General features: G+C 69.9%; 51 protein-coding genes and 1 tRNA gene (2 of these 52 only partly in view). 28 read left to right on the plus strand and 24 right to left on the minus strand.

All coding sequences use genetic code 11. From position 1 onward, the window contains the following. On the plus strand, positions 1-377 hold the end of the coding sequence (locus ACIA73_RS11150) for a rhomboid family intramembrane serine protease (RefSeq protein WP_399438121.1). 535 nt of this gene lie to the left of the window's left edge; only the last 377 of its 912 coding nucleotides appear in the window; its start codon lies beyond the left edge, outside the window; its stop codon occupies positions 375-377. Between the two features lie 409 nt (positions 378-786). On the opposite strand, the gene crgA is transcribed toward ACIA73_RS11150, so the two are convergent. Next, positions 787-1,044, minus strand: a complete 258-nt coding sequence (gene crgA, locus ACIA73_RS11155; protein WP_399438122.1) for a cell division protein CrgA — start codon at positions 1,042-1,044, stop codon at positions 787-789. A gap of 450 nt (positions 1,045-1,494) precedes the next feature. Between crgA and ACIA73_RS11160 the strand changes: the two genes are divergently transcribed. From ACIA73_RS11160 to ACIA73_RS11185, 6 genes are all read left to right on the plus strand, one after another. Beyond that, positions 1,495-2,214: a DUF881 domain-containing protein gene (locus ACIA73_RS11160; protein ID WP_399438576.1), complete on the plus strand. Its 720-nt coding sequence runs from the start codon at positions 1,495-1,497 to the stop codon at positions 2,212-2,214. A gap of 28 nt (positions 2,215-2,242) precedes the next feature. Next, a complete protein-coding gene (locus ACIA73_RS11165) occupies positions 2,243-2,947 on the plus strand; it encodes a class E sortase (RefSeq protein WP_399438123.1) in 705 nt (234 codons plus the stop codon). 81 nt (positions 2,948-3,028) lie between these two features. Beyond that, positions 3,029-3,208 (plus strand): hypothetical protein, encoded by a 180-nt coding sequence (locus ACIA73_RS11170; protein ID WP_399438124.1) that lies wholly within the window; start codon positions 3,029-3,031, stop codon positions 3,206-3,208. Next, positions 3,205-3,849: an aminodeoxychorismate/anthranilate synthase component II gene (locus ACIA73_RS11175; protein ID WP_399438125.1), complete on the plus strand. Its 645-nt coding sequence runs from the start codon at positions 3,205-3,207 to the stop codon at positions 3,847-3,849. Before ACIA73_RS11170 ends, ACIA73_RS11175 begins: the two co-directional genes overlap by 4 nt. Further along, on the plus strand, positions 3,846-5,219 hold the full coding sequence (locus ACIA73_RS11180; RefSeq protein ID WP_399438126.1) for a class E sortase: 1,374 nt from the start codon (positions 3,846-3,848) through the stop codon (positions 5,217-5,219). Before ACIA73_RS11175 ends, ACIA73_RS11180 begins: the two co-directional genes overlap by 4 nt. Positions 5,220-5,279: 60 nt before the next feature. Next, complete coding sequence (locus ACIA73_RS11185; protein WP_399438127.1) at positions 5,280-6,014, plus strand: class E sortase; 735 nt, start codon at positions 5,280-5,282, stop codon at positions 6,012-6,014. A 97-nt stretch (positions 6,015-6,111) separates the two neighbouring features. Here ACIA73_RS11185 and pknB read toward each other — a convergent pair whose 3' ends face one another. The 6 genes from pknB to ACIA73_RS11215 form a co-directional block, all read right to left on the minus strand. Then, complete coding sequence (gene pknB, locus ACIA73_RS11190) at positions 6,112-8,109, minus strand: Stk1 family PASTA domain-containing Ser/Thr kinase (RefSeq protein ID WP_399438128.1); 1,998 nt, start codon at positions 8,107-8,109, stop codon at positions 6,112-6,114. Between the two features lie 343 nt (positions 8,110-8,452). Next, positions 8,453-9,913, minus strand: coding sequence for a peptidoglycan D,D-transpeptidase FtsI family protein (locus ACIA73_RS11195; RefSeq protein WP_399438129.1), 1,461 nt, complete (start codon positions 9,911-9,913; stop codon positions 8,453-8,455). Then, a complete protein-coding gene (locus ACIA73_RS11200; RefSeq protein WP_399438131.1) occupies positions 9,910-11,325 on the minus strand; it encodes an FtsW/RodA/SpoVE family cell cycle protein in 1,416 nt (471 codons plus the stop codon). The genes ACIA73_RS11195 and ACIA73_RS11200 overlap by 4 nt, the downstream gene beginning before the upstream one ends. A 14-nt stretch (positions 11,326-11,339) precedes the next feature. Continuing rightward, positions 11,340-12,830, minus strand: a complete 1,491-nt coding sequence (locus ACIA73_RS11205) for a Stp1/IreP family PP2C-type Ser/Thr phosphatase (protein ID WP_399438132.1) — start codon at positions 12,828-12,830, stop codon at positions 11,340-11,342. 150 nt (positions 12,831-12,980) lie between these two features. After that, entirely contained in the window at positions 12,981-13,505 is a 525-nt protein-coding gene (locus ACIA73_RS11210; RefSeq protein WP_399438133.1) for an FHA domain-containing protein, read from the minus strand. Positions 13,506-13,515: 10 nt separating this feature from the next. After that, positions 13,516-14,364, minus strand: a complete 849-nt coding sequence (locus ACIA73_RS11215) for an FhaA domain-containing protein (RefSeq protein ID WP_399438134.1) — start codon at positions 14,362-14,364, stop codon at positions 13,516-13,518. Between the two features lie 310 nt (positions 14,365-14,674). Between ACIA73_RS11215 and ACIA73_RS11220 the strand changes: the two genes are divergently transcribed. Then, positions 14,675-14,757 (plus strand) — tRNA-Leu (locus tag ACIA73_RS11220). Positions 14,758-14,865: 108 nt separating this feature from the next. Then, positions 14,866-16,635 (plus strand): glycosyltransferase, encoded by a 1,770-nt coding sequence (locus ACIA73_RS11225; RefSeq protein WP_399438135.1) that lies wholly within the window; start codon positions 14,866-14,868, stop codon positions 16,633-16,635. 47 nt (positions 16,636-16,682) lie between these two features. On the opposite strand, the gene ACIA73_RS11230 is transcribed toward ACIA73_RS11225, so the two are convergent. Next, complete coding sequence (locus tag ACIA73_RS11230; protein ID WP_399438577.1) at positions 16,683-17,081, minus strand: MarR family winged helix-turn-helix transcriptional regulator; 399 nt, start codon at positions 17,079-17,081, stop codon at positions 16,683-16,685. 287 nt (positions 17,082-17,368) lie between these two features. On the opposite strand from ACIA73_RS11230, the gene ACIA73_RS11235 reads away from it, so the two are divergent. The 4 genes from ACIA73_RS11235 to ACIA73_RS11250 all read left to right on the plus strand — a co-directional run bounded on the left by ACIA73_RS11235 (position 17,369) and on the right by ACIA73_RS11250 (position 21,459). Next, positions 17,369-18,451, plus strand: a complete 1,083-nt coding sequence (locus tag ACIA73_RS11235; RefSeq protein ID WP_399438136.1) for a hypothetical protein — start codon at positions 17,369-17,371, stop codon at positions 18,449-18,451. Positions 18,452-18,637: 186 nt separating this feature from the next. Further along, on the plus strand, positions 18,638-20,077 hold the full coding sequence (locus ACIA73_RS11240) for a DUF2252 domain-containing protein (RefSeq protein ID WP_399438137.1): 1,440 nt from the start codon (positions 18,638-18,640) through the stop codon (positions 20,075-20,077). A 44-nt stretch (positions 20,078-20,121) separates the two neighbouring features. Continuing rightward, a complete protein-coding gene (locus ACIA73_RS11245) occupies positions 20,122-20,964 on the plus strand; it encodes a hypothetical protein (protein WP_399438138.1) in 843 nt (280 codons plus the stop codon). A 150-nt stretch (positions 20,965-21,114) separates the two neighbouring features. Further along, the gene (locus ACIA73_RS11250) at positions 21,115-21,459 is read left to right on the plus strand and encodes a rhodanese-like domain-containing protein (RefSeq protein WP_399438139.1); all 345 of its coding nucleotides are present in this window, start codon (positions 21,115-21,117) and stop codon (positions 21,457-21,459) included. A gap of 21 nt (positions 21,460-21,480) precedes the next feature. Here ACIA73_RS11250 and ACIA73_RS11255 read toward each other — a convergent pair whose 3' ends face one another. The 6 genes from ACIA73_RS11255 to paaA form a co-directional block, all read right to left on the minus strand. Further along, positions 21,481-22,614 carry an acyl-CoA dehydrogenase family protein gene (locus ACIA73_RS11255; RefSeq protein WP_399438140.1) on the minus strand — a complete coding sequence of 378 codons (1,134 nt, stop codon included), beginning with the start codon at positions 22,612-22,614 and terminating at the stop codon, positions 21,481-21,483. 124 nt (positions 22,615-22,738) lie between these two features. Further along, positions 22,739-23,803: a 2Fe-2S iron-sulfur cluster-binding protein gene (locus ACIA73_RS11260; protein ID WP_399438141.1), complete on the minus strand. Its 1,065-nt coding sequence runs from the start codon at positions 23,801-23,803 to the stop codon at positions 22,739-22,741. Further along, positions 23,804-24,307, minus strand: coding sequence for a 1,2-phenylacetyl-CoA epoxidase subunit PaaD (paaD, locus tag ACIA73_RS11265; RefSeq protein WP_399438142.1), 504 nt, complete (start codon positions 24,305-24,307; stop codon positions 23,804-23,806). It abuts the gene before it with no gap. Continuing rightward, complete coding sequence (paaC, locus tag ACIA73_RS11270) at positions 24,301-25,026, minus strand: 1,2-phenylacetyl-CoA epoxidase subunit PaaC (protein WP_399438143.1); 726 nt, start codon at positions 25,024-25,026, stop codon at positions 24,301-24,303. The genes paaD and paaC overlap by 7 nt, the downstream gene beginning before the upstream one ends. Continuing rightward, a complete protein-coding gene (paaB, locus tag ACIA73_RS11275; protein ID WP_399438144.1) occupies positions 25,023-25,322 on the minus strand; it encodes a 1,2-phenylacetyl-CoA epoxidase subunit PaaB in 300 nt (99 codons plus the stop codon). Before paaB ends, paaC begins: the two co-directional genes overlap by 4 nt. Beyond that, positions 25,319-26,404, minus strand: coding sequence for a 1,2-phenylacetyl-CoA epoxidase subunit PaaA (gene paaA, locus ACIA73_RS11280; RefSeq protein WP_399438145.1), 1,086 nt, complete (start codon positions 26,402-26,404; stop codon positions 25,319-25,321). The genes paaB and paaA overlap by 4 nt, the downstream gene beginning before the upstream one ends. A 122-nt stretch (positions 26,405-26,526) precedes the next feature. Here paaA and ACIA73_RS11285 point away from each other — a divergent pair, with 122 nt between their 5' ends. Genes ACIA73_RS11285 through ACIA73_RS11295 form a run of 3 tightly spaced genes read left to right on the plus strand, consistent with a single transcriptional unit; the run spans position 26,527 to position 29,203 of the window. Next, the gene (locus tag ACIA73_RS11285; RefSeq protein WP_399438146.1) at positions 26,527-27,261 is read left to right on the plus strand and encodes a DUF5819 family protein; all 735 of its coding nucleotides are present in this window, start codon (positions 26,527-26,529) and stop codon (positions 27,259-27,261) included. Further along, a complete protein-coding gene (locus ACIA73_RS11290; protein WP_399438147.1) occupies positions 27,258-28,517 on the plus strand; it encodes an HTTM domain-containing protein in 1,260 nt (419 codons plus the stop codon). Before ACIA73_RS11285 ends, ACIA73_RS11290 begins: the two co-directional genes overlap by 4 nt. Beyond that, positions 28,514-29,203, plus strand: a complete 690-nt coding sequence (locus ACIA73_RS11295) for a TrmH family RNA methyltransferase (RefSeq protein WP_399438148.1) — start codon at positions 28,514-28,516, stop codon at positions 29,201-29,203. Before ACIA73_RS11290 ends, ACIA73_RS11295 begins: the two co-directional genes overlap by 4 nt. Before the next feature lie 180 nt (positions 29,204-29,383). Here ACIA73_RS11295 and paaN read toward each other — a convergent pair whose 3' ends face one another. Beyond that, a complete protein-coding gene (gene paaN, locus ACIA73_RS11300; protein WP_399438149.1) occupies positions 29,384-31,087 on the minus strand; it encodes a phenylacetic acid degradation protein PaaN in 1,704 nt (567 codons plus the stop codon). Positions 31,088-31,252: 165 nt separating this feature from the next. Here paaN and ACIA73_RS11305 point away from each other — a divergent pair, with 165 nt between their 5' ends. Together ACIA73_RS11305 and ACIA73_RS11310 are read left to right on the plus strand one after the other, a co-directional pair. Beyond that, entirely contained in the window at positions 31,253-32,761 is a 1,509-nt protein-coding gene (locus ACIA73_RS11305) for a 3-hydroxyacyl-CoA dehydrogenase (protein WP_399438151.1), read from the plus strand. Continuing rightward, positions 32,758-33,393 (plus strand): TetR/AcrR family transcriptional regulator, encoded by a 636-nt coding sequence (locus tag ACIA73_RS11310; protein WP_399438152.1) that lies wholly within the window; start codon positions 32,758-32,760, stop codon positions 33,391-33,393. Before ACIA73_RS11305 ends, ACIA73_RS11310 begins: the two co-directional genes overlap by 4 nt. Positions 33,394-33,490: 97 nt before the next feature. Here the strand turns inward: ACIA73_RS11310 and ACIA73_RS11315 are convergent, their stop codons facing one another. Beyond that, positions 33,491-34,024 carry an Lrp/AsnC family transcriptional regulator gene (locus ACIA73_RS11315; protein ID WP_399438153.1) on the minus strand — a complete coding sequence of 178 codons (534 nt, stop codon included), beginning with the start codon at positions 34,022-34,024 and terminating at the stop codon, positions 33,491-33,493. Positions 34,025-34,256: 232 nt separating this feature from the next. On the opposite strand from ACIA73_RS11315, the gene pdhA (ACIA73_RS11320) reads away from it, so the two are divergent. From pdhA (ACIA73_RS11320) to ACIA73_RS11350, 7 genes are all read left to right on the plus strand, one after another. Continuing rightward, positions 34,257-35,411, plus strand: a complete 1,155-nt coding sequence (pdhA, locus tag ACIA73_RS11320) for a pyruvate dehydrogenase (acetyl-transferring) E1 component subunit alpha (RefSeq protein WP_399438154.1) — start codon at positions 34,257-34,259, stop codon at positions 35,409-35,411. After that, on the plus strand, positions 35,408-36,421 hold the full coding sequence (locus tag ACIA73_RS11325; protein WP_399438155.1) for an alpha-ketoacid dehydrogenase subunit beta: 1,014 nt from the start codon (positions 35,408-35,410) through the stop codon (positions 36,419-36,421). Before pdhA (ACIA73_RS11320) ends, ACIA73_RS11325 begins: the two co-directional genes overlap by 4 nt. 17 nt (positions 36,422-36,438) lie before the next feature. Next, a complete protein-coding gene (locus tag ACIA73_RS11330) occupies positions 36,439-37,818 on the plus strand; it encodes a dihydrolipoamide acetyltransferase family protein (protein WP_399438156.1) in 1,380 nt (459 codons plus the stop codon). A 176-nt stretch (positions 37,819-37,994) separates the two neighbouring features. Then, the gene (locus ACIA73_RS11335) at positions 37,995-38,978 is read left to right on the plus strand and encodes a DUF6457 domain-containing protein (RefSeq protein WP_399438578.1); all 984 of its coding nucleotides are present in this window, start codon (positions 37,995-37,997) and stop codon (positions 38,976-38,978) included. Further along, positions 38,975-40,393, plus strand: a complete 1,419-nt coding sequence (locus ACIA73_RS11340) for a molybdopterin molybdotransferase MoeA (protein WP_399438157.1) — start codon at positions 38,975-38,977, stop codon at positions 40,391-40,393. The genes ACIA73_RS11335 and ACIA73_RS11340 overlap by 4 nt, the downstream gene beginning before the upstream one ends. Positions 40,394-40,471: 78 nt before the next feature. Next, positions 40,472-41,569 (plus strand): potassium channel family protein, encoded by a 1,098-nt coding sequence (locus tag ACIA73_RS11345; RefSeq protein WP_399438158.1) that lies wholly within the window; start codon positions 40,472-40,474, stop codon positions 41,567-41,569. A gap of 76 nt (positions 41,570-41,645) precedes the next feature. Next, on the plus strand, positions 41,646-42,626 hold the full coding sequence (locus ACIA73_RS11350) for an NAD(P)H-quinone oxidoreductase (RefSeq protein ID WP_399438159.1): 981 nt from the start codon (positions 41,646-41,648) through the stop codon (positions 42,624-42,626). Between the two features lie 128 nt (positions 42,627-42,754). Here ACIA73_RS11350 and ACIA73_RS11355 read toward each other — a convergent pair whose 3' ends face one another. From ACIA73_RS11355 to ACIA73_RS11375, 5 genes are all read right to left on the minus strand, one after another. Beyond that, entirely contained in the window at positions 42,755-43,294 is a 540-nt protein-coding gene (locus ACIA73_RS11355; protein WP_399438161.1) for a bacterial proteasome activator family protein, read from the minus strand. A 112-nt stretch (positions 43,295-43,406) separates the two neighbouring features. Next, complete coding sequence (locus ACIA73_RS11360) at positions 43,407-46,283, minus strand: FtsX-like permease family protein (RefSeq protein WP_399438162.1); 2,877 nt, start codon at positions 46,281-46,283, stop codon at positions 43,407-43,409. Continuing rightward, entirely contained in the window at positions 46,280-47,098 is an 819-nt protein-coding gene (locus ACIA73_RS11365; RefSeq protein WP_399438163.1) for an ABC transporter ATP-binding protein, read from the minus strand. The genes ACIA73_RS11360 and ACIA73_RS11365 overlap by 4 nt, the downstream gene beginning before the upstream one ends. A 149-nt stretch (positions 47,099-47,247) precedes the next feature. After that, positions 47,248-47,895 (minus strand): PadR family transcriptional regulator, encoded by a 648-nt coding sequence (locus ACIA73_RS11370; RefSeq protein ID WP_399438164.1) that lies wholly within the window; start codon positions 47,893-47,895, stop codon positions 47,248-47,250. 792 nt (positions 47,896-48,687) lie between these two features. Then, positions 48,688-50,307 carry a protein kinase gene (locus ACIA73_RS11375; RefSeq protein WP_399438165.1) on the minus strand — a complete coding sequence of 540 codons (1,620 nt, stop codon included), beginning with the start codon at positions 50,305-50,307 and terminating at the stop codon, positions 48,688-48,690. Positions 50,308-50,711: 404 nt separating this feature from the next. On the opposite strand from ACIA73_RS11375, the gene ACIA73_RS11380 reads away from it, so the two are divergent. Next, entirely contained in the window at positions 50,712-52,385 is a 1,674-nt protein-coding gene (locus ACIA73_RS11380; protein WP_399438166.1) for a protein kinase, read from the plus strand. A 43-nt stretch (positions 52,386-52,428) separates the two neighbouring features. Here ACIA73_RS11380 and ACIA73_RS11385 read toward each other — a convergent pair whose 3' ends face one another. The 3 genes from ACIA73_RS11385 to ACIA73_RS11395 form a co-directional block, all read right to left on the minus strand. Continuing rightward, on the minus strand, positions 52,429-53,403 hold the full coding sequence (locus ACIA73_RS11385; RefSeq protein WP_399438579.1) for a phosphotransferase: 975 nt from the start codon (positions 53,401-53,403) through the stop codon (positions 52,429-52,431). Between the two features lie 139 nt (positions 53,404-53,542). Then, entirely contained in the window at positions 53,543-53,965 is a 423-nt protein-coding gene (locus ACIA73_RS11390; protein WP_399438167.1) for a pyridoxamine 5'-phosphate oxidase family protein, read from the minus strand. An 84-nt stretch (positions 53,966-54,049) separates the two neighbouring features. Then, positions 54,050-54,715: a response regulator gene (locus tag ACIA73_RS11395; RefSeq protein WP_399438168.1), complete on the minus strand. Its 666-nt coding sequence runs from the start codon at positions 54,713-54,715 to the stop codon at positions 54,050-54,052. 328 nt (positions 54,716-55,043) lie between these two features. On the opposite strand from ACIA73_RS11395, the gene pdhA (ACIA73_RS11400) reads away from it, so the two are divergent. Continuing rightward, a complete protein-coding gene (pdhA, locus tag ACIA73_RS11400; protein WP_399438169.1) occupies positions 55,044-56,222 on the plus strand; it encodes a pyruvate dehydrogenase (acetyl-transferring) E1 component subunit alpha in 1,179 nt (392 codons plus the stop codon). 5 nt (positions 56,223-56,227) lie between these two features. Next, a protein-coding gene (locus ACIA73_RS11405; RefSeq protein WP_399438170.1) for an alpha-ketoacid dehydrogenase subunit beta crosses the window boundary here: on the plus strand, positions 56,228-57,141 show its 5' portion. It continues 67 nt past the right edge of the window; 914 of the gene's 981 nt are visible here — the first part of the coding sequence; it begins with the start codon at positions 56,228-56,230; its stop codon lies off the right edge, out of view.

Consider the following 57,141-nt stretch of genomic DNA (forward strand, 5'->3'; position numbering starts at 1 on the left):
TTGCGCTCTACCTGCTGTCGGGGCTTGCGGGCAGCGCGATGACGTACGCGATCGACGCCCCGAACCAGCCTTCACTCGGCGCCTCCGGGGCGATCTTCGGACTGCTCGGCGCCACAGCCGTACTGATGAAGCGCATGAACTACGACATGCGGCCCGTGATCGCCCTGCTCGTGATCAACCTGATCTTCACCTTCGGCGGCAGCAACATCGCCTGGGAGGCCCACATCGGCGGTCTCGTCGCCGGCGTGATCCTCGCCCTCGGCCTGGTGCACGCCCCGCGCGAGAAGCGGACCCTCGTTCAGGCGGGGACCTTCGGCCTGGTCTTCGTCGCGGTGCTGGTGACGGTGCTGGTCAGAACGGCTTCACTGACGGTGTGACGGCTGTGGGCGGGCCGCAGCCGGGCCTTGGGCCGGGCTGCGGCCGGGCTGTGAGGAAGTGACTGAGGAAGGGACTTTTGACCCGCTCCTCCGCGCGTTGTCCACAGCGTCCGGCCAAAGCTGTGCATGCGGCGGGAAAGCAGGGGAACAACTGAGCCCCTTGTCGCTGAGCTGGGTTTTCCCGGCCAGAACAAGGGGCGTCAGAGGGGCGTGGGGTGAGGATGCGATCACACTGGCGTCAACAGCGTGAGAGTTATCCACAGATCGTCGTAACTTTTCCTCAGGTGTGGATAACGCTGTGGACAGCTATGGGGAGGGCTTGTGCGGCGGGCCCGGAAATGCGGTGTCGAGCTGCCGCCAAGAGCCTCGGTTCTGCCACCGAGAGCCGCGGTTCAGCCGCGCTGAGCTGCTACTTCCACTGGGTGGAGACGCCGAAGCCGGCGGCGATGAAGCCGAAGCCGACCACGATGTTCCAGTTCGCCAGGCTCTTGATCGGCAGGTCGCCCTCCGTCACGTAGAACAGCACGATCCAGGCGAGACCGATGAGGAACAGCGCCAGCATCACCGGTGCGACCCAGCTACGGCTGGTCAGCTTGATGGCTGTCGCCTTCTTCGTGGGAGCCGGAGGCGTGGAATCGGGCTTCTTGCGGATACGTGACTTCGGCACGAGGGACTCTCCTGTCGATGCGCTGCGTGACCGCGCAGGGAACTGTGGCGTGACGCCAAGGGGCAGGGCGGGAGCCGACGGGGACACACTGCCTCCCCCGGGCGTCCGTTAGCGTAGTGCTTCCGCGGCGTCGAAGGAGATAAGGGTATGAGCAATTCTGCCGACGCCCCAGACCGGTCCCCGGATCAGCCATCGGAACAGCCGCCGAATCGGCCGTTGGACCGGTTGTCGGACCGGTCGTCCGGAAAGGCCCCCGATCAGTCCTCGCAGCGGCCGTCGGGCGCTCCCGCGAAGCTCACCCCGGAACCGCTCGCAGGCCCGCTCCCGGACGAGACCGCCGGTCCTTTCACGGACAGGCCCGCAGGCCCTGTCGCAGACGGGGCAGCAGATTCCCTCCCGGACGAGTCCCCCGAGGACGCCGCCGGCTCCTCTCCAGTACGTCGCCGGAACCTGCGCCCCGTCCGGCTGCTCACCGCCGCCGTCTTCGCCCTCGCCGGGCTGATCTTCGTCACCAGTTTCAACGCGGCCAAGGGCACCAACATCCGCACCGACGACTCCCTGCTGAAGCTCTCCGATCTCACCCGCCAGCGCAGCGAGAAGAACGAGGAGCTGGAGAAGACCACCGGCCGCGTCCGCGAACAGGTGGACGCCCTGGCCCGCCGCGACGACGGCAGCACCCAGGCCGAGGACGCCAAGCTGGGGCAGCTGGAGAAGGCTGCCGGGACCAAGAAGGTCGCTGGTCAGGGCCTCACCGTCACCCTCAACGACGCCCCGCCCGGCGCCACCGCCAACCCCGGCTACCCCAAGCCGCACCCCAATGACCTGGTCATCCACCAGCAGGACCTCCAGGCCGTCGTCAACGCCCTCTGGGAGGGCGGCGCCCAGGGCATCCGGATCATGGACCAGCGCCTCATCTCCACCAGCGCCGTCCGCTGCGTCGGCAACACCCTGATCCTCCAGGGTCGCGTCTACTCGCCGCCGTACACCGTCACCGCCGTCGGCGACCGGGGCAGCCTCAAGAAGTCGCTGACCGCCTCCCCGGCGCTTCAGAACTACCAGCTGTACGTCCAGGCGTACGGCCTCGGCTGGAAAGTCGACGAGCACGAAGCGGTGACTCTGCCCGGCTACTCGGGCACAGTGGATCTCCACTACGCGAAGCCCGTGCAGTAGCGGAAGCAGGAGCGGAAGGGGGACTGCCGTGTCATTACGACTGGCGGTGCGGACCTTCAGTGAAATCTGCATCACCGCCGGCGCCGTGATCGTCCTGTTCGTCGGGTACGTCGTCTTCTGGACCGGTGTGCAGGCCGCGGGCGCCTCCGACGGCCAGATCGAGTCGCTCCAGGACGAGTGGGCGCACCGCCCGGCCGCAGCCGCTCCGCCCCCTCCCGTGACGGGCACCGGCACTCCGGAGCCGCCGCCTCCGCCGGCGTACCGCGACGGAAGGCCCTTTGCCGTCATGTACGTCCCACGGCTCGGCAAGGAGTGGGACTGGCCCGTGCTCCAGGGAACTTCTACCCGCACCCTGAAGAAGGGGCTCGGCCACTACGCGGGGACCGCGAGCCTCGGCGAGACCGGGAACTTCGCGGTCGCCGGGCACCGCAGGACCTACGGCGACCCCTTCAAGGACTTCCCCGAGCTGCGCCCCGGCGACGCGGTGGTGCTCAACGACGGGACGACCTGGTTCACGTACCGCATCGACAACCAGCCCTACCGGACCGTTCCCAGCGACGTCGGGGTCGTCGACCCGGTGCCGCGCAAGTCCGGCTTCGACGGTCCCGGGCGGTATCTGACGCTCACCACCTGCGAGCCCGAGTGGGGCAGCAGCCACCGGCTGATCGTCTGGGCGCACCTCGACGCGACACAACCCGTGGCCAAGGGCCGGCCGCCGGCTCTGAGCGGCTGACGGGCTCCGGCTTTGAGCGGCTGACCCACCCGCTTGCCCCCGCCGTTTAGTCTGGTCACCACCGAAACGGGAAGGGGCAGCATGTACGGCTGGATCTGGCGGCATCTGCCGGGAAACGCGTGGGTGCGGGCTTTTCTCTCGCTCGTGCTGATCCTGGCGGTGGTGTACGTGCTCTTCCAGTACGTCTTCCCGTGGGCGGAGCCACTGCTTCCGTTCGGTGACGTAACGGTCGACGGCAAGAACGGATCGAACGGTTCATGAGCGCACGCATCCTGGTCGTCGACAACTACGACAGCTTCGTCTTCAACCTTGTCCAGTACCTGTACCAGCTGGGCGCCGAGTGCGAGGTGCTGCGCAACGACGAGGTCGAGCTCGCGCACGCCCAGGACGGCTTCGACGGCGTACTGCTGTCTCCCGGTCCCGGCACTCCGGAGCAGGCCGGTGTCTGCGTCGACATGGTGAAGCACTGCGCGGACAACGGGATTCCGGTGTTCGGGGTGTGCCTGGGCATGCAGTCGATGGCGGTGGCGTACGGCGGTGTGGTCGGCCGGGCGCCCGAGCTGCTGCACGGCAAGACCTCGCCGGTGCTGCACGAGGGCGCGGGCGTCTTCGCCGGGCTGCCCTCCCCGTTCACCGCGACCCGCTACCACTCGCTGGCGGCCGAGCCGGAGTCCGTGCCGGCCGAGCTGGAGGTGACCGCGCGTACCGAGGACGGGATCGTGATGGGCCTCAGGCACCGTGATCTGCCGGTCGAGGGCGTGCAGTTCCACCCGGAGTCGGTGCTGACCGAGTGGGGCCATCTGATGCTGGCCAACTGGCTGGTGCAGTGCGGTGACACCCAGGCCGTGGGGCGGTCGGTGGGGTTGGCTCCGGTGGTGGGCGCGGGCAGGGCCTCGGCGTGACGCCACTGCGCCCCGGGAACGACGGCGCCGGGTACGGGCCTCCCCAGGGAGAGGGGTACGAGGGGTACGTCGGCGAGGGGCTCGGGGCGGCGGTGGACCGGCTCGCCGATCCGCTGAACGACCCGCTGCCGGGCCATCAGGCGCCGAGCTGGGCGCGGGAGCCGCAGGGGGCGTACGACCCGTATGCGGCGCAGCAGGCGCCCGTACAACAGCCCGTGCAACAGCCCTTGTCGCAGCAGCAGTACCAGGAGCAGCAGCAGTACCGCGAGCCGCACGAGTGGTACGACCCGGAGGGGTACCGGCGGGACTGGTACGGGCAGCAGCAGGCGTACGTACCGCAGCAGCAGCCGGATCCGGAGGCGCAGGCGCAGCCGCATCAGGCGTATGCGCAGCCGCAGCAGCAGATGTACGCACAGCCGCAGCAGTTGCAGCCGCAGCCGCACCTGTCGCCGCCTCACCAGCCTCAGCCCCGTCAGCCTCAGCCTCATCAGCCCTCAGGCCGGGAGTCCTACGGCTATGAACAGCCGTTGGACGACCCGACGTTCGCCCTGCCCGCGGTCGAGCCTGACGCGCCGTCCCCGCCGCGCCCGCGAATAGCCGAGCCGGAGGCACCCGAGGGCGGTGGCCGTGCCGAGCGGCGCAGGGCTGCCCAGGGCAAGCCTGCCCGAGGCCGGGCGCAGACGACCAAGGAGGGCACCGGGGTCGTCGTCAGCCGGTTCGTCGGGGAACTGTTCATCACCTTCGGCGTGCTGATGCTGCTGTTCGTGACGTACCAGCTCTGGTGGACCAACGTCCGCGCCGGGATACAGGCGAACGGAGCCACCCACAGCCTTCAGGACGACTGGTCGAAGGGTGGCGGTACGAAGCCCAGGGCGGCCGGGGTGTTCGAGCCGGGCCAGGGCTTCGCGATCATGCACATCCCGAAGCTGGACGTGAAGGTGCCGGTCGCCGAGGGCATCGACAAGCACAAGGTGCTGGACCGGGGCATGGTCGGGCACTACGCGGACGGCAAGCTGAAGACGGCGATGCCTGCCGACAAACAGGGCAACTTCGCGGTCGCGGGCCACCGCAATACGCACGGGGAGCCGTTCCGCTATGTGAACCAGCTGGTCAAGGGCGACAAGATCGTGGTGGAGACGCAGGACGCGTTCTACACGTACGAGATGACCTCGATGCTGCCGCAGACTTCGCCGTCGAACGTCTCGGTGATCCGGCCGGTTCCGCAGGGGTCCGGATTCACCAAGCCCGGGCGCTACCTCACCCTCACCACCTGTACACCGGAATTCACCAGCACCTATCGGTTGATTGTCTGGGGCAAGATGGTCGACGAACGGCCGCGGAGCAAGGGCATGCCGCCCGCGCTCAGCTGACGCAGACCGGCTGTTGCGCACCGGCTGGAGCCGGTGACCAGGACACGAGGGACGGGTGCGGTGGCAGCGAGTACCGAGCAGGACGAGCGGACGGAACCGAAGTCGACGCCACCGCGGGCCTCGGTCGCACGGGGGCGGATCGCGGGTGCCATCAGCGTCTTCGGTGAACTGCTGATCACCGCGGGGCTGATCCTGGGCCTGTTCGTGGCGTACTCGCTGTGGTGGACCAACGTCCTAGCCGACCACGAGGCGGGCAAACAGGGCGAGGACGTACGCCACGGCTGGGACAGCGGCGGTCCTGGCGCCCGCGACATAAAGGACGGTATCGGCTTCCTCCACGTACCCGCGATGAAGAACGGCGAGGTGCTGGTCAGGAAGGGCACCGACACCAAGGGCCTCAACGCCGGTGTCGCGGGCTACTACACGGATCCGGTCAAGGCCGCTCTGCCGTGGGACAAGCAGGGCAACTTCTCGCTTGCCGCGCACCGCGACGGCCACGGCGCCAAGTTCCACAACATCGACAAGCTCAGGAACGGCGACTCGGTCGTCTTCGAGACCAAGGACACCTGGTACGTCTACAAGGTGTACGCCGCGCTGCCGGAGACCTCGAAGTACAACGTCAAGGTGCTCGACCCGGTCCCCAAGGAGTCGGGGAAGGCGAAGCCGGGCCGCTACATCACGCTGACGACCTGCACTCCGGTCTTCACGTCGAAGTACCGCTATGTGGTGTGGGGCGAGCTGGAGCGCACCGAGAAGGTGGACTCGAAGCGGACGCCGCCGCCGGAGCTGCGGTAGCGGGTCGTCGTACGGCACATTCGTACGGCGAAGGGGAGGGCCCCGGCACAGTCACTGTGCCGGGGCCCTCCCCTTCGCCGTACTCGTCGGCAGGTGTCTAGTCGTTGCCGCCGATGAAGCCGCCGTCGTCGTCGCCACCTGCGGTGGTCAAGGTGACCGCGGTGCCCTTGGCGACCGCGGTGCCGCCGGGCGGGTTGACGACCACGATCCTGGACTTCTCCTTGTCCGGCGAGCCGGGGGCGAGCTGGACGGTCAGCCCCATGCCTTCGAGCTGCCCCTTGGCGTCCCCGTACGTCTTGCCGAGGAGATCGCCCGGGATGGTGACCTGCTCGGCGGGCGGCGGGGTGGGGGTCGCGGGGGCCTTGGCGATGGTCAGCACGATCTTGGTGCTGGCCGGGGCCTTGCCCTTCGCGGACTGGGAGATGACCGTGTTCGGCGGCTTGTCCGCCGACTCCTGATCGGCCTTCTCCACGTTGTCGAAGCCCATGTCGTTGAGCGTCTTCAGCGCCGCGTCGTAAGGCTGGCCGGTCAGGTCCGGGATCTCCAGTTCCTTCTCCGTGGCGATGGTGATGGTGATCTGGGCGCCCTTCTCGGCCTTCTCACCGCCCTTGGGGCTCTGGTCGATGACCGTGCCGGTGGGCTTCTCGGACTGTTCCTTCTTGATGACGGGCACGAAGTCGTTGTTCTTGAGGCGCTTGGTGGCCCGGTCCTGGGTCTGGTCCATGACGTCGGGGACCTCGACCTTCGGGTCCCCGGCCGAGACGACGACCTTGACCTCCGTGTTCTTGGCGACCTGGCCGCTCTGCGGGGTCTGCTTGCAGACAACGCCCTTCGGCTTCTCCGCGCAGGCCTCGTCCGGTTGGCGCACCAGCTTGAGCTCGGCGGTGGTCGCCTTCTGCTGTGCCTCCGCGAACTTCAACCCGACCAGGCTGGGTACGTCGACCAGCTTGTCCTTGTCACCGTCGCCGTTGAACACCGCGTTGCCGATGAGGACTGCGCCGACGAGCACCAGGATGCCTGCGAGGACGAGCAGGATCGTCGAGGTGTTGCTCTTCTTCGGCTGCTGGCGGCGGCGGCCCTGCGGCTCGTCGTAGCCGCCGTTGCCGTTGCCGTAGTCACCGTTCCCGTTGCCGCCGACGGGCGGCATCATCGCCGTCTGGCCGCCCTGGGCCTGGCGCAGCGCGGTGGTCGGCTGGTCATTGCCGCCGTACCCGCCATAGCCGACCGCGCCCATCGCCGCGGTGGCGGCGACCGGCTGGCCGTCGAGGCACGCCTCGATGTCGGCACGCATCTCGTCGGCCGACTGGTAGCGGTAGTCGGGGTCCTTGGTCAGCGCCTTGAGGACGATGGCGTCCATCTCGGGCGTGATCTCGGGGTCGAAGTTCGACGGGGGCTGCGGCTCTTCCCGTACGTGCTGGTAGGCGACCGCGACCGGCGAGTCCCCGATGAAGGGAGGCCGCACGGTGAGCAGTTCGTACAGCAGACAGCCGGTGGAGTAGAGGTCGGAGCGCGCGTCGACCTGCTCGCCCTTGGCCTGCTCAGGGGAGAGGTACTGGGCGGTGCCGATGACGGCGGCGGTCTGGGTCATCGTCATGCCGGAGTCGCCCATCGCGCGGGCGATGCCGAAGTCCATGACCTTGACCTGGCCGGTGCGCGTCAGCATCACGTTGGCCGGCTTGATGTCGCGGTGGACGATCTGGGCGCGGTGCGAGTACTCCAGTGCCTGGAGGATCCCCACCGTCATCTCCAGGGTGCGCTCGGGGAGCAGCTTGCGCCCGGAGTGCAGGAGTTCACGAAGGGTCGATCCGTCGACGTACTCCATCACGATGTACGGGATGGATACGTTGTCGACGTAGTCCTCGCCGGTGTCGTAGACGGCAACGATCGCCGGGTGGTTGAGCGACGCGGCGGACTGGGCCTCACGGCGGAACCGGGCCTGGAAGGACGGATCGCGGGCGAGGTCCACCCGGAGCGTCTTCACAGCGACGGTGCGGCCGAGCCGGGTGTCCTGGGCGATGTAGACCTCGGCCATGCCACCACGGCCGAGCACCGAGCCCAGCTCGTACCGGCCGCCGAGGCGACGCGGCTCTTCCATAGCTAATCCAGCCCTCTCCGTCTGTCCCGACCGCACCCGTGCGTGGTCCGGCGGTGTGCTGTTCGCGCATACGGTACCGGGCGGTCCGCACCGCGTTGGCCCGCGACCGTCACCTGATACCTGACCGGTACGTCCACGAGGAAGAATGGAACCGGGTGGTGACGGGGGTCACTTCGGGCCGGTTGGTGGTGACCGTTTCACGTGAAACATCACCGTGTTCACCGCGAACTGGCTGTTTCACGTGAAACATCACCTTGTCCGGCGTCGTGGGGATGTTTCACGTGAAACATCCCCACGGGCCCCTTCCCTGCCTCCGGCCGGTCATGACCCGCCGGGCTGTGACCTACTTCGCTCGGTCGAGGACCGCCTTCATGACGTTCTTGGCGATGGGCGCGGCGAGACCGCCACCAGAGATGTCGCCACGGGCCGCTTCGCTGTCCTCGACGACGACGGCGACGGCGACCGGGGAGCCCTTGTCGGTCTTGGCGTAGGAGATGAACCAGGCGTACGGGTTCTTGTCGTTGTTGAGACCGTGCTGGGCGGTACCGGTCTTGCCGCCGACGGTGACGCCGTCGATCTGGGCGTTGCCGCCGGTGCCGTCCTTGACGACCGTCTCCATCATCTGCTGGACCTTCTGGGCGTTCTCGGGCGACAGCGGCTGGCTCATCTCGACCGGGTCGGTCTGCTTGATGTCGTCCAGGTTGGGGTCCTGCAGCTTGTCGACCATGTACGGGGTCATCAGCTTGCCGTCGTTGGCGATGGCGGCGGTGACCATGGCCATCTGGAGAGGAGTGGCGGCGGTGTCGAACTGTCCGATGGAGGACAGGGCCGTCGACGGCTCATCCATCTTCTTGGGCCAGACGCTGGCGTTGGAGCGGACGGGCGTGAACTGCTCGCTGTTGAAGCCGAACTTCTCCGCGGTCTCCTGCATCTTGTCCTTGCCGAGGTCGTAGCCGACCTTGCCGAAGACGGTGTTGCAGGACCACTGGAGCGCTACCCGCAGGCTGGCGTTCTCGCAGGGGTGGTTGCCGTCGTTGGGCAGGTCCCTCGTGGACTGCGGGAGCTTCCACGGGAACGGTGAGTCGGTCGCCGCGTCGATGTCCGTGTACTTGCCGTGCTCCAGCGCAGCGGCCGCGGTGACGACCTTGAAGGTCGAGCCCGGCGGATAGGTCTGGCGCAGCGCCCGGTTGAGCGAGATGTCGTCCGGGTTGACCTTCTTGTCGAGCTGCTTCCAGGCCTCGGCGTCGCCCATCCCCGCGATCTTGGACGGGTCGTACGACGGGGCGCTGGCGAGCGCGAGGATCTTGCCGGTCTTGGGGTCGAGGGCCGCGACGGCGCCCTTCTTGCCCTTCAGTCCCTCGTAGGCGGCGCGCTGGGCGTCGCCGTTGAGGGTGGTGACGACATTGCCGCCCTTCTTCTCCTTGCCACTGAACAGCGAGACCGTCCGGTCGAAGAAGAGCCGGTCGTCGGTGCCGGACAGGATGCCGTCGTTGATGCTCTCCAGCTGGGTGGCGCCGTAGACCTGCGAGGCGTAACCGGTGACGGGGGCCCACATTGGGCCGTCCTTGTAGGTGCGCTTGAACTTGAGGTCGCCGTTCTCGGCGGCCACGGACCCGGTGATGGCCTTGCCGTCGACGACGATGTCGCCGCGCGGGTGGGCATAACGCTCCACCAGGACACGGCGGTTGTCCTTGTGGGTCTTCAGCTCGTCGGCCTGGACGAACTGCACCCAGTTGACGCGGACGAGTAGTGCGAGGACCAGGATGCCGCAGAAGATCGCGACCCGGCGCAGGGGCTTGTTCACGGACGGACCACCTGGGTCATCTCGGCGTCGGGGGACGGGACGGGGGCGGGCGCGGGGCGCCGCGCGGTGTCGCTGATACGCAGCAGGATGGCCACCAGCGCCCAGTTGGCGATCACGGAGGAACCACCCTGCGCGATGAACGGCATGGTCATACCGGTGAGCGGGATCAGGCCGGTGACACCGCCGGCGACGACGAAGATCTGGAGCGCGAAGGCGCCGGAGAGGCCGATCGCGAGGAGCTTGCCGAAGGGGTCCCGGGCGGCCAGCGCCGTACGGATGCCGCGCTCGATGAGCAGCCCGTACAGCAGGATGATCGCCATCAGGCCGGTGAGGCCCAGTTCTTCGCCGATGGTGGCGAGGATGTAGTCGCTCTTGGGGGCGATGCCGCCGATGAAGCGGGAGTAGCCCTGGCCGAGGCCGGAGCCGAAGAGGCCACCGGAGCCGAAGGAGAACATCGACTGGGCGGTTTCGGTGACCAGTCCGCAGTTGCCCAGGGCGTCGCACTTCGTGGCCAGCGGGTTCAGCCAGTCGTTGACGCGCGATTGCACGTGGCTGGCGAAGGAGGCCACGCCGACCGCGCCCGCCGCGCTGAGGGTGAGGCCGAAGACGACCCAACTGGTCCGCTCGGTCGCGACGTACAGCATGATCACGAAGAGGCCGAAGAAGAGCAGCGAGGTGCCCAGGTCGGTCTCGAAGATCAGGATCATCAGGCTGAGCGCCCAGATCGCGAGGATCGGGCCGAGGTCGCGTCCGCGCGGGAGGTACATCCCCATGAAGCGGCGGCTGGCTAGGGCGAGCGCGTCGCGCTTCACCATCAGATAGCCCGCGAAGAAGATCGCAATGATGATTTTGGCGAACTCGCCCGGCTGGAGGGAGCCGAGGCCGGGGATGGTGATCCAGATCTTCGCGCCGTTCACGCCGGGGAAGAACATCGGCAGGATCAGCAGGACGAGCGCCACGACCATCGAGATGTACGTGTAGCGCTGGAGTACGCGGTGGTCCTTGAGGACGAACAGGACCAGCAGGAAGAGCGCGACACCCACCGTCGACCACATCAGCTGCTTGGCCGCCATGGGCCCGCCGAGTTTGGCGCTGGTGATGAGCGGCTCCTGGTCGAGCCGCCAGATGATCACCAGGCCCAGCCCGTTGAGCAGGGTCGCGATCGGCAGCATCAGCGGGTCCGCGTACCTGGCGAACTTGCGCATCATCAGGTGCGCGACGCCTGCCAGCAGGCTCAGCCCGACGCCGTAACCGAGCATGCCTGCCGGCAGGCTGCCGTCCTTGGCGAGGCCCACATTGGCGTACGCGAAGACCGGGATGGCGACGGCGAACGCGAGCATGAACAGCTCCGTGTTGCGCCTGCTGGGTGCTTCGATCGCGCCGATGGTGGTCGTGTTGGTGACAACGCTCATAAGTGGAGGGCCCCCTACGGTGTGGCCGGCTTACCGCACTGCGAGGCCAGTTCCTGCTCTTCCTCGGAGAGGGTGGGGCCGGGAGCGGGGGCGCTCGGAGTGGGTGTGGCCGCGTTCGGCGGATTCTTGCCGGGCGTGGTGCCGGGCTTGGGCGTGGGCGACGGCTTCGCCGCCGGGGGTGCGGTGCGCTGCTTGGACTTCTTCTCGCAGGCGGACGCCTGGAGCGCGAGCTTCTCGATCTTCTCGCGCGCCTGGGCGAGGTCGCTGGCGGGCAGTGACTCCCTGACCTCCTTGGCCTGGAAGTCCGGGAGGTACTTGAGTTCGATATCGGGGTGGTCCTTCTCGATCTCCGAGAGGGAGACCCACGGAAGGTCCTGGTCGACGCCGCGGTAGAGCGCGACGTGCTCCTCGTTGGCCCCGACGTAGTACTGGGTCTGCGTCCAGCGGTAGCCGCCGTACAGACCGCCGCCGATGACGGCCAGCGCGAGGATCAGGTAGACGGATCTTTTGAACCACTTGCGGCCGGGGGACTTCACGAAGTCCTCGCCGTTGTACATGTCGAAGGTGTCGTCCAGCCCTCCGCCGTACCCGCCGCTGCCTGCCGGGCCGAAGCTCCCCGAGGGGGACTGCGACGGTGACGGGGACGCGGGGCGGCCGAGACCGGCGGCGCGTCCGGCCGGGGTCTGCATGGCGCGGGTGTCGCCGAGCTGCATCTGGTTCTCGGCGACGGCGCCGACGACGACCGGGGTGTCGTTGAGCTGTCCGGCCAGGGTGTCGTTGCCGTCGACATCCAGGACGTCGGCCACGATGCAGGTGATGTTGTCGGGACCGCCGCCGCGCAGCGCCAGCTCGATCAGGTGCTGGACGGTGTCCTGCGGGCCCTGATAGCTGGCGAGCGTCTCTTCCATCGTCTGGTGGGAGACGACGCCTGACAGTCCGTCGGAGCAGATCAGATAGCGGTCGCCGGCCCGCACCTCACGGATGGAGAGGTCCGGTTCGACGTGGTCGCCGCTGCCCAGCGCGCGCATGAGGAGGGACCTCTGCGGGTGGGTGGTGGCCTCTTCCTCGGTGATGCGGCCCTCGTCGACGAGGCGCTGTACCCAGGTGTGGTCCTGCGTGATCTGGGTGAGGACGCCGTCGCGCAGCAGATAGGCGCGGGAGTCCCCGACATGTACGAGGCCCAGGCGCTGGCCGGTCCAGAGCAGGGCGGTGAGCGTGGTGCCCATGCCCTCCAGCTGGGAGTCCTCCTCGACCATCATGCGCAGCTGGTCGTTGGCCCGCTGCACGGCCGTGCCCAGGGAGGTCAGAATGTCCGACCCGGGTACGTCGTCGTCGAGCTGGACCAGGGTCGAGATCACCTCGGAGGAGGCGACCTCCCCCGCGGCCTGGCCGCCCATGCCGTCGGCGATCGCGAGAAGGCGGGGGCCGGCATAGCCGGAGTCCTCGTTCCCCTCCCGGATCATGCCCTTGTGCGATCCGGCTGCGAAGCGCAGAGACAGACTCATACGCACCTCACCCGTCGGCTCCGGGTACACCGGGTTTCGAGCCACACTGCCCACCCTCCGGTCGGGAGCGCGCACGGGCCCGTACACAGGGCGCCATGGCCCCGTGCCGGGGCCGCTGCGGCTCGCTCGCTCCGCTCGCTCATTGTCGTACTACTTCCGCAGCTCGATGACGGTCTTGCCGATGCGGATCGGCGCGCCCAGCGGAATCGGTTGCGGCGTGGTGAGCCGGTTCCGGTCGAGATAGGTGCCGTTGGTCGAACCCAGGTCCTCGACGATCCAGTTGCCGTCGCGGTCCGGATAGATCCTGGCATGCCTGCTGGACGCGTAGTCGTCGTCCAGCACGATCGTCGAATCGTGCGCGCGGCCGAGCGTGATGGTCTGCCCCTGGAGCGCCACCGTGGTTCCGGTGAGGCTGCCTTCGGAGACGACCAGCTTGGTCGGTGCGCCGCGGCGCTGGCGTTGTTGCTGGGGCGGGGGGGCCTGCTGGCGTCCCCCACCGGTGTTCTGCTGCTGTTGCTGGGCACGCGTGTCGGACGCATTGCCGCGGCGTGAGCCGCGCTGCGTGACACGAGTGCCGAACAGGTCGCTGCGGATGACCTGGACGGCCACAATCACAAATAGCCACAGGACAGCTAGGAAACCTAGCCGCATGACCGTCAGGGTCAGCTCTGACATTGCCCCCGCTTCACCCTTCGGCTTGCCGGTAAACGATGGTGGTACTGCCCACGACGATCCGCGAGCCGTCGCGGAGCGTAGCGCGGGTGGTGTGCTGCCCGTCCACCACGATGCCGTTTGTGGACCCGAGATCCTGGATCGTCGAGGGCGTACCGGTACGAATCTCGCAGTGCCGGCGCGAGACGCCGGGGTCGTCGATCCGTACGTCGGCTTCGGTGCTGCGTCCCATCACGAGGGTGGGACGTGAGATCTGGTGGCGGTTGCCGTTGATCTCGATCCAGTGTCTGGTCTGGGCGCCGGGCATCGGGCCGGGAGCGCGGCGGTCGGCCGCCGGTGCGGGGCGCACGGGACCGCCGGGGCTCCCGGGCGGGGCCTGGGGCATGGGCGGCGGTGCGCCGCCGGACGCGGGCGGGTAGCCGTAACCGCCGCCACGGGGGGCGGAGGGGGCTGCGGGGCCGCTGTCCGGGGCGGCGACCTGCGAGGTGCTGGAGGCGAGTGTGCGGCTGCGTACTCGGTAGAGACCTGTGTCGAGGTCCTCCGCCTTCTCCAGATGGACCTTGATCGGTCCCATGAAGGTGTAGCGCTGCTGCTTCGCGTAGTCGCGGACCAGACCGGAGAGCTCGTCGCCCAGCTGGCCGGAGTACGGGCTCAGGCGCTCGTAGTCCGGGGTGCTGAGCTCGACGATGAAGTCATTGGGGACGACGGTCCGCTCGCGGTTCCAGATCGTCGCGTTGTTGTCGCACTCGCGCTGGAGGGCGCCGGCGATCTCGACGGGCTGGACCTCGGACTTGAAGACCTTGGCGAAGGTGCCATTCACCATGCCTTCGAGCTTTTGTTCGAAACGCTTCAGGACTCCCATGGGGCACCTCCTCCGTCGTTGTCGTCCTGGTACTGCTTACTGATCGTATCCACGCGCCGGGAAAACGGCTGGTTCCCCTTGTCCGCCCAGTCCATGAGTGTCACCCCTCACAAGGGATCGTAGAGGTGGCTTCCTGACAGTGTCCCGTACGCGTCCTGCTCCCTTGAGGAGTGGGTGCCGGAGGCGGTCGTTCCACTGGCGGGTCCCCGCAAACTATGCGTGTGAATCCACCCCGACCACCGTGCTAATCTTCTTCTTGTCGCCAACCGGTCGCACAAACCAGTGCGGAAAATCGAACGACATCACTCATGCGCGAGTGGCGGAACGGCAGACGCGCTGGCTTCAGGTGCCAGTGTCCTTAGGGACGTGGGGGTTCAAATCCCCCCTCGCGCACTTCAGAGATTCGGGTCTCACCGTGAAAACGGTGGGGCCCGTTTCTGTTTGTCCGTTTGTTGTTCGTTGTGTGCTGCTCGTTGCGCAGTGCGGGGGTCGGAGGCGGTTGTGCGGCGGTCGGTTCTGTTCATGGTCGGTGCGGTGGTGCTGACGGGGCTGGCGGCGGCGCAGCAGTTGATGCTGGCCGTCGGGCTCGGGGGCTGGCTGCCCGGGTGGCAGCCGTGGCCCTATCTCTTGATCGCGGCGGTGCTGTGGTGGGCAGCGAAGCCCCGGTGGGTGGAGAACGGGCCGATGGGTGGTGGAGTTCCCACTTCCGGTTCTTCGGGTTCTTCCGCTGATTCCGCCGCTTCCGGTTCTTCTGGTGTGTGGACGCGTGCGGAGACGTGGCTGCGGCTGGTTCCGGTGTGGGTGTACGTCCTCGTGGTGCTGGCCCTGGCTGCCGGTGCGTGGGCGTGGTTGCAGGACTTCGAGCCGTATCTCGGTCATGAGGAAGCGGTCTACGCGAACAAGGCACGTTTCTGGCTGGACGGGACGCCGGACGCGGGCTGGGGCGTCTACCGTCCGGTGGGGCTGCCCGCGCTGGGCACGGTCGCGCTGTGGCTGTCGGGGTACGAGGGGTACACGTCCGGCGGCGGCGTGGGCGCGCTGCGGGCGGTCGCCCTGTTCCTCGCGCTGGTGATGCTCTGCACGACGTACCTGGTGGCCCGCGCATGGATGACGCCGCGACGGGCCGTGGTGGTGGTCCTGGTGCTGCTGAGCGGGCTGGGGTTCCTGCGGCGGGTGCCCGAGTACCTCAATGACATCGGGTCCACGGCGTTGCTGTTGATCGTGGTTTTCCTGCTGGTCACGGCGGTCGAAAAGGCGGGGACCACGGCGGGTGCGCGGGCGCTGCTGCTGGCGCCCTTCGCCGTGCTGGCTGCCTTCTATCTGCGGTACGGAGTGGTGGGCAACCTCGTGGCCGTGGCGCTGGCGGGGGTCTTCGCTTACGGACCGCGGGCCTGGGTGGCGCTCGGGTGGCGGCTGTGGGCAGCTGTCGGGGTGATCGCCCTGGGCCTGGTACCGCACCTTCTTTACGCGGTGGAGCGCACCGGTGAGCCGCTTGGAATGATTCTGTCGGCGACCTCGCAGGCGAACCGGGAGTACGTGGGCGACGGGCTGGTCTATTACCTGAGCGTCTTCCCCTACCGGCTGGCCGGAGATCTGGGCGCGGTGGTGATGACGGCCGGGGTGTGCGCGGCGTTCGCGGCCTGGCGGCGGGTGCGGAAGGGGGCGGAGGAGCTGCCGGGTCATTTCAATGACCGGCGGCGGGTGTTCCTCGGGTCCGCGGCGCTGCTGGTGTTCGTGGTGCTGGGGGTGGCGACGGACGGGGAGCCGCGCTTCGTCTACCTGCCGGTGACGCTGCTCACCGTCCTGGGTGTCCAGGCTGTGGCGGAGTTCACCCGGGCGTGGGCGCCGCGGGTGCTCGCCGTGGTGGCGGCGCTGGCCGGGCTGACGGTGCTCGGTACGGCGCAGGTGGTGGCGCACGGGGCGATGCCGGGCCCGACGGCACTGGGTGTCTCGACGGTGCCGGTGGCGCGGGCGCTGGCGGCGCAGGACGGGGAGAAGTGCCTGATCGTCACCGGGTACGAGCCGGAGTTCGGCTGGTACTCCGGGTGCGATGCCGTGACGTACCGGCAGTACAGGGAGCGGGTGCGCGAGGGGAAGCAGGTGCCCGCGGGAACCCGGGTGAGCTTTGTGCGATTTGAGAAGGGGAGGTTGCAGCCGGACGCGACGGGGGTACGTCAGCTGGTCGGTGGACGGGACGCGACGGTGCTGCGGATGCCGGCGGCGGAGGGCGGGTCGGCGGGGGCGGCGACGGTGTGGAGTGTGCGGTTCTAGGCCCTGGTGGACGTTTCACGTGAAACATCCCTCAGTGCGTGGGGTCCTCAGGTGCGGCTGTGGTCGTTGTAGCGCAGCAGGTACGAGGCGAAGCGGGTGAGGTCGGCTTCGCTCCAGTCGGCGAGGCGTTCCTGGTAGGCGGCGTGACGGCTGGCGTGGGTGGCGATGAGGGTGGCTGCGCCCGCCTCGGTGGGGTGCAGGACCTGGACGCGGTGGTCGTCGGGGTCGGGGCGCCGTTCCACCAGACCGAGTTTCTCCAGGGCGGTGAGCTGCCGGCTGACGGTGGATTTGTCGAGCATGTAGTGGGCGGCGAGGTCGGTGGCGCGGCAGCCCTGCTGGTCGTTGATGTGCGCGAGGAGCGTGTACGAGACCAGGGGCAGCTCCGGGTGCAGGCGCGCGGCGGTGGCACGGGCCCGGCGGGCGAAGGCGGTCAGCTCGCGCTCGATGGTGTCGACGGCGGTGGCGCGTCGGGCGGTCCCGGTGTCCGGGGAGGCTTCGGTGTCGTGGGGGCCCGGAGAGCCCTGTGGGTTCGCTGAGTCTCGTGGGTCTGCCGGGTCCCCGGGCTCCGCAGAGTCCTGAGCCCGGGAATTGTGCGGGGTCATGTGGGGTTTGCCCTTCGCTCGATTGGTTGTAGAGTACATCCAATGAGGTGGTTGTAAATGCCAACCACTGTGTTCTGTTGTGCCGTTTCGCGCCCTGTCCCGGGCCTTTCCGTGTGTGCTGGAGTCGGTTGATGTCTGCGTCCCCCATAGGTCCGAGCAGTACGTCGGCGTCGCTGCGGCACGTCCTTGGCCACCTCGTCGCCCCGCTGCTGATGTGCATCGGGATGGGGCTGGCCTACCTCGGTGCCTTCCACGCCCCCGAGCCGCACAACCTGCGGGTGGACGTCGTCGGCTCCGGGCCGAGCGCGCAGGTGCTGGCCCAGACGCTGCACGACAAGGGGGCGGGCGCGCTGGACGTGAGCACCGTCGCGGACCGGGACCAGGCGCGGTCGCAGCTCCTGAACCGGGAGATCTACGGGGCGTATCTGCCGGGCGCCAAGCCCGAGTTGATCGTCGCCACGGCCGGTTCCGACACCACGGCCACCGTCGTCGAGAAGGTCTTCACCGAGCTGGCCGCACAGCAGGGCGCGCCGCTCAAGGTGACGGATGTGGCGCCCGTGTCGGAGGGGGACCCGACAGGGCAGGGGTTGTTCTTCCTGCTCGTGGCGCTGAGCATCGGCTCGTACGCCTCGGTCGCGGTGATCGGAGGTGCCGGTGCGGTGCTGCCGCTGCGGATCAGGGCGCTGCTCGCGGTCGGGATGTCACTGGTGGTGAGCGCGATCGGGGCGGTCTTCGCGGGGCCGCTCTTCCACCTGGTGGATCAGGGGCTCGCCGGGGTGTGGGCGATGTCGTGGATCTACTCGGCGGGCATCCTGCTGATCGGCGTCGGTCTGCACACCTTCCTCAAGCGGTGGACGACGCTGGGCGTGATGGTGCTCTTCGTGATGCTCAACTTCACCAGTTCCGGTGGCATCTTCCGGCCCGAGCTCCAGTCCGGCTTCTTCGCCGCGCTGCACTCCTTCTGGAATGGGGCCGGCTTCATCGAAGGTGCGCGCGGACACGTGTACTTCGACGGGGCGGGCGTGGGACGGAGCGTGCTGGTGCTGGCGCTGTGGTTCGTGGCGGGCGTGGCCGTGATGGGCATCGCGGCGGCGGGTGAGGCGGCGCGGCGCCGGCGGGCGGCCGCCGGGGCGCCCGAGACGGGAGCGCAGCTGGCCGGGCCCGGGCGCGCGGAGCCGGTGGAGGAGGAGCTGGAGGAGGCGGTCGGCGTGTGAGCCGGGTGCGAACGGCAGTGAGGGGAGCGGCTCGGGACCTGGTCCGGGGCCGTTCTTCATACTTTTCCGGGGTTATCCACAGGGGGCCGGAGCGGCTGCGGGGCAACGGCGTTACGGTCATGGGGAGTTGATCGCACGGCCGGCTCGAACGGCCGCTGAAGAGGTACGGAACGGGGGTGGCGGCACGTGACGAGCGAGGCCGGGTACAAGGTGGGGGCCGGGCTGGGCAGCAGTCGGATACCGGTGGTGGAGGGATTCGCGCCGCGTGCGGCCGGGGCCGGGGAGCGGAGGTCGCGCAAGGCGGAGGGGAAGGCGCTGCGGGAGAGGGCGCCGCGGTCGGCGCACCGCACGCTGACGCTCGACGCCGGGCGGCCGGACGCGGTGCGTGCGGTCGAGGAGTCCAGCCGGGGGCGGGTCGCCTCGCTCACTCCGATACGGGTGGGCCGGATGGCGGCCAGCCCCTTCTCCTTCCTGCGCGGTGCGGCCGGGCTGATGGCGTACGACCTCGCGGGCACCCCCGTCACGGGGACGGCCGCCCAGCTGTGCGGTGACGCGCACGCGGCGAACTTCGGGCTCTACGGGGACGCCAGGGGCCGGCTGGTCATCGACCTCAACGACTTCGACGAGACGGTGGTCGGACCGTGGGAGTGGGATGTGAAACGGCTCGCGGCCTCGCTGGTGCTGGCGGGGCGTGAGGCGGGGGCCGACGAGGACACCTGCCGGCAGGGGGCGTTCGACACGGTCGGCGCTTACCGGCGGACGATGCGGCTGATGGCGAAGCTGCCCGTGGCCGACGCGTGGAACGCGATAGCCGACGAGGAACTCGTCTCCCACACCGACGCCCGCGACCTGCTCGGCACGCTGGAGCGGGTCTCGGAGAAGGCCCGCAAGAACACCAGCGCCCGGTTCGCGGCCCGGTCCACCGAGCGTGCGGATGACGGGAGCTGCCGGTTCGTGGACGCGCCGCCGGTGCTGCGCAGGGTGCCGGACGAGGAGGCGGCAGCCGTGGCCTCGGCGCTTGGCGAGTACCTGGGGACGGTCGCCCAGGACCGGCTGCCGTTGCTCGCCCGGTACGCGATACACGACGTGGCGTTCCGGGTGGTCGGTACCGGCAGCGTCGGCACCAGGTCGTACGTGGTGCTGCTGCTCGACCACCGGGGCGAGCCGCTGGTGCTCCAGGTGAAGGAGGCCCGGGCCTCCGTCCTCGCCCCGTACCTGCCGAAGGCGGGCTTTCCGCTACCCGAGCCGGTCCACGAGGGCCGGCGAGTGGTCCTCGGGCAGAAGCGGATGCAGGTGGTCAGCGACATCCTGCTCGGCTGGTGCACGGTTGACGGGCTGCCCTTCCAGGTGCGGCAGTTCAGAAACCGCAAGGGGAGCGTCGACCCGGCGGCACTCGCCGCCGATCAGGTCGACGACTACGGCCGGATGACTGGCGCCCTGCTGGCCCGGGCCCACGCCCACAGCGCCGACCCACGGACCGTCGCCGGCTATCTGGGGAAGAACGAGGAGTTCGACGAGGCGGTCGCCGACTTCGCGGTCGCGTACGCGGACCGCACGGAGGCGGACCACGCGGTGCTGGTGGAGGCGGTGCGGACGGGGCGGATCGCGGCGGAGACGGGGGTGTGAGGGGGACGGCCGCCTGCGTGGAGGCGGGACCGTAGGCTGGATGGGTGACTCAGGATGCCGCCGGGGGACCGGTTACCCCCAACGAAGAGGTGCAGACCGCTGAGGGTGCGGGCACCGCACGCCCCGAGGCGCGGCTGGAGAAGGCGGTGGGGGCTGCCGAGCAGGCGTTGATCGAGTTCGAGATCGCGGTGGACACCTTCCGTATCGAGGTCGAGAACTTCTCCCGGCTGCACCACCAGAAGCTCGGGCCGATGTACTCGCGGCTGGACGAGCTGGACGCACAGATCGCGGAGGCGAAGGCTCGGCGGACCGGCGATCCGGAGGATCTGGCCAAGGCGCAGGAGGCGCGGGCGCTGGTGATGCCGATGCCGGGTGTGGAGGAGCTCTTCCACGACTGGATGGACTCCGACGGGCTGTCGCCGGAGGCCGCCTCCATGCTGACCGAGCAGCCGGTGCGGCCGCCGGAGCGGGTGCGCCCCAGCGAGGAGGCGCGGAAGCTGTACCGCGACCTGGCCCGCAAGGCGCACCCCGACCTGGCGCGGGAGGAGAAGGAGCAGCGGCGGCGCGAGGAGTTCATCACCCGGGTCAACGCCGCCTACGCGCGTGGCGACGAGTCGCTGCTGCGGGAGCTCACCGAGGAGTGGGCGGCCGGTCCGGTGCCTGAGGTGCGGCTCAGCGAGAGCGAGGAGCTGTATGCGCGGCTGGAGTGGCTCTCGCAACGCAAGGAGCTGCTGACAGCGGTCGCCCGCGAGCTGGAGGAGGGCGCGATCGGGTCGATGCTGCGGATGGCGCCGGACGATCCCGACCGTCTGCTGGACGAGATCGCGGAGCAGTTGCTGGCTCAGGTCTCCGAGCGTGAGGCCGAGCTGGCCCGGTGGGTGCAGTAGCGTTCCCAGGCGGTTGTGGTGCCCGATCACGGCCGAGCGCCGGGGGGACCCGGTGTGAGTGCTGTGTCTGTGTGCGCTGCGTGTGCGTGCGCTGCGTGTGTGTGTGCTGTGTTGGTGTGTGCTGTGTTGGTACGAGAGAAGGCCTGACCCATGAATTTCGCCTCCATGCCCTCGGTGGATGTCGCCTCGGTACCGGCCGACGGACTGGTGCTGGACGTCCGGGAGGCCGACGAGTGGGCGGCCGGGCACGTCGAGGGTGCGCTGCACGTGCCGATGAGCGACTTCGTCGCGCGGTTCGGTGAGGTCACCGAGGCGGTGGCCGAAGGCCGTCGTGCCCATGTGATGTGCCGGGTCGGTGGGCGTTCCGCGCAGGTCACCCAGTACCTGGTGCAGCAGGGCATCGACGCGGTGAACATCGAGGGCGGAATGCTCGCCTGGGACGGCGCCGGCCGGCCGATGGTGGCCGACGGCGGCGCGTCCGCGTTCGTGCTCTGAGCAAGTGGTCGCGAGCAGGCGCTAGTTGAGGGGATGGGCGGCCAGCAGGTCGCCCAGGGTCTCCTCGTGGGCGGCGGCCGGGCCGAGGCTGAGCTCCAGTTGCTTGGCCCAGGCGTGGTAGCGGTGCAGCGGGTAGTCGGTGTCGGCGCCGAAGCCGCCGTGCAGGTGCTGTGCCGTTTGGACGGTGCGGCGCACCCCGTCCGAGGCCCAGATCTTGGCGACCGCCACGTCCCCGGCCAGGGGCAGTGCCCCGCCCGCCCCGGTGCTGAGCCGCCAGGCGGCCTGCCAGAGGGTGGCCTCCATGGCGCGCAGGTCGATGTACCGGTCTGCGGCCTGCACGGCGACCGCCTGGAAGGTGGCGACCGGGAAGCCGAACTGTTCGCGCCCCGAGGTGTACTCGGCCGACATCTCCAGCACCCGCTCCCCGAGCCCCAGCGCCTGCGCGCAGGTGCCGACGGTGAGCAGCGAACGCAGCCAGTCCCAGGCCGCCCCGTCGGTGATGACTTCGTGGGGCTGCGCCGTGACGGAGTCGAGGCGGACCTCGGCGAGGAGTTCGCCACTGGTGGAGAACTGGTCGGCGAGTGTCACTCCGGTACGGTCGCGGGGAACCAGCGCGAGGACGGCCCGGCCCGCGTCGGTGTGTGCGGGGATCGCGATCAGGTCGGCGTACGCCGCCCAGGGCACCGCCGTCTGGGCGCCGTCCAGCACCCAGCCACCGGCGTCCTGCCGTGCGGTGACCGCCAGCTCCGCCGGGTCGTGGCCGCTGCGGCCGTTGGCCCCCGCGGTCAGCACCAGCTCTCCGCGTCCGGCCCGGGGCAGCACGGTGTCCGCCAACTCCTTGTCCCCGTAACGCTGTACGGCGGCGGCCACCGCGCTCGTCTCCAGCAGGGGTACGCGGGCGAGTACCTTGGCGGACTCCCGCAGGACCAGGCACAGGGCGACCGGGTCCAGCCCCGCGCCTCCGTGCTCCGGGGCCAGCAACAGGCTCAGCAGATCGGCGGTGCCCAGCTTCGTCCACAGGGGGCGGTCGAAGTCGTCGGCCACCGCCCCCGCAGTGAGCGCCGGGCTGATCACCGCGTCCGGCGCCACCCCGGAGAAGACGGCCCGCGCCGCCTCCGTGGCCGCCTGCTGTTCCTCGGTGAAGGTGAAGTCCACTGCCCTGCCCTCCCGTTGACGTAACGCATTGCTATCTGACGGTGCGTCAAGATAGAACACGTTCTACGGGAAGGGAATGGGCAGGGGCGAGCTCCCCCGCCCGTCCGGGCGCGGCCACAGGTTCTCAGCGGTCGAAGTCCAACTCCACCTCCCCGGTGGCCGGGTGGGACTGGCAGGCCAGTACGTACCCCGCCTCGGTCTCCTCCGCCTCCAGCGCGTAGTTCCGGTCCATCCGCACCTCGCCGCGCACCACGAACGCCCGGCACGTACCGCACACCCCGCCCTTGCAGGCGTACGGTGCGTCGGCCCGCGCCCGCAGTACGGTCTCCAGCAGCGACTCGCCGTCCTGCACGGGCCAGGTCCCGGACCGCCCGTCGAGCGTCGCGGTCAGCGTGCCGCCCACCGCGGCCGGCACCGGAACGGCGGGTGTGCCGGACGTCGGCCCGTCGTCCACATGGAAGATCTCCTCATGGACCCGCTCCCGCGGGACATCCAGCCCGCGCAGTGCCCGCTCGGCCCCCTTCACCAGACCCAGCGGACCGCACAGATACCAGCCGTCGATGTCCGCCACCGGCAGCAGCACGGGCAACAGCTGGGTCAGCCGCTCCTCGTCCAGCCGCCCGGAGGGCAGCCCCGACTGCTGCTCCTCCCGCGACAGCGCCGTGACCAGCTGGAACCGTCCGGGGAAGCGGTCCTTGAGGTCGGCGATCTCCTCAAGGAACATGGTGGAAGCGGCCGTCCGGTCACTGCGGATCAGACAGAACCGGGCCTCGGGCCGCCGGGCCAGCAGCGTTGTCGCGATCGACAGCACCGGGGTGATCCCACTGCCGCCGACCACCGCCGCGAAGTAACCGTCGCGCGGCTCCAGGGTGAACCGGCCCATCGGTGGCATCGCCTCGACGGTGTCCCCGACCAGCAGTTCCTTGAGGGCGTACGTCGAGTAGGCGCCGCCGTCGACGAGCCGGATGCCGACCCGCAGCACCGGCTCCTCGGGGGCTTCGGCGGCGGGCGCGCAGATCGAGTACGTACGCCGGATCTCCTGCCCGTCCACGATTCGCCGCAGCGCCAGGTGCTGGCCCGGTACGTGCCGGAAGGTCTCGCGCAGCTCGGGCGGCACGGCGAGGGTGACGGCCACCGCATCGTCCGTGAGCCGCTCGATGCCCCGGACCCGGAGCGGGTGGAACGGCATCTACAACTCCTTGAAGTGGTCGAAGGGTTCGCGGCAGGCGGCGCAGCGGCGCAGCGCCTTGCACGCGGTGGAGGAGAAGCGGCTGAGCAGCTCGGTGTCTATGGACCCGCAGTGCGGGCAGCGGATGGCCAGTGACAGGGGTATCGGCTCGCTCGCCAGGTCGCGGGTGGTGCGCGGCGGTGCGATCCCGAACTCGGCGAGCTTGCGCCGCCCTTCGGCGCTGATGTCGTCCGTCGACCAGGCCGGCGAGAGCACCGTACGGACCGACACCTCGGCCATCCCGCCGCTCTCGTGCAGTATCCGCTCGATGTCGGCGGACATCGCCTCGATCGCCGGGCAGCCGGTGTACGTCGGGGTCAGCTCGACCTCCACCCTGCCGGGCCCGGACACATGGACCGCGCGCAGCACACCCAGCTCCTCCAGCGTGATCACCGGAAGCTCGGGGTCCGGCACCGAGCCCGCCAGGCGGCGCAGCTCTTCCTCCAGCGGAGTGGTGGTCACCATGTCGCCCCCGGGTGGCTGCGGTGCAGGTGCTGCATTTCGGCGATCATCCGCCCGAACGGCTCGGTGTGCAGTCCCTGCCGCCCGGCGCCCGCGGCCCAGGCGCCGGTGCGCGGCCCTTCGGGCACGGTCAGCGTCGCCCGCTCCAGGATGTCCGTCACGGACTCCAGCCAGTCCGCTTCGAGCTGCTGCCAGTCGACCCCCTGCACCCCCTCGACCCGCTGGAACGGCTCGCCGGTGAACTTCCACAGCGCGTCGAGCGCCCGCTGTATCCGCCCGTGGCTCTCCTCGGTGCCGTCGCCCAGCCGCAGCGTCCACTGCTCGGCGTGGTCGCGGTGGTACGCCGTCTCCTTGACCGCCTTCGCCGCGAGCGGGGCGAATTCGCTTTCCCCGGCGGCCAGTTGGCCGTGCAGCAGGTGCTGATAGGTGGAGAAATAGAGCTGGCGCGCGATGGTGTGGGCGAAGTCGCCGTTCGGCTGCTCGACCAGCTGGAGGTTGCGGAAGGCCCGCTCCTCGCGGAGGTAGGCCAGCTCGTCCTCGTCGCCGGCCAGCGAGAGCAGGATGCGGGCCTGGCCGAGCAGGTCCAGTGCGATGTTGGCGAGCGCGACCTCTTCTTCCAGTACGGGGGCGTGGCCTGCCCACTCCCCCAGCCGGTGGGACAGGATCAGCGCGTCGTCGCCCAGGGCGAGGGCGGCGGAGTGCGTGGTGGGTGTGGTGGTCACAGGTGCTTCACCCCGTCCGGGATCTCGTAGAAGGTGGGGTGCCGGTAGGGCTTGTCACCGGCGGGCTCGAAGAAGGAGTCCTTCTCGTCGGGGGAGGACGCGGTGATCTCGGTGGACGGCACCACCCAGATCGAGACCCCTTCCGACCTGCGGGTGTAGAGGTCCCGGGCGTTGCGCAGGGCCATCTCCGCGTCGGGGGCGTGCAGGCTGCCGGCGTGGGTGTGGGACAGTCCGCGACGCGAGCGCACGAACACCTCCCACAGCGGCCAGTCGTGGTGCGAAGCCGTACCGGTCATGCTGCCGTCCCCCTTGTGTGCGGTGCGCCGGTGCTCTGTGCGCGAGTGTTCGGTGCGCCGGTGTTGGGGGCCCCGGTGTTCGTTGGGCCGCTGCGGCGCGGGCTGTGCTTTTCGGCGTACGCGGCCGCCGCGTCGCGCACCCAGGCGCCCACTTCGTGTGCCTGGCGGCGCTGGGTGATCCGCTGTTCGTTGCAGGGTCCGTTGCCCTTGAGTACGTCCCAGAACTCGGCCCAGTCGATGGCGCCGAAGTCGTAGTGCCCGCGCTCCTTGTTCCACCGCAGATCCGCGTCGGGGAGGGTGAGGCCGAGCGACTCGGCCTGCGGGACGGCGATGTCGACGAAGCGCTGACGCAGGTCGTCGTTGGTGTGGCGCTTGATCTTCCACTCCATCGACTGAGCGGAGTGCGAGGACTCGTCGTCCGGCGGGCCGAACATCATCAGCGACGGCCACCACCACCGGTTCACCGCGTCCTGCGCCATCGCGTGCTGTTCCGGGGTGCCCTTGGAGAGAGCGAGCAGGGATTCGTACCCCTGGCGCTGGTGAAAGGACTCCTCCTTGCAGATACGGACCATGGCGCGGGCGTACGGGCCGTAGGAGCAGCGGCAGATCGGGACCTGGTTGGTGATCGCGGCGCCGTCCACCAGCCAACCGATCGCGCCGACGTCGGCCCAGGTCAGGGTGGGGTAGTTGAAGATCGAGGAGTACTTCTGGCGGCCGGCGTGGAGCTTGTCGAGCAGCTCCTCGCGGCTTGTGCCCAGCGTCTCGGCGGCGCTGTAGAGGTAGAGCCCGTGGCCCGCCTCGTCCTGGACCTTGGCCATCAGGATGGCCTTGCGGCGCAGCGAGGGGGCGCGGGTGATCCAGTTGGCCTCCGGCTGCATGCCGATGATCTCGGAGTGCGCGTGCTGGGCGATCTGGCGGACCAGGGAGGCGCGGTAGGCGTCCGGCATCCAGTCGCGCGGCTCGATGCGCTCGTCCGCGGCGACCGCGGTGTCGAACGCTGCCTTGTCCGCCGCGTCCGTCGCCGCCTGCGTGGTCCCCGTGTCCCGGCCCGGCGGAGTCTGCTCTGCCGTCACTGTCGTCATCCTGGCCCCCTCTGCCACCTACCGACCGATCGTTCGGTTCAATGACTTCAATGGTGGGGCGACGGCCCGTAGGGTGTCAACCTCTGTGGATAACTGGGCCGACACGTGCTGATCGGGGCGGGATGGATTCGTACGACGACAAGGCCGGGACCGGGACCGGTGGGGCCGCCGCGCCTCCCGACCCGGCCGACGCCAGCGACCGGCCGGGAATAGCCGGGCTGTCCTTCCGCTCACGGATCGTCGCCACCCTCGCGCTCGCTCTGATCGGCGTCACCGCTCTGGTCCACCTCGGCATGGTGTTCCTGCACGTCAGCCCGTCGAACACGGTGAGTAAGGAGCACGCCGATGCGGTGGACGCCTGGATCAATCCCGAGTTCGAGCAGAACTGGAAGCTCTTCGCTCCCAACCCGCTCCAGCAGAACATCGCCGTCCAGGCCCGCGCCCAGATCCGCACCGAGAGCGGCCAGTGGCGCACCACGGAGTGGATCGACTTCACCGCCAGGGATGCCAAGGAGATCCGCGGCAGCCTGCTGCCGAGCCACACCGTCCAGAACGAACTGCGCCGCGGCTGGGATTTCTATGTCGGCTGGCACGACGAGAAGAATCAGTCCCTCGGCATGCGCGGGAAACTCTCCGAGCGTTATGTACGGCGCATCGTGCTGGAGCGGATGTCCGAGCTCGACATGGGCGGTGCCGTCGCCCGGATCCAGGTGCGCTCGCGCACCACCGTGGTGAAGCCGCCGAAGTGGAGCACGGAGAAGGTGGCCACCACGCCGTCGTACCGGCAGCTTCCGTGGTGGACGGTGACACCGGCCGACCTCACCAAGGCCGCCAGGGACGCAGGGGTGACCAAGTGAGCACAGAGATTCCAGGCCCCACGACCCCTCCGGCGCCCGCCTCCAAGCAGCGTCTCGGCGGGTTCGACCGCAAGCTCGTCCGGGTCCTCCAGCAGGGCGTCCAGAACGTCAGCTCCGCCGCGCTCGGCCCGTACCAGAGCGCCGTCGTCCGGATCGGTTTCTCCGCGACCTGGCTGCTCTTCCTGCTGCGCGAGTTCCCCCACCGCCATGAGATGTACGGACCCGGAGGCCCGTGGGGCTGGGACATGGCGCAGGAGATCATCTCCGACAACAAGGCCTTCACCGTCCTGATGTGGACGGACAGCCCGCTGTGGTTCGAGTTCGTGTACGTCGCGGCGATGGTGTCCGCAGTGCTGCTGATGATCGGCTGGCGTACCCGGACCATGTCCGTCCTCTTCATGGTCGGCGTGCTCTCGCTGCTCAACCGCAGCGTCTTCATGGGCGACGGCGGCGACAACGTCATCCACCTGATGGCGATGTATCTGGTGCTCACCCGCTGTGGCCAGGTGTGGTCGCTGGACGCCCGCCGGGTGCGGGAAGCGGGCGGCGCGGTGGCCGCCGTCGTACGTGACCGGGTGGGCCCGGCGCTGTGGACGGTGCTCGGAGTGGCCCTCTCGGTGGTCACCTTCACGGGCGTCATGCGCTGGGGCTGGCTGCTGGTCTTCTGGACGCTGCTGCTGGTCCAGGCCCTGTGGTGGGGAGTCTGCCGGTACGCCGACGGAGAGCCGAGGCGTCTGCTGGACGTGCTGGCGAACCTGGTGCACAACGCGGGACTGCTCATCATCATGGTCGAGGTCTGCTTCGTCTACGCGACGGCCGGCTGGTACAAGGTGCAGGGCACGCGCTGGCAGGACGGCACCGCCATCCACTACCCGCTGCACCTGGACTACTTCACCCCCTGGCCGGACCTCTCCGCGCTGCTCGCCTCCAGCGGCGTGATGGTGATGGTGGTGACGTACGGAACGGTGATAGTGCAGGTCGCTTTCCCGTTCACCCTCTTCAACCGGCGGGTCAAGAACGTCCTGCTGGCGCTGATGATGCTGGAGCACGCGAGCATCGCGGTGCTGCTCGGGCTGCCGTTCTTCTCGATGGCGATGATCGCCGCGGACGCGGTGTTCCTGCCGACGGTCTTCCTGATGTGGCTCGGCGGACGGGCCGGCCGGGTGCGGAACAAGGTGCTCGGGGCGCCCGCTGCCAAGGCGGCGGTGAAGCGTCGTACGGACCAGGAGGAGCAGCCCCGTACGCTCGTGGGGTGAGCAGCGAGAACACCCATGCGCCCGAGCCGGTGAGCCCCGAGCCGGTGAGCCCCGAGCCGGTGCAGTACGACGAGGGCTTCGGCACCGAGATCGGCGTGGGCCCGCACCCCGGCCCCTGGCCCGAGGGTGAGCGCTACGACCCGGAGCTGCTCGCGCAGGGCGACCGCCGCAATGTGGTCGACCCGTATCGCTACTGGACCCGCGAGGCGATCGTCGCCGACCTGGACACCCGGCGGCACGACTTCCACGTGGCCGTCGAGAACTGGGGACACGACTTCAACATCGGCTCCGTGGTGCGGACCGCCAACGCGTTCCTGGCCAAGGAGATCCACATCGTGGGCCGCCGTCGCTGGAACCGTCGCGGGGCGATGGTCACCGACCGCTACCAGCATGTGCGCCACCACCCCGACACCGAGTCGCTGACCGCGTGGGCCGAGGCCGAAGGTGTGCCGATCATCGGCATCGACAATCTGCCGGGAGCGGTTCCCCTGGAGCGGACCGTGCTGCCGAAGCGGTGTGTGCTGCTGTTCGGGCAGGAGGGCCCCGGGCTGACCGAAGAGGCCCGGAAACACGCGTCGATGGTCTGCTCGATCGCGCAGTTCGGCTCGACCCGGTCCATCAACGCGGGCGCTGCGGCGGCGATCGCGATGCATGCGTGGGTGCAGCGGTACGCGGAGATCTCCTAGCAGGGCGCCATGTTTCACGTGAAACACGACGTGATCCGCAAACACGATGTGCTCCGCACACGCGACGTGTTCCGCGAAGGGCGATGTTTCACGTGAAACAGGGAATGCCGTGACCCGGCTTGGGGGGCTCGGGTCACGGCATTCGTTCCTGGGATGCGCCCTGCGCGTCGGGCGGGTGCCTCACGCCTGGCGGCGTACCTCCACCGTCCGGAAGCGGTTGGCGACGAAGGCGCCGTCGCAGAGGGCGGCGTTCGCCGCCGGGTTGCCGCCGGAGCCGTGGAAGTCGGAGAAGGCGGCCGTCTGGTTGACGTACACCCCGCCCGTCAGATTCAGCGAGAGCTGCGCGGACTCCTCCAGGCAGACCTCCTCGACGGCCCGTTCCACCTCGGGCGAGGTGGTGTACGCGCCGACCGTCATCGCACCCTTCTCGCGGACCGTACGTCGCAGCAGGTCGAGCGCGTCGGCCGTGGAGTCGACCGCGACGGCGAAGGACACCGGGCCGAAGCACTCCGACATGTAGGCCGCCTCGGCGTCCGGCTTCGTGCCGTCCAGCTTGACCATGACGGGGGTGCGGACGGTCGCGTCGGGGAAGTCCGGGTTGCTGATCTCGCGGCTGGGGAGGGCGACTTCACCGAGGCTGGCCGCCGTCTCCAGGCGGGCCTTCACGTCGGGGTTGACCAGCGCGCCGAGCAGCGCGTTCGCCCGGGCGTCGTCGCCGAGCAGGCCGCCGACCGACTTCGCGAGGTCCTCGACCACCTCGTTGTACGTCTTGGGACCCGCGTCCGTGCCGATGCCGTCGCGCGGGATCAGCAGGTTCTGCGGGGTGGTGCACATCTGGCCGCTGTACAGGGAGAGCGAGAAGGCCAGGTTGGAGAGCATTCCCTTGTAGTTGTCGGTGGAGTCGAGGACGACGGTGTTGACGCCGGCCTTCTCCGTGTAGACCTGCGCCTGGCGGGCGTTCGTCTCCAGCCAGTCACCGAAGGAGGTCGACCCCGTGTAGTCGATGATCTTGATCTCGGGGCGGGTGGCGAGCGTCTTGGCGATGCCCTCGCCCGGACCCTCGGCGGCCAGCGCCACCAGGTTGGGGTCGAAGCCCGCCTCGGCCAGTACCTCACGGGCCGCCTTCACCGTCATGGCGAGCGGCAGCACGGCGCGCGGGTGCGGCTTGACCAGGACCGGGTTGCCGGTGGCCAGCGAGGCGAAGAGGCCCGGGTAGCCGTTCCAGGTCGGGAAGGTGTTGCAGCCGATCATCAGCGCGATGCCGCGCGGCACGGCGGTGAACGACTTCGACAGGTTGAGCGGGTCGCGCTTGCCCTGCGGCTTCGACCAGTCCGCCGAGCCGGGGACCCGGGTTTGCTCGACGAGGGCGTACGCCACCGCCTCCAAGCCGCGGTCCTGGGCGTGCGGGCCGCCCGCCTGGAGCGCCATCATGAACGCCTGCCCGCTGGTGTGCATGACCGCGTGCGCGAACTCATGGGTGCGGGCACTGATCCGGGCCAGGATCTCCACACAGACCACCGCGCGCGCCTCGGGACCCGCGTCCCGCCACGCAGCCATGCCGGCTCGCATCGCGGGCAGCAGCACATCGATGTCGGCGTGCGGATAGGAGACACCCAACTCGAAACCGTAGGGCGACATCTCGCCGCCCTCGGAGGCGGCGCCGCCCACCCAGCCGTCCGTGCCGGGCTGCTCGCCCAGGTCGAAGCGGGTGTTCTTCAGTGCCTCGAACGCGGCCAGGCCGTCCGCCGCCGCGCTCTCCCCGTACGCCTTGGGGTGCTCGGGGTGCGGCGACCAGTACTCGCGGGTGCGGATCGCCTCCAGGGCCTTCTCCAGCGTGGGCCGGTGGGCCTCGGTCAGCTCTGTCAGTTTCCGGGACGACTGCATGGCGGCGGACCAACTCCTCGACGGGCGAAGGCGGGCGGAAAGCGGCGGACAGAAGTTAGAGTAACCGAACGATCGGTCGGGACAAGGGGGCCGACGTAAAGCCCTGCCCATCTCCGCAGAGCCCTGCTTGTCCCGGTGCTCATCGCGTCCTGGAGGATTGGCCGCATGACAGCAATCGAGCGCGCCCGCACCGTCTCCGTCGTCGGCGCCGGAACCATGGGCCAGGGCATCGCCCAGGTCGCCCTCATGGCCGGACACCCCGTGTTCCTCTTCGACGTGGACGCCGAACGCACCACCGCGGCCGTCGCCGCGGTACGTGGGCGCGTCGAGCGGCTGGTGGAGAAGGGGCGGCTCGACAAGGCGGACGCCGAGGAGGCGCTCGGGCGGCTGCACCCCGCCCACGACCTGCGCGACCTCTCCGCATCCGCGCTCGTCGTCGAGGCGATCATCGAGCAGCTGCCCGTAAAGCAGCAGCTGTTCCGCTCCCTCGAAGAGATCGTGGCCGCCGACTGCCTGCTCGCCTCCAACACCTCCTCGCTGTCCGTCACCGCGATCGCCGGGGGCCTGAAGCACCCCGGCCGCTTCGTCGGGATGCACTTCTTCAACCCGGCGCCGCTGCTCCCGCTGGTCGAGGTCGTCAGTGGCTTCGCGACCGACGCGGACGCGGCCACGCGGGCGTACGACACGGCTCTCGCCTGGGGGAAGGGGCCGGTGCGCTGCGCCGACACCCCCGGTTTCCTGGTGAACCGGATCGCCCGTCCCTTCTACGCCGAGGCCTTCGCGGTGTACGAGGAGCAGGCCGCGGATCCGGCCACCATCGACGCCGTGCTGCGCGAGTCCGGCGGCTTCAGGATGGGCCCCTTCGAGCTGACCGACCTGATCGGCCAGGACGTCAACGAAGCCGTCTCCCGGTCCGTCTTCGAGGCCTTCTTCCAGAGCCCCAAGTTCGTGCCCTCGCTGCCGCAGCGCCGCCTGGTCGAGTCGGGGCGCCTCGGCAGGAAGGCCGGTCACGGCTGGTTCCCGTACGGGGAGGGGGCCGCGAAGCCCGCACCGCACACGGCCGCTGCCCAGGCCGCACCGGCACAGATCACCGTCGCCGGGGACTTCGGCCCGGCCTCCGAGGTGATCGTGATGCTTCAGGAGACGGACGGCATCGAGGTGAAGAAGGTGTCCGCCGACGGCGCCTACATCGGACTGCCGAGCGGCGGGCAGCTCTCGCTGGTGGACGGGAACACCTCGGTCGAGTACAGCGACGTCGTCTACTTCGACCTGGCCCTGGACTACCGGGCGGCCACCCGTATCGCGCTGTCCGCCTCGGACGACGTGTCGGAGGAGACCCTCAGGGAAGCCACCGGGCTGTTCCAGGCGCTCGGCAAGGACGTCAGCGTCATCGGTGACGTGCCGGGCATGATCGTTGGACGTACGGTCGCCATGCTCATCGACCTGGCGCTGGACGCGGTCGCCAAGGGGGTCGCCTCGCCCCAGGACATCGACACCGCGATGCGGCTCGGCGTCAACTACCCGCGCGGACCGCTGGAATGGGGCCGCGACCTCACCGGCGACTGGTCCTTCGACCTGCTCACCGCGCTGCACGCCCGCTGCCCCACCGGCCGATACGCACCCTCCCTGGCGCACTACCGGCAGGGGTACGCAGAGCAGGAGCCCACCACATGAGCACCACGGATCGCACCGGCACCGGCACCGGCACCAGCACCAGCACTGTCGCCAAGCGGGACACCTACACCCCGGAGACCCTGCTCGCCGTGGCCGTCCGGATCTTCAACGAGCGCGGTTACGACGGCACTTCGATGGAGCACCTCTCCAAGGCCGCCGGAATCTCCAAGTCCTCGATCTACCACCATGTCTCCGGCAAGGAGGAGCTGCTGCGGCGCGCGGTCAGCCGGGCGCTGGACGGGCTGTTCGGCATCCTGGAGGAGCCGCGGGCGCAGCGCGGGCGGGCCGTCGAGCGGGTCGAGTACGTCACCCGGCGCACCGTCGAGGTGCTGATGGCGGAACTGCCTTACGTGACCCTGCTGCTCCGGGTGCGGGGCAATACCCACACCGAGCGCTGGGCGCTGGAGCGGCGCCGCGAGTTCGACCAGCGGGTGGCCGATCTGCTCAAGGCCGCCGCGGCCGACGGGGACCTGCGGGCGGACGTGGACATCCGGCTGGCCACCCGGCTGCTCTTCGGGATGATCAACTCGCTGGTGGAGTGGTACCGGCCGCACCCCGACGGGGCGGCGGAGCAGGATCAGCTGGTGGACACGCTGGTGCGGATGGCCTTCGACGGGCTGCGGACGGACTGATCGCGGTGGCTATGGACGCACAGTGATGGTTGCGGACACACGGTGATGGTTGCGGGCGCATAGTGGCAGGTCAGGGCCGTGGATCTAGTGGTTCCGGTCAGTCCTGCGGGTGCTGGGGGTCCAGGTCCGTCTCCTCGAAGACCAGCAGGGTGCGGGTGCTCAGCACCTCCGGTATGGCCTGGATCTTCGTCAGGACCAGCTCCCGCAGCGTCCTGTTGTCCGGGGTGTGCACCAGCAGCAGAACGTCGAAGTCGCCGCTGACCAGGGCGATGTGAGCGGCCCCGGGGAGCGCTTGGAGTTCCTCGCGGACCGTCCGCCACGAGTTCTGGACGATCTTCAGGGTGATGTACGCGGAGGCGCCCTGACCTGCCCTTTCGTGGTCGACGCGGGCGCTGAAACCGCGGATCACGCCGTCGTCCAGGAGACGGTTGATACGCGCGTAGGCGTTGGCGCGCGACACGTGCACGCGCTCGGCCACCGACCGTATCGAGGCACGGCCGTCCGTCTGGAGCATCCGCAGGATGTCCTCGTCGATGGAGTCCAGGGGCCTCGCCGGGGGCGTTGGCCTGTGGACATCTTCGGGATTCCCGCGAAAACCGTCACCCGATCCGGCCATTTGTTCAGCTGGCATGCGTCCCCGCCTCCCCGTCATGGACGTCCTGTTCCCATCCCAGGCCCTGCAGAACCGTTTGTCCACAGGCTGATGCCGCCTGTAGCCAAAATGCATCCACGACCGAACAATCGGTAGGTGAGAGGCACCACATCCCGCCTGTGGGGCGCGGTGCTCCCTCCGACCGCTATGCACCACTTGCGTACCGCTCGCTCCGCGCCTGCGTACCGCTCCCGAAGAGGAGGTGTTCGTCGTGACGATTCAAGAGATGCCGGGCAGCACGGCCTACCGGCCCAGCCCCGCCCCTGCCTGGAAGCCCCGGACCGACCCCGCCCCGCTGCTCCCCGACCCCGAGCCGTACCGGGTGCTCGGCACCCCGGCCGCCGCCGGGCTCGACCCCGCCCTGATGCGCCGGCTCTACGCCGAACTGGTGCGCGGCCGGAGGTACAACGCGCAGGCCACCGCCCTCACCCGGCAGGGCAGGCTCGCCGTCTACCCCTCCAGCACCGGTCAGGAGGCCTGCGAGGTGGCGGCCGCGCTGGTGCTCAGGGAGCAGGACTGGCTCTTCCCTTCGTACCGCGACACCCTCGCCGCCGTGGCGCGCGGTCTGGACCCCGTCCAGGCGCTGACGCTGCTGCGCGGCGACTGGCACACCGGGTACGACCCGCGCGAAGTGCGGATAGCGCCGCTGTGCACCCCCCTCGCGACCCAGCTGCCGCACGCGGTGGGTCTCGCCCATGCGGCCAGGCTCAAGGGCGACGACGTGGTGGCACTGGCGATGGTCGGCGACGGCGGCACCAGCGAGGGCGACTTCCACGAGGCGCTGAACTTCGCGGCCGTGTGGCAGGCCCCGGTGGTCTTCCTGGTCCAGAACAACGGGTTCGCGATCTCCGTTCCGCTGGCCAAGCAGACCGCCGCGCCCTCCCTCGCCCACAAGGCGGTCGGCTACGGAATGCCGGGCCGGCTGGTCGACGGGAACGACGCGGCGGCCATGCACGAGGTGCTGACCGAGGCGATGGAGCGCGCCCGGCGCGGTGGCGGTCCGACCCTGATCGAGGCCGTGACGTACCGCATGGAAGCCCACACCAACGCGGACGACGCCACCCGCTACCGGGGTGACACGGAGGTTGACGCCTGGCGCGACCACGACCCGATCGCACTGCTTGAGCGGGAGCTGACGGAGCGCGGGCTGCTGGACGACGGGGGCATACGGGAGGCCAAGGAGGCCGCCGAGACGATGGCCGCCGACCTGCGGGCGCGGATGAACGCGGAGGCGGTGATCGACCCGATGGACCTCTTCACGGATGTCTACGCGGAGCGGACCGCTCAACTCCGCGAGCAGGAGGCCCAGTTGCGTGCCGAGCTCGACGCCGAGGCCGAGAGCGACGCGGAAGGTGCGGGGCGATGACCACCGTGGCGGAGAAGAAGACGGCGGCGAAGCCGGCGAGCATGGCGCAGGCCCTCCAGCGGGCGCTGCGCGACGCGATGGCCGAGGACCCGACCGTGCACGTCATGGGTGAGGACGTCGGTGCGCTCGGCGGGGTCTTCAGGATCACCGATGGGCTGGTCAAGGAGTTCGGCGAGGACCGCTGCACGGACACACCGCTGGCCGAGGCGGGAATCCTCGGGGCGGCCGTCGGCATGGCGATGTACGGGCTGCGGCCGGTCGTCGAGATGCAGTTCGACGCCTTCGCATACCCGGCGTTCGAGCAGCTTGCCAGCCATGTCGCCAAGATGCGCAACCGCACCCGTGGCGCCGTGCCGATGCCGATGACGATCCGCATTCCGTACGGCGGCGGCATCGGCGGCGTCGAGCACCACAGCGACTCCTCCGAGGCTTACTACATGGCCACCCCCGGCCTGCACGTCGTCACTCCGGCCACGGTCGAGGACGCCTACGGGATGCTCCGCGAGGCCATCGCCTCGGACGACCCGGTGGTCTTCCTGGAGCCCAAGCGGCTGTACTGGTCGAAGGCCGACTGGTCTCCGGAGGCGCCCTCCGCCGTCGCGCCGATAGGCAAGGCGGTCGTACGCCGCCCGGGCCGCAGCGCCACCCTGATCACCTACGGGCCCTCGCTGCCGGTGTGCATGGAGGCGGCCGAGGCCGCCACGGCCGAAGGCTGGGACCTGGAGGTCGTGGACCTGCGCTCGCTGGTCCCGTTCGACGACGAGACGGTCGCGGCTTCGGTACGTCGCACCGGGCGCGCGGTGGTCGTCCACGAGTCCACCGGCTTCGGCGGACCCGGCGGGGAGATCGCCGCACGCATCACGGAACGGTGCTTCCACCATTTGGAGGCGCCTGTGCTGCGGGTCGCGGGGCTGGACATTCCCTATCCGCCGCCGATGCTGGAGCGCCACCATCTGCCCGGTGTGGACCGGGTGCTGGACGCGGTCGCGCGGCTCCAGTGGGAGGCGTGATGGCCCGGGTGTCCGGAATGGCGAGTCTGGAGTTCAAGCTGCCGGATCTCGGTGAAGGGCTGACCGAGGCGGAGATCGTGCGCTGGCTGGTGGAGGTGGGCGACGTCGTCGCCGTCGACCAGCCGGTGGTCGAGGTCGAGACGGCCAAGGCGATGGTCGAGGTGCCGTGCCCGTACGGGGGCGTGGTGACGGCCCGCTTCGGCGAGGAGGGGACGGAACTGCCGGTCGGGTCGCCGCTGTTGACGGTGGCGGTGGGGGCGGACGGCGCGGCCATGGGCGGCGGGGACGCCGGCTCGGGTTCTTCGGGCGGGTCCGATGCCGGCTCCCGTAGCGGCTCCGGTGCCGATTCCGGTGGCGACTCCGGTTCGGGGAACGTCCTGGTCGGCTACGGCACCACCGCTCCGGCGGCGCGGCGGCGCAGGGTGCGTGCCGAGGGGGCTGTGAACGGGCGGGCGGCGGTCGCTGACCCGGTTCCGGTGGCTGCGGCCCCGGTTGTGGCTCCCGTCGCGGATACCGGTCCTGTGCCGGTCATCTCGCCGCTCGTACGCCGCCTGGCCCGTGATAATGGCCTGGACCTGCGGCAGTTGAGCGGGTCGGGGCCGGAGGGCCTGATCCTCCGCAGCGATGTGGAGCAGGCGATACGTCAGCCGGAGCCCGACCCCGTGGCGGTCACGGCACCCGTGCAGAGGCCGGCGCCCGCCGGTACCGCCGAGCGCATCCCCCTCAAGGGCGTACGCGGCGCGGTCGCCGACAAGCTGTCCCGCAGCCGGCGCGAGATACCGGACGCCACCTGCTGGGTCGACGCCGACGCGACCGCGCTGATGGCAGCCCGGACGGCGATGAACAGTGTGGGCAACGGCCCCAAGGTCTCCGTGCTGGCACTGCTCGCCCGGATCTGCACGGCGGCCCTGGCCCGGTTCCCGGAGCTGAACTCGACCGTGGACATGGACGCCCGCGAGGTAGTCCGGCTGCCCGAGGTGCATCTCGGGTTCGCCGCGCAGACCGAGCGCGGTCTGGTGGTTCCCGTGGTGCGCGCCGCCCACACCCGGAACGTGGAGTCGCTGGGCGAGGAACTGGTCCGGCTCACCGACGCGGCCAGGGCGGGCAAGCTCACTCCGGCCCAGCTCACCGGCGGCACCTTCACGCTCAACAACTACGGCGTGTTCGGCGTCGACGGCTCCACCCCGATCATCAACCACCCGGAGGCGGCGATGCTCGGCGTCGGCCGCATCGTGCCCAAGCCCTGGGTGTACGAGGGAGAGTTGGCGGTACGCAAGGTGGTCCAGCTCTCGCTGACCTTCGACCACCGGGTCTGCGACGGCGGCACCGCCGGGGGCTTCCTGCGCTACGTCGCCGACTGTGTGGAACACCCGGAGCTGCTGCTGCGCACACTCTGACCGCCGGGCGCGGCAGCCAGTACGCCGTTGCTGCGGTGTCACCCGGCCTCGCCTCCCGGATGCCACCCGGTCCCGCCTCCCGGTTGCGCCCGGCCCCGCCTCCCGGTTGCCGCCGTGAGGCGGGACGGCCCGTCGCCCGCGGGGGCGGGCCGTACATACTTCGGTGCATGAGTGCGATGAGTGCCCCGAGTGCTGCTGCGTATGACGCCGTCGTGCTGGCCGGAGGCGCCGGACGCCGCCTCGGCGGGGCGGACAAGGCGGCTGTCCCGGTGGGCGGACGAACCCTGCTCGACCGGGTACTGACGGCCTGTGACGGGGCCGGGACGACCGTGATCGTCGGGGGCCACCGCGCCACCGCGCGCCCCGTGACCTGGGCGCGCGAGGAACCGCCGGGCGGTGGCCCGCTGGCCGCACTCGAAGCCGGAGTGCGGAAGACCCGGGCCGAACTCGTCGTGGTGCTCTCGGTCGACCTGCCATTCGTCGACCGGGCGACCGTGGCAGCTCTCGTACGTGCGCTGGAATCGTCGGCCCCGGACGCGAAGCGCTCCCTGCCACCGGCCCCGGACGCGAAGTCCTTTCCGTCGCCGGCCCCGGAGCCGCCGGCAGACGCGCGCGGGGCGGGCCGTGAGACGGAGGGAGCACTCCTCGTCGATCCGGGCGGCCGCGACCAGCCGCTGGTCGCCGTCTACCGGGCGGAGTCCCTGCGCCGCGAACTCGGCCTGCTGGCAACGGAGTACGGGTCTCTCACCGGGCTGCCGCTCCGGCTTCTCACCGCCACACTCGCCCTCGTCCGCGTCGCCACGGCCGCTCCCCTCGCCTCGTTCGACTGCGACACCTGGGAGGACATCGCGACGGCCCGCGCCCGCATCAGGGAGCATGGGCACGTGCTGGATGAATGGATCACCGCAGTCAAGGACGAACTCGGTGTCGATCTCGACGTCGACATCCCCCTCCTCCTCGACCTCGCGCGCGACGCCGCGCACGGCGTCGCCCGACCCGCAGCTCCCCTGACGACCTTCCTGGTCGGGTACGCGGCCGGACGGGCCCGGAGCGAGGGCCCGCAGGCCGTCGCCGAAGCCGTCCACAAGGCCACCGCCCTGGCCGCCCGCTGGGTTGCGGAAACGCAGGACACCGACACCTCCCAGGCAGGTCCCGCATGAGCGCCGACCACGAGATCGAAGGCATCGACCAGGCCCTGGCCCTGGTCAGCCGCGAGCAGCGCGCCGTACCGGCCCCGAGCACGGGGCAGAACACCGCGCAGGGCACCGCACCGACAGGCCCCTCCTACGGCTCCTCCGCACCCTCCGCAGAGGCAGCAGCCCCGGCCGATCCCACTGCCGCCCCCGATCCCCACCCCGAAGCCAGCTCCTGGGAAGCTGCCCGCGCCGCCGCCGCTCACGCCGGCCGCAACGCCCCGGCACGCCCCCGCCGCGTACCCCTGGAACAGGCACTCGGGCAGGTGCTCACCGAGCCGCTGGGAGCCCTCACCGACCTGCCCTCCTTCGACACCTCCGCCATGGACGGCTGGGCCGTGGCAGGACCGGGCCCCTGGTCCTTCCATGAGGGCGTCGGCATCCTCGCGGGCCACGCCACCGCCGAACCCCTGGCCGACGGCGAGGCGGTCCGGATCGCCACCGGCGCCCGGATCCCCACCGAGGCGACCGCCGTGATCCGCAGCGAGCACGCCCGCGTGGATGACGCCAAGCTCCGGCTGCACGCCTGCCGCGAAGTGATCCCCGGCCAGGACATCCGTCCGCGCGGCCAGGAGTGCCGCACCGGCGACCTGTTGCTGTCCGCCGGGTCCGTGGTCACCCCGGCGGTGCTCGGTCTCGCCGCAGCAGCGGGGTACGACGAACTGCTGACGATCCCCCGCCCCACGGTCGAAGTGCTCGTTCTGGGCGACGAGTTGCTGACCAAGGGGCTTCCCAAGGACGGCATGGTCCGGGACGCGCTCGGCCCGCTGCTTGCCCCCTGGCTCCGGGCGCTGGGCGCCGAGGTCCTCGACACCCGCTGCCTGGGCGACGACCCGAAGGCACTGCGCAAGGCGATCCTCGGCTCCGAGGCCGACGTGATCGTTACCACCGGCGGCACGGCCGCGGGCCCCGTCGACCACGTCAGGCCGTTCCTCACCGAGGCCCGGGCGACCGGCGCCGAACTCCTTGTGGACGGCGTCGAGGTCCGCCCCGGCCACCCCATGCTGCTGGCCCGTCTCACCCCCGACACCCACCTGGTGGGGCTTCCCGGCAACCCCCTGGCCGCCGTCTCCGGCCTGCTCACCCTGGCCGAACCGCTGCTGCGCACCCTCGCGCACCGCGCGGTCCGCGAGGCGTACCGCGCCCCGGTGCGCGACGAGATTCCCGGCCACCCGGTCTCCACCCGGCTCGTGCCGATCACTCACCGCGTCGATTCACGGACGGGCGCCGAGCACGCCGTACCGCTGCACTACAACGGTCCCGCGATGCTTCGCGGGGTCGCGTCGGCCGACGGTCTCGCCGTCGTACCGCCAGGCGGCGCACGGGCCGGGGACGTGCTGGAGATCCTCGACCTGCCCTGGGCAGAAGGATGTTTCACGTGAAACGCCACCAACGAAGCCGTGATGAAGGATGTTTCACGTGAAACAGCGCCGACGACGCCCCAGTGAAGGATTTTTCACGTGAAACTGCCCGGCGATGACGCCATGGCCAGAGCGGCCGACGAGCATCTGAACACCGCCCCGGTGAAGCTTCCCAAGCAGGTGGTCGAGCGACCTCTGCGGCAGGTCGGCAAGCGGCTGATGATGGCGATGGTGGTGCTCGGGGTGACCGTGCTGATTGTCTGGTTCGACAGGGCCGGCTATCACGACAACTCCGACGGCGGCGTGGATCTCCTGGATTCCGTCTACTACGCGACCGTCACCCTCTCCACCACCGGTTACGGCGACATCGTTCCGTACAGCGACAGCGCGCGGCTCACCAATGTGCTGCTCGTGACGCCGCTGCGCGTGCTTTTCCTCATCATCCTGGTCGGCACCACTCTCGAAGTCCTCACCGAGCGGACGCGGGAAGAGTTCCGGCTGAATCGCTGGAGGTCCCAGTTGCGAGACCACACCGTCCTCATCGGGTACGGCACGAAGGGCAGGTCTGCGATGCAGACCCTCTTCGCCACCGGCCTGAAGAAGGAACAGATCGTCGTCGTCGACCCGAGCTTCAAGGTCATCGAGACGGCCAACGCCGAGGGGATCACCGGGGTGGTCGGCGACGCCACCCGCAGCGACGTACTGCTGCGGGCCGAACTTCAGCGTGCCCGGCAGATCGTCATTGCCACCCAGCGCGACGACACCGCGGTCCTGGTCACCCTCACCGCCCGCCAGCTCAACCGCGGCGCGAAGATCGTCGCCGCGGTCCGCGAGGAGGAGAACGCCCCGCTGCTGCGCCAGTCGGGTGCGGACGCCGTGATCACCAGCGCCAGCGCGGCGGGCCGCCTGCTCGGCCTTTCGGTGCTCAGCCCGAGCGCCGGCACGGTGATGGAGGACCTGATCCAGCAGGGCAGCGGCCTCGACCTGATCGAGCGGCCGGTCATAAAGAGCGAGGTCGGCAAGAACGTCCGGGAGACCGACGACCTGGTGGTGAGCGTGCTGCGCGGCCACCGGCTGCTCGGTTACGACGACCCCAAGGCGAGCCCGCTCCAGATCACCGACCGGGTGATCGCGATCGTCCGGGCGTCGTCGAGCTCCGACGGGGACGACAGCGTACGGCTCACCTCGGCGGAATAGGTACCACTTCGACAGTCCGCCGCCGGTCCGGGGGCTCTTCGGACTGATCACCGGCACCGGGGGTAGTTTCGTGGCCATGCATGCGATCACGATCCCTGAACCCGGTGGCCCCGAGGCACTCGTCTGGGCGGAGGTCCCCGACCCCGTCCCGAACGAGGGCGAGGTGCTCGTCGAGGTCGCCGCGAGCGCGGTCAACCGCGCCGACCTCCTCCAGCGCCAGGGCTTCTACGAACCGCCGCCCGGCGCCTCCCGCTACCCCGGCCTGGAGTGCTCCGGCCGCATCGTGGCGCTCGGCGCCGGGGTGCACGGCTGGGCGGTCGGCGACGAGGTGTGTGCGCTGCTCTCCGGCGGCGGATACGCCCAGAAGGTCGCCGTACCGGCTGGACAGCTGATGCCGGTGCCCGACGGGGTGGACCTGGTGACGGCGGCGTCGCTGCCCGAGGTGACGGCCACTGTCTGGTCAAACGTCTTCATGATCGCTCACATGCGTGCCGGCGAGACGCTGCTGGTGCACGGCGGCGCCAGCGGTATCGGCACCATGGCGATCCAGCTGGCCAAGGCGATCGGCGCCCGGGTCGCCGTCACGGCGGGCGGCCCGGAGAAGCTGGCGCGCTGCGAGGAACTGGGCGCGGACATCCTGATCGACTACCGCGAACAGGACTTCGTGCAGGAGCTGCGCAAGGCCACCGACGGCAAGGGCGCGGACGTCATCCTCGACATCATCGGCGCCAAGTACCTGGACCAGAACGTGAAGGCGCTGGCCACCAGCGGCCGGCTGGCGATCATCGGCCTCCAGGGCGGGGTGAAGGGCGAGCTCAACCTCAACGCACTGCTGCGCAAGCGTGCCGCGATCACCGCGACCTCGCTTCGCGGGCGCCCGCTGGGTGAGAAGGCGGCCATCGTGGCGGCCGTGCGGGAGCACGTCTGGCCGATGATCGCGGCGGGCCGGGTGCGTCCGGTGGTCGACCGGGTCTTCCCGATGGACCAGGCGTCCGAGGGTCACAAGGCGCTGGACGAGGGCAGTCACGTGGGCAAGATCCTGCTCACCACCGGCTGACCGGCACCGCACAGCAGTTGGCCCCGGTTCCCGCCGCACCTGCGGCGGGAACCGGGGCCAACTGCTGTGCGGCCCTGCTCACCGACCACGGCCCGCATCCCGCGTGCCGCCCACCGGGTCGCGTACGCCTACAGGTACGGCCCGCCCGTGCGGGCGGCCTGGTGTCCGTCGTCCTCGTCGTCCTCGTGCGAGGTGCCGGGCGGCAGCGCCCGCCGCATCTGTTCCAGCTGGGCGCGGGCCGCCATCTGCTGGGCGAAGAGCGCGGTCTGGATGCCGTGGAAGAGACCTTCGAGCCAGCCCACCAACTGGGCCTGGGCGATGCGCAGTTCCGCCTCGGAGGGGATGGCCTCCTCGGTGAACGGCAGCGAAAGCCGCTCCAGTTCCTCGACGAGCTCGGGGGCGAGACCGTCCTCCAGCTCCTTCACCGAGCTGGCGTGAATGTTCTTGAGCCGTACCCGGCTCGCCTCGTCCAGGGGAGCCGCGCGGACTTCCTCCAGGAGTTGCTTGATCATGCTGCCGATCCGCATGACCTTCGCGGGCTGTTCGACCATGTCCGTCACAGGCACCTCGCGCGACTCGTCGTCACCGCCGCCGAGCGCCATTCCGTCCTGTCCGACGACCAGGACCTGGGGGCTCTCCTGCGACCGTTCACTCCTCGGCATCTCCATGCCGACATTCTCTCGTACACGTGCTTCACAAGTGGGTGTGCCCCCGCACAAAGGTGATCCACCTTCGTGCGGGGGCACAGCTTCCCCAGTGCGCCGGGGCAGGCGGCCGGGATCAGGCCTCCGCGCGACGGGCCAGCGCACCCCGGGAGCGGGTGACCAGCGCCGCGAGGAGAGCCGCACCCAGCGGTACGGCGACCAGGAGGGCGGCCAGGGTCTCCCACGGGATCACCACGGCCAGCTCGGCAACCTGCTCGCCGGCGTCCCAGCCCTGGTCGAGGGCCTCCTGGTGGTTGGCGGCGGACTGCCGCTGCTGGGCGAAGATCAGCCCGACCGCGGGCAGCACACCCGCCGCCGAACCCAGGACCACCCCCATCAGGGCGACCGTTCCGCACTGGAACCCGCTGAGGGCGCGACGCACCCGTGGCGGAGCGCCGACCGCGGAGAGGGTCTTCAGATCGGCTTCCGCATCGGCCTGGGCGAGCCCGGTGGCGATGCCGGCCGCGCCGATGGTGATCAGCCCGGCGAACACGGCCAGGGCCAGCATCACGATGTTGTTCTTGCTGGTGTACCCGGCCTCGATGACCGGGCCGCCACCCATGACGCCCGTCTTGAGACCGATCTTGTCGTAGGCCGCGGTCAGCGCCTGCGTCTGCTCGGTGCTGGGCAGCGCGGACGTCGAGAAGAGCACGCCGTAGGGAACGGTGGTGAATCCGGCGGACCGGGCGAGCGACGGCGGCACCAGCACCTCCATGCCGAACGGGTTGACGCTCGGCGGCGCCTGGTACACCGGCAGCTGCCGCACCTCACCGGGTGAGTCCTTGCCCTCGGACATCGCGGTGTCGGCCTTGTCGCGGTCGGTGACGAGGCGGAGGCCGGTCTTGCCGTCCACCACATTGGCCCGGTTGAAGGAGACGGCCTTGCCCTGGGCGAGGGCGGCGGCCACACCGGGGTCGGTGATATCGAGCGCCTTCAGCACCTTCTCGTCGCCGATGGTGACCCCGTAGGAGCTGGGTGCGGTGCCGCCCGGGTGGGGGGACTTGCAGCGCCAGTCCGCGGCCAGCTTGCGCCGCTCGGCGACGGGGAACCTCTCGGGGCCCTGGGGGCCGTCGAACAGCGGGCAGCGGTTGGCCTTCGGGACGACGACCTCGACGATGCCGCACTTCTTGTCGTCGTTGTACTCGGTGCAGTTCTTGCTGCCGACGACGATGCGCCGCACTTCGGCGAGCGCGTCGAGTGAGAGGTTCGTCTGCACCGCCGAGCGGATCGCGGGCACATCGCGCCCGCCCCCCTCGTCGGTGACCGCGTGACCACTGCCGTACGGAAGCTGCGCCTGGTAGTTGGCGCGGTTCTGGGCGTCCTGGCTCGCGGCGTACGTCGCCACCGCGACCGTTCCGGCGACGGCGGCCAGCACCGCGGCGACGGCGGGCGCCGTACGCCCCCGGTTGCGCACCGCGTCGCGCAGCGCGAGCCGCGGCGAGAGCGGCAGCCAGCCGCCGATCCGGCCGAACGCTCCGACCAGCACCGGTGTCAGCGCCACCACACCCAGTTCGGCGATTGCGCTACCGCCCGCGATCAGGAGGTAGTTGTCGCTGGCCATCGACCCGTACAGGGCTATCGCCGCACCGATGGTGACGGCGATCAGGCCGATCACCGGCAGCACCCGGCTGGTGCGGCGCACCCCGCGCCGACCGGTGAGCGAGGCCAGTACGGACTGCCGGGAGGCGGTGATCGCGGGCACGATCGCGGCCAGCAGTCCCGTGAGCACGGCGATCAGACCGATTCCGAGCAGCTCCAGCGGGCGCAGGGTGAAGGTGCCGAACCGCTCGCCCAGGACCCCTTCGAGGACCGGCTGCAATGCCAGGGTCAGCACGATGCCGAGGACGGTGCCGACGAGGGCCGCCACCACACCGATGACCAGTCCGCCGGAGAGCACGATGGCCCGGATGTGCCGGCGGTCGCCACCATTGGCGCCGACCAGGCCGAGCTGGCGGCGCGAGCGGCGGGCGCCGACCGCGAAGGCGGGCCCTGCCAGCAGGCAGATCTCCAGGAGGGCCAGGACGACGATGGTCGCGGCGATGGTCAGCATTTCGTTGGTCTTGTCACGGTCGTCGCCGTCGGGGAGCCCGTTCCTCTTGAAGTACGGGACCTCGGAGTCCGGCGGCGGCGAGAGGATCGCGGCCCGGGAAGTGACCTCGACGCCCTTGGCGTTGGCCGCCTTGACCATGTTCCACGTGAAACCTTCGCCGCCGACGGAGGCGAAGTACGAGGTGCTGCCGCCGACGGCGGGCAGCCCCTCCTTCTGCAGCGCCTTGTCCAGCGGTGCGAGGAAGGTCCCCGGCAGGGCGGTGATCTGGTCAGTATTCAGGCTGCTGGGCAGCTCGTAGGAGCCGACCAGGGTGAACTTGGTGTCGAGCGAGCGGGCGGAGACGGTGTCGCCGACCTTCAGCCCGCCGGCCTCCAGGAAGTGGTCGGTCGCGGCGACCTCGCCGGCCTTCTCGGGGAAGCGCCCGCCGGTCAGCTCGAAGGCACCCGCCGCCATCGGGTCGGTGGCCTTGATCTCACGGACCTCGGTGTCGAGCAGGCCGTGCGTGGTGCGCAGCCGGGCCGTCGCCTTGGTGTCGGTGAGGATCTTGGTGCCCGCCGGGACGGCCTTGGAGAGGTCGGCCTTGCCCTCCGGCATGGGCTTGTTGTTGTACGCGTCGTAGCCCACGGCCGGCTCGGCGCCCTGGTAGCGCGGGTCCGGGGGCTGGATGACGGCCAGGCCGCCCCAGCCGGTGTCGGTCAACTTGGCGTCGGCCGCGCCCAGTTCACGGGTGAGCTTCTGCTCTGCGGTCAGCTGGGCGCTGCGCAGGGTGACATCGATGGCGCTGACGCCGATGATCGGCACCGCGATCATGGCGAGGACCAGGATGCTGCGGCCCTTGGAGCGCCAGGCGTCGCGGCGGGCTATGCGGATCGCCGCGAGCCAGGAGTGGTACCAACCGGTCACTTCGCGCCCGCCTGACCGGTGGAGCCGAAGCCGGAGTCGAACCCGGAGTCGAAGGAACCGGCACCCGTGGTGCTCGCCGCGAGCAGCGACTCGGCGTCGCTGCGCATGGTCTCGTCCACCACGGAGCCGTCGCGCAGGAAGACCACCCGGTCCGCCCAGGCAGCGAAGCGCGGCTCGTGGGTGACCAGGATGCCGGCCGCGCCCGCGTCGCAGCGTGCCCGGAGCAGCGCGAGCACGGACTCGCCTGTCTCGGAGTCCAGGGCGCCGGTGGGCTCGTCGGCGAGGACCAGACGGCGGTCACCGACCAGGGCGCGAGCGATGGCCACCCGCTGTTGCTGGCCGCCGGACATCTCGTCCGGGAAGCGGTCGGCGAGGTGGCCGAGGTCCATCTCCTCCAGCGCGGCGAGGGCGAAGACACGGGCCTTGCGGGCGGACATCCCGTCCAGCTCGCGGGGCAGGGCGACGTTCTCGGCGGCGGTCAGCGCCGGGATGAGGTTGTAGTCCTGGAAGACGTAACCGATGCTGCGGCGGCGCAGCGCGGCGAGCGCCTTGCGGCTGATCTGCGTGGTGTCGGTGCCCTCGACGATGACCCGGCCCGAGGTCGGGTTGTCGAGGCCGCCCGCGATGGTGAGCAGGGTCGACTTGCCGGAGCCGGAGGGACCCATCACGGCGACGAGTTCACCGGGGAAGACGGAGAGGTTGACGCCGCGCAGGGCGTGCACCTCGGTGGCGCCGCTGCCGTGCACACGGGTCAGCTGCTCCAGCTGCAGCACGGGCTGCTGTGACGCATGGGGCTGATGGGACTGGTCGGGCATGGGTGTGGGTCCCCCCTGGAAGGGCCGCGTCGGCACGGGGTGCGGAGCGGCTGGTCGTACGGAAGTCGGAGTCTTGCGGGCGGCCGGCTGGGCGTACGGAAGCCGGAAGCCGGAGTCCTGCGGGCTGCGGGTGGTCGGCGGCCGAGGGCTCAGCGTCGGCCGGGGCGCACCCGAGCGGTGGCGTCGGCAGTGGCGGCTGCCGAGGTGTCGGCCTGGGGCACAGGGGCTCGCCGCACGGCCGTCGCGGAGAGCCTCACCAGCCGGGACTCGGAGTGGTCGAGCCAGCGCGCCTCGGCCTCGGTCTGGAAGATCAGCTGCTCCAGGACGAGCAGCCATGCCACGTCGTCGCGCCCCCGGCCGGTGTCCCGGACGCTGCTGGACTCGACCGCGATCAGGGCCTGCGCCTTGAGCCGGGTGTAGTCCTGCATCGCCTTCAGGGTGGCGTGCCGCTGGGCCTGGATGACGGCCTGGATGTCGACACCGGGTGCGCCGATGGCCATGGCGAGCTTGATGGCGAGCTCGTCGCGGGGCGGGCTGGTGCGGTCGACGGGACGCTCGAACCACTGGCGCAGTTCCTCGCGGCCGGTGTCGGTGATCGCGTACAGCGGGTGTCCCGCGTCGTCGTCGCCGTCCGGGGCGACCATGCCGTCGCGCTCCAGACGGCTGAGCGTCGTATAGACCTGACCGACGTTCAGCGGCCAGGTGGCGCCGGTGCGGGACTCGAATTCGGTACGCAGCTGGGAACCGTACCGGGGGCCCTGTTCAAGCAGGGCGAGAAGCCCGTGGCGGATCGACATACTCAGTATCTATACCGAGTATGCTCCTGCTGGCAAGCCTGGATCCGGGAGGCCTACGACTTCACTGGCGACGCAGTCGCATCCCGAGGAACCCCAGTCCCAGCCCGACCAGCACGATTCCGGCCCCCAGTGACACCGGTCTGAAACCGAGCGGTTCGGGGTCAGCAGTAGCCTGCCGAAAGCGCCCCTGAGCAGGGGTTTTGGGTGCGGCGCTGGGGGTGGTCGGACGGCTGGCCGCAGGACGGCGCGGGGGCTGCGGAACGTACACCTGAACCGGCTGTACCGCTTCCGGTTCAGGTGCGCGACCGGGCCGGATCCGCCCGGCCCCGGCCTGCCGCCCGGCGAGACGGTTACCGTGCGCCCGCGGGTCGGGATCAGCCCTCGGCGCGACGCCCAGGGCGCGAGAGCCCCCGTGCGGCGAGGATTCCACGACGTACTCGACTGATGCGGAAGCCCCGACAGACGTGGAAGTTCCCACAGACGCGGAAGCCCCGACTGACGCGGAAGCGAAGGGGACGCACCACATCAGACACCACAGCAAGGCAGCCGCCGACACGGCGACGAACCTCGCACGGAGCCTGGGAATCATGGGCGACCGCCTCCCGTCCGGTACCGCAGAGCCATTACGACTCAGCGTCACATACCGCTACAGAACGGGCATCCGGGCCGACGCATACGGAACCCCGGCGCGACGCACAAGAGCGGTCCGGCACCCCCGAGGGTGTACCGGACCGCTCTTCGAGAACGCAGCCGAGAGGAAGCACGAAAAGGGCCCGCAGCCAGGGCCCCCGGCTACTGCGCCGGGTTGCCCGTCGAGACCTGCAGCTCGAACTTGGTCGTCTTCGGGTCGACCGCGTTGCCGGAAGGCGGGTACTGGTTGATGACCGTCTCCTGACCCCACTGGTTCTCGTCGACCTCCTTGACCTCGTAGCGCCAGCCCTGCGCCGTGAGGCAGTCCTTCACGGAGCGGATATTCTTGTAGACGAAGTCGGGCGCCTTGATCTTGGACGGGTCGAGGTCGTCCTCGTCCGGGTTGGTGCACTTGGTCTTGTCGATGGTCTTCGCCATGTCGGGCCCCTTGAAGCCCTCCTTCTGCCCGGTCGTCTGGCCGCCGCCCTCGGTCTTCGGCTCCTCGGTGGGCAGGAGGGCGTAGACCACGCCGCCGATGGCGATCAGCGCCGCCGCGATCGCGCCGACGACCAGCAGGTTGTTCTTCTTCGCGGGCGGCGTGCTCCCCTGACCCGCCGTCATCGGCTGCGCGGTGTACGGCGCCGGGGCGGGCGTCGCGTACCCGCCCTGGTGCGGATAGCCGTAGGCGGCCGACGGTGCGGGTGCCGGGGTGGGCATCGGCGCCGGGGTCGCGGGGCCGTACGGGCTCGGGCCCGGTGTCTGCGGCTGGTACGGCGTCTGCACGCTGCCGGGCTGCGCGTAGCCGGACTGGTCGACCGGCGGGAAGACCGCAGAGCCGACGCCCGAGCCGCTGCCCTGGGCGGGACCGCTGCCCGGCACGATCATCGGTGCGGCACCCGGCTGGACCGTGGAGAGCACCCGCGCGCACTCGTCGGCCATCGCGGCGGCGCTGGGGAAGCGCTCGTTCGGGTTCTTCTTCAGCGCGCGGGCGACGAGCGCGTCGATGGCCGGCGGAATCGTCCGGTTGATGGAGGACGGAGCGACCGGCTCCTCCTGGACGTGTGCGTACGCTATGGCCAGCGGCGAGTCCGCCTCGAACGGCAGCCGCCCGGTGAGCAGTTGGAACAGCATGATGCCGACCGAGTACAGGTCGGAGCGGGCGTCCACGCCACGGCCCAGCGCCTGCTCGGGCGAGAGGTACTGCGGGGTGCCGACGACCATGCCGGTCTGGGTCATGGAGGTCACGCCGGACTGCATGGCGCGGGCGATGCCGAAGTCCATGACCTTGACCACATTGCGCTTGGTCATCATCACGTTGCCGGGCTTGATGTCGCGGTGCACCAGGCCCATCTCGTGACTGGTCTCCAGCGCCGCAAGCACGTCCGAGGTGATCTTCAGCGCCTTGTCGGCGGGCATCGCGCCGTGGGCGTTGATGTCGGCCTGGAGCACCGAGCCGAGCGGCTGGCCCTCGACGTACTCCATGACGATGTACGGCATCTGGGCGCCGCCGAGGTCGTCCTCGCCGGTGTCGAAGACCGAGACGATATTGGTGTGCGAGAGCTTGGCGACGGCCTGGGCCTCACGGCGGAAGCGCTCGCGGAAAGCAGCTTCGCGCCCCAGTTCCGTGTGCAATGTCTTGATCGCGACCTGGCGGTCCAGCGCCGAGTCGTAGGCCAGATAGACGGAGGCCATTCCGCCTTCGCCGAGCAGGTCGCGGAGCTGGTACCGACCACCTGCCACCGAACCGCCCGCGTACCGGCCCTGCGTGCCGTCCTGGCTCATGACTGTGCATCCCCCTCGGCGCGGTGGTTCCGCGTCAGTCCATTGTTCTGGTGCATGCGTGGTGCTGAAGCGATGCGCGTCACGGTGTCCGCGTACCGAGACAATCCGCGATCATCCCTCATTACCGGCCAAGTCTGCCCGAGGGGCAGGAGACGTCAAGCGAGGTGCCCGTTCCGTGACCGTACGCGCAAGGAACGGTCGCGGAAGCGTTATCCGGCAGTGCCCGAAGGGCGGGTAATTTGCACGGGTACAGGCGCAACGGTTTTGATGGCAGGTCCATCTCGGCGCAGGGGCGCCCCGTACAAGGCTGTAGCGTGACGTGGCGGAGAACCATGTGGACCACCGTGATCCGGGCGCAGGCCGAGAGGCCCCCGGGTGCGGACAGATGATGACGGCGAGGACTGATGGCACCCGAACCCGAGGACACCGGCGGTGGAGTGTCTGACCTGCCGGAATCGTTCGGTATGGGCGGACTTGTCGGCGATGGCCGTTACCGGCTGACGCACCGTCTCGGCAGAGGCGGCATGGCGGAGGTCTTCGCGGCCGAGGACGTACGTCTGGGACGTACCGTCGCCGTGAAGCTGCTGCGCTCCGACCTCGCCGAAGACCCGGTCTCCAAGGCCCGTTTCACGCGTGAGGCGCAGTCGGTCGCGGGGCTCAACCACCATGCCGTGGTCGCCGTGTACGACTCGGGCGAGGACCGCATCAACGGCAATCTCGTGCCGTACATCGTGATGGAGCTCGTCGAGGGCAACACCATCCGTGACCTGCTGCTCAACGCGGAAGCGCCGGGCCCGGAGCAGGCGCTGATCATCGTCTCCGGCGTGCTCGAAGCGCTCGCGTACAGCCACCAGCACGGCATCGTGCACCGTGACATCAAGCCCGCGAACGTGATCATCACGCACACCGGCGCCGTCAAGGTCATGGACTTCGGCATCGCCCGCGCCCTGCACGGCGTGCAGTCGACGATGACGCAGACCGGCATGGTCATGGGCACCCCGCAGTACCTCTCCCCCGAGCAGGCGCTCGGCAAGGCCGTCGACCACCGCTCCGACCTCTACGCGACCGGTTGTCTGCTGTACGAACTGCTGGCGCTGCGGCCTCCGTTCATGGGCGAGACGCCGCTGTCGGTGGTCTACCAGCACGTACAGGACCTTCCGGTTCCGCCCTCCGAGATGTCGGACGTGGCGCCTCCGGAGCTCGACGGGCTGGCCATGCGCGCCCTCGCCAAGGACCCGGACGACCGGTTCCAGAGCGCGGAGGAGATGCGCGGTCTGGTCCAGTACGGCCTCCAGATGCTCCAGCAGCAGGGCAGCCACACCGGAACCTGGAACACCGGTCCCGTCGACATGCACGAGAGCGGCTACACCCCGGCGCACGGGATGGCCGCGACGACCGCCGCGATGGGGCACCCGCAGCACGGGGACACCTCGCAGTTCCGGCCCAATGGCGCGATGCTGCCGCCGCAGAACCCGAACGACGGCTCGTACGACGACGGTTACGACGACGGCGGTGGCACCAGCCGCGCCAAGATGTGGGTCTTCGCGATCCTGGCGATCCTCGCCATCGCGGGCGGTGTGGCGTACGCCGTGAACCAGATGAACGACTCGGGCGGCAAGCTGAAGCCCGAGCCCACGGTCTCCAGCAACCCGTCCTCCCCGTCCGAGGGCACCCCCACGCCCACCGAGGACGACGAGACGCCCGGCGACACCGAGGGCAACACGGACGGCAACACCGACAACGGCACCGTGACCGGCGGCACTGTGACCGGCGGCAACCAGCCGACCAAGGAAACCTCCAAGCCGCCGACCAACAAGCCGCCGACCGGCAAGCCCACCACCAACCCCACGCTCCCGACCAAGCCCCCGACGAGCGACCCGGCCAACGGCGGCTCGGGAACGAACCCCGGCACCGACCCGGGTACGGATCCCGGTACGGACCCGGGCACGGACCCCGGCACTGACCCGGGCACTGACCCGGCGCCGGACCCCGGCACGGACCCGGTCGGCGGCGCAGGAACTCCGGGCGGAGCCGGCGACCCGGGTACGAACCCCGCGGCGGGCGGCACCACCGCGTAGTCCCGGGCCGCTCACCCGGCGGCCCGGGCTTCAGGGCCCCCGCTCACCCCGCGAAGGCGTCCAGCACCGCCTCGTACTCCTTGGTCCACCAGACCGCCAGGGCCGACGCCGCAGGAAACTGCGGGTCGGCCCTTCGGTCGTGCAGCTGGTAGCGCCAGCGCAGTATCCAGAAGTCGTTCAGCCGCTCCCACCACACCCGGTGCACGGCGGCGGCCAGTTCGGCCTCCCCCACACCCGCCGAGCGCCGGTAGGCGCGTGCGTACGCGCGGGCCTTGTCCAGCTCCAGCTCACCGTCCGGGCGTACGAAGAAGATGGCGGCCGCACGTACCGCCTCCTCGGCGCGGGGCTGCACGGCGAGCCGGTCCCAGTCGACGATGGCGGCGGGCTCGGCGCCCCGGTAGAGCAGGTTCAGCGGGTGGAAGTCGCCGTGCACCCACCCGGGACTCGGCTCGGCGCCCGGCGCGGGACGGCGGTGGGCGTGCCGCTCCAGCAGGGTGCGCCGCTCCAGGAGGCGGTGTTCGGCCAGTACGTCGAAGGGGTCCCGGGGGCGTGGCCGACGGGCCAGCAACAGCAGTTCCTCGATCGTCTCGAAGCTGTCGCGCGGATCCGCGCTGTCGTGCCCGCCGTCGAGTCCGGCGGCCGACTCCATGACCTGGTCCAGCAGGGTGTGCACGACACCGAGCAGCGAGCCGAGGTGCAGCGACTCGGCCTCGGTGAGCTGTGCGCCGTCGCGGTGCCGGCCGTCGATCCAGGGGTGCAGGGCGTAGCAGCGGCCGCCGATCACGGCCACCGTGTCGCCGTCGGCGTCCTCGACGGGCGGGGCGACGGGCACACCGAGTTCCTTGAGGCGCTGGGTGGCGCGGTGCTGGCGGGCGATCAGGGCGGGGTCGCCGTCCAGGTGGTGCTTGAGGAAGAACTGGCCACGGGTGGTGGCCAACCGGAAGCCACGGTTCAGGAGGCCCTCGGTGACCCGTTCGCAGGAAAGGGCCTCGCCCAGGGCGGCGTACCGGCGCAGCAGCTGTCCGACCGGCGGCGCGGTTCCGGAGGGCGGGACCGCCGCAAGGGGCGGTTCCTGCGTGACTTCGTGGGCCGGTGCGGGGGCGGGTGCAGATGAGCGCGGCACCCGTCAGATGTTAGATCACCCCGGCCGCGTGGTGTTACACAGCGTGCTGGAGCAGTCGCTCGCGGAATCCGCTGAGGGTGTGGACCAGGAAGAACTGGGGGTCGATCCGCATGTGGACCGGCTCGAACGGCTCACCCTCGACCTCGGCGGGACCGGGGCCGAACAGGGCGGACTCCTCGGCGGTCGGCTCGATGACCCGGGCCTCGCCGGTGGCCTGGACGGACCACAGCCGGTCGGACCCGGAGTTGAAGTTGTCGGTCTCGTAGGCGACCACGCTGCCGTTGCAGGCCTGGTGGTAGCCGTAGCCGGCGTGCATCCGGAGCAGGAGCGCGCCGTCGTCGGTGACGACATGACGGGCGACCGCCAGGAACGGCAGCGCACGCATGCTGGTCGCGACCCTGCCGTACGGCACGGAGGTCAGCAGCTCGATGGCGCGGAGGCTGTCGGAGTGGGGCATGCATTCACTCTGCGCCATGCGCCGGGCGCACCAAAAGAGACCTAGGTCCCGAGAAGTTTTGCGAAGTTCCTGATCAGGGGCCCCTCAGCGGCGCTGTTCCTCCGCCTGAAGCCGGGCCACATAGGCGGCGGCCTGGGAGCGGCGTTCCATGCCGAGCTTGGAGAGCAGGCTGGAGACGTAGTTCTTGATGGTCTTCTCGGCGAGGTGCAGCCGTTCGCCGATCACCCGGTTGGTCAGACCCTCGCCGATCAGATCGAGGATCTTCCGCTCCTGGTCGGTGAGGTTGGCCAGGCGCTGGTCGCCCTTGGCGTTGTTGCCGGCCCGCAGCCGCTCCAGGACGCGGGCGGTGGCCACCGGGTCGAGCAGGGATTTGCCCGCCGCCACGTCCCGTACCGCCGAGAGCAGCTCACTGCCGCGGATCGCCTTGAGCACATATCCGGACGCACCAGCCATGATCGCGTCGAAAAGGGCCTCGTCGTCCGCGAAAGACGTGAGCATCAGACATTTGATGTCCTCGTTCTGTGAACGGACTTCGCGGCAGACCTCCACACCGCTGCCATCGGGCAGCCGGACATCGAGAACGGCGACGTCGGGACGGGTCGCAGGGATCCTGACCAGGGCATCTGCCGCCGTGCCGGCTTCTCCGACGACCTCGATGTCCTCCTCGACGGAGAGCAATTCATGGACGCCCCGCCTGACGACTTCGTGGTCATCGACGAGGAAAACGGTGATTTTGCCTGATTCGCGCACGGCGCCATCCTCACACACGAACTCTTCCCGTGCCCGAGGTGACCGGGATAACGTGCCCCTGTCCCGGCGGCCTGCAAGGCTCTGACCAGTGGTTGTTCCCGCATTCCTCGGTTTACTTGGAAATCCAAGCAAAATCGCAGGTCAAATGGGGTTTCGCAGTTATGCGAAGCACTGGGTAACGTGCTTGAGAGCAGGGTGCTCGCCGGGGCACCTGTCACGCCTTGTCCCGGCCGAGCCGCACCCACCCCGTGCGCGGGTCCGGGCACAGGGCGAGCCGCACTGGTTTCCCGGCAGACCCCGGGGGCCGGACCGACGGAGGAGCACGCACGTGACCGTGGAGAGCACTGCCGCGCGTAAACCGCGACGCAGCAGCGGAGCAGGCACCAAGCGCGCCAGCGCCAAGAAGCCCTCGCCGCAGGCCCAGTCGCAGACGCCCGACGAGCCGCAGCTGATCCAGCTGCTGACGCCCGAGGGCGAGCGCATCGAGCACCCGGACTACTCGATCGACCTGTCCGCGGACGAACTGCGCGGGCTGTACCGGGACATGGTCCTGACCCGGCGCTTCGACGCCGAGGCGACCTCACTGCAGCGTCAGGGCGAGCTGGGGCTGTGGGCCTCGCTGCTCGGCCAGGAGGCCGCACAGATCGGTTCCGGCCGCGCACTGCGCGACGACGACTACGTCTTCCCGACCTACCGCGAGCACGGCGTCGCCTGGTGCCGCGGGGTCGACCCGACGAACCTGCTCGGCATGTTCCGCGGCGTCAACCACGGTGGCTGGGACCCCAGCACCAACAACTTCCACCTGTACACGATCGTCATCGGCTCGCAGACCCTGCACGCCACCGGCTACGCCATGGGCGTCGCCAAGGACGGTGCGGACTCGGCCGTGATCGCGTACTTCGGTGACGGCGCGTCCTCGCAGGGCGACGTCGCCGAATCGTTCACCTTCTCCGCGGTCTACAACGCCCCGGTGGTCTTCTTCTGCCAGAACAACCAGTGGGCGATCTCCGAGCCCACCGAGAAGCAGATGCGGGTGCCGCTCTACCAGCGCGCCCAGGGCTTCGGCTTCCCCGGCGTCCGGGTCGACGGCAATGACGTGCTGGCCTGCATGGCGGTCACCAAGGCCGCGCTGGAGCGGGCCCGGCGCGGCGAGGGCCCGATGCTGATCGAGGCGTTCACCTACCGGATGGGCGCGCACACCACCACCGACGACCCGACGCGTTACCGGGCCGACGAGGAGCGCGAGGCGTGGGAGGCGAAGGACCCGATCCTGCGCGTCCGCACCTATCTGGAGAAGGAGGGTCTGGCGGACGCCGCCTTCTTCGAGGAGATGGAGGTCGAGAGCGAGGCCCTCGGCAAGCGGGTCCGTGAGGTCGTGCGCTCGATGCCCGACCCCGGCACCATGGCGATCTTCGAGAACGTCTACGCGGACGGGCACGCGCTCGTCGACGAGGAGCGCGCGCAGTTCGCCGCCTACCAGGCGTCGTTCGCCGAGGAGGGCGAGTAACCACCATGGCTGTTCAGAAACTTCCGATCGCCCGCGCGATCAACGCCTCCCTTCGCACCGCGATGGAGAACGACCCCAAGGTCCTGGTCATGGGCGAGGACGTCGGTCAGCTCGGCGGCGTCTTCCGGGTCACCGACGGCCTGTTCAAGGACTTCGGCGAGAGCCGGGTCATCGACACCCCGCTCGCCGAGTCCGGCATCGTCGGCACCGCGATCGGCCTGGCCCTGCGGGGCTACCGGCCCGTGGTGGAGATCCAGTTCGACGGCTTCGTCTTCCCGGCGTACGACCAGATCGTCACCCAGCTCGCGAAGATGCACGCCCGCTCGCTCGGCAAGATCAAGCTGCCGGTCGTCATCCGCATTCCGTACGGCGGCGGCATCGGCGCGGTGGAGCACCACAGCGAGTCGCCCGAGGCGCTGTTCGCGCACGTCGCGGGCCTCAAGGTGGTCTCGCCTTCCAACGCGACCGACGCGTACTGGATGATGCAGCAGGCCATTCAGGGCGACGACCCGGTGATCTACTTCGAGCCGAAGCGGCGCTACTGGGACAAGGACGAGGTCGACCTCGAACTGATCCCCGCACCGCTGCACCAGGCCCGCACCGTCCGCGAGGGCAGTGACCTGACGCTGGTGGCGTACGGCCCGATGGTCAAGGTGTGCGTGGAGGCCGCCGCGGCGGCAGCCGAGGAGGGCAAGTCGGTCGAGGTCGTGGACCTGCGGTCGATGTCCCCGATCGACTTCGACTCCATCCAGGCCTCGGTGGAGAAGACCCGCAGGCTGGTCGTTGTGCACGAGGCGCCGGTCTTCTACGGTGCGGGCGCGGAGATCGCCGCCCGGATCACCGAGCGGTGCTTCTACCACCTGGAGGCTCCGGTGCTCAGGGTCGGCGGCTACCACGCCCCCTACCCGCCGGCCCGCCT

Origin of the sequence: Streptomyces sp. NPDC051561 (assembly GCF_044454195.1) — a bacterium.
In the GTDB taxonomy this organism is placed as follows: Bacteria; Actinomycetota; Actinomycetes; order Streptomycetales; family Streptomycetaceae; genus Streptomyces.

Bases quoted from the DNA above. Each gene is read 5' to 3' on its own strand.
- ACIA73_RS11170 (WP_399438124.1), top strand. From the start codon at position 3,029: ATGTACGGCTGGATCTGGCGGCATCTGCCGGGAAACGCGTGGGTGCGG.
- ACIA73_RS11285 (WP_399438146.1), top strand. From the start codon at position 26,527: ATGGATTCGTACGACGACAAGGCCGGGACCGGGACCGGTGGGGCCGCC.
- ACIA73_RS11365 (WP_399438163.1), bottom strand. From the start codon at position 47,098: ATGCCCGACCAGTCCCATCAGCCCCATGCGTCACAGCAGCCCGTGCTG.
- ACIA73_RS11340 (WP_399438157.1), top strand. From the start codon at position 38,975: ATGAGCGCCGACCACGAGATCGAAGGCATCGACCAGGCCCTGGCCCTG.
- pknB (WP_399438128.1), bottom strand. From the start codon at position 8,109: ATGGAAGAGCCGCGTCGCCTCGGCGGCCGGTACGAGCTGGGCTCGGTG.
- ACIA73_RS11235 (WP_399438136.1), top strand. From the start codon at position 17,369: ATGTCTGCGTCCCCCATAGGTCCGAGCAGTACGTCGGCGTCGCTGCGG.
- ACIA73_RS11380 (WP_399438166.1), top strand. From the start codon at position 50,712: ATGGCACCCGAACCCGAGGACACCGGCGGTGGAGTGTCTGACCTGCCG.
- paaN (WP_399438149.1), bottom strand. From the start codon at position 31,087: ATGCAGTCGTCCCGGAAACTGACAGAGCTGACCGAGGCCCACCGGCCC.
- paaA (WP_399438145.1), bottom strand. From the start codon at position 26,404: ATGACGACAGTGACGGCAGAGCAGACTCCGCCGGGCCGGGACACGGGG.
- ACIA73_RS11350 (WP_399438159.1), top strand. From the start codon at position 41,646: ATGCATGCGATCACGATCCCTGAACCCGGTGGCCCCGAGGCACTCGTC.
- ACIA73_RS11260 (WP_399438141.1), bottom strand. From the start codon at position 23,803: ATGCCGTTCCACCCGCTCCGGGTCCGGGGCATCGAGCGGCTCACGGAC.
- ACIA73_RS11250 (WP_399438139.1), top strand. From the start codon at position 21,115: ATGAATTTCGCCTCCATGCCCTCGGTGGATGTCGCCTCGGTACCGGCC.
- ACIA73_RS11325 (WP_399438155.1), top strand. From the start codon at position 35,408: ATGACCACCGTGGCGGAGAAGAAGACGGCGGCGAAGCCGGCGAGCATG.
- ACIA73_RS11200 (WP_399438131.1), bottom strand. From the start codon at position 11,325: ATGAGCGTTGTCACCAACACGACCACCATCGGCGCGATCGAAGCACCC.
- ACIA73_RS11310 (WP_399438152.1), top strand. From the start codon at position 32,758: ATGAGCACCACGGATCGCACCGGCACCGGCACCGGCACCAGCACCAGC.
- ACIA73_RS11355 (WP_399438161.1), bottom strand. From the start codon at position 43,294: ATGGAGATGCCGAGGAGTGAACGGTCGCAGGAGAGCCCCCAGGTCCTG.
- ACIA73_RS11330 (WP_399438156.1), top strand. From the start codon at position 36,439: ATGGCGAGTCTGGAGTTCAAGCTGCCGGATCTCGGTGAAGGGCTGACC.
- ACIA73_RS11215 (WP_399438134.1), bottom strand. From the start codon at position 14,364: ATGGGAGTCCTGAAGCGTTTCGAACAAAAGCTCGAAGGCATGGTGAAT.
- ACIA73_RS11305 (WP_399438151.1), top strand. From the start codon at position 31,253: ATGACAGCAATCGAGCGCGCCCGCACCGTCTCCGTCGTCGGCGCCGGA.
- ACIA73_RS11210 (WP_399438133.1), bottom strand. From the start codon at position 13,505: ATGTCAGAGCTGACCCTGACGGTCATGCGGCTAGGTTTCCTAGCTGTC.
- paaB (WP_399438144.1), bottom strand. From the start codon at position 25,322: ATGACCGGTACGGCTTCGCACCACGACTGGCCGCTGTGGGAGGTGTTC.
- ACIA73_RS11175 (WP_399438125.1), top strand. From the start codon at position 3,205: ATGAGCGCACGCATCCTGGTCGTCGACAACTACGACAGCTTCGTCTTC.
- ACIA73_RS11390 (WP_399438167.1), bottom strand. From the start codon at position 53,965: ATGCCCCACTCCGACAGCCTCCGCGCCATCGAGCTGCTGACCTCCGTG.
- ACIA73_RS11315 (WP_399438153.1), bottom strand. From the start codon at position 34,024: ATGCCAGCTGAACAAATGGCCGGATCGGGTGACGGTTTTCGCGGGAAT.
- ACIA73_RS11335 (WP_399438578.1), top strand. From the start codon at position 37,995: ATGAGTGCCCCGAGTGCTGCTGCGTATGACGCCGTCGTGCTGGCCGGA.
- ACIA73_RS11205 (WP_399438132.1), bottom strand. From the start codon at position 12,830: ATGAGTCTGTCTCTGCGCTTCGCAGCCGGATCGCACAAGGGCATGATC.
- ACIA73_RS11370 (WP_399438164.1), bottom strand. From the start codon at position 47,895: ATGTCGATCCGCCACGGGCTTCTCGCCCTGCTTGAACAGGGCCCCCGG.
- paaD (WP_399438142.1), bottom strand. From the start codon at position 24,307: ATGGTGACCACCACTCCGCTGGAGGAAGAGCTGCGCCGCCTGGCGGGC.
- ACIA73_RS11375 (WP_399438165.1), bottom strand. From the start codon at position 50,307: ATGAGCCAGGACGGCACGCAGGGCCGGTACGCGGGCGGTTCGGTGGCA.